The 57,671-nt window shown below is 69.3% G+C and carries 44 protein-coding genes (2 of these 44 cut by a window edge); 17 read left to right on the top strand and 27 right to left on the bottom strand.

The annotated features are described in order from the left end of the window. From secF to WG922_RS10310, 4 genes are all read right to left on the bottom strand, one after another. Positions 1-693, bottom strand: the 5' portion of a protein-coding gene (gene secF, locus WG922_RS10325; protein ID WP_340282487.1) for a protein translocase subunit SecF. 261 nt of this gene lie to the left of the window's left edge; the window shows 693 of its 954 coding nt (coding positions 1-693); the start codon lies at positions 691-693; the stop codon falls past the left edge of the window. A gap of 12 nt (positions 694-705) precedes the next feature. After that, the gene (gene secD, locus WG922_RS10320) at positions 706-2,592 is read right to left on the bottom strand and encodes a protein translocase subunit SecD (protein WP_340282486.1); all 1,887 of its coding nucleotides are present in this window, start codon (positions 2,590-2,592) and stop codon (positions 706-708) included. Between the two features lie 7 nt (positions 2,593-2,599). Then, a complete protein-coding gene (gene yajC, locus WG922_RS10315) occupies positions 2,600-2,932 on the bottom strand; it encodes a preprotein translocase subunit YajC (RefSeq protein WP_340282485.1) in 333 nt (110 codons plus the stop codon). Between the two features lie 173 nt (positions 2,933-3,105). Next, on the bottom strand, positions 3,106-6,669 hold the full coding sequence (locus WG922_RS10310; protein ID WP_340282484.1) for an indolepyruvate ferredoxin oxidoreductase family protein: 3,564 nt from the start codon (positions 6,667-6,669) through the stop codon (positions 3,106-3,108). A gap of 120 nt (positions 6,670-6,789) precedes the next feature. Between WG922_RS10310 and WG922_RS10305 the strand changes: the two genes are divergently transcribed. Then, positions 6,790-7,284, top strand: coding sequence for an Lrp/AsnC family transcriptional regulator (locus WG922_RS10305; protein WP_340282483.1), 495 nt, complete (start codon positions 6,790-6,792; stop codon positions 7,282-7,284). Positions 7,285-7,390: 106 nt separating this feature from the next. Here the strand turns inward: WG922_RS10305 and mltA are convergent, their stop codons facing one another. Beyond that, positions 7,391-8,635, bottom strand: coding sequence for a murein transglycosylase A (gene mltA / locus WG922_RS10300; protein ID WP_340282482.1), 1,245 nt, complete (start codon positions 8,633-8,635; stop codon positions 7,391-7,393). On the opposite strand from mltA, the gene WG922_RS10295 reads away from it, so the two are divergent. Then, complete coding sequence (locus WG922_RS10295; RefSeq protein ID WP_340282481.1) at positions 8,568-8,747, top strand: hypothetical protein; 180 nt, start codon at positions 8,568-8,570, stop codon at positions 8,745-8,747. The genes mltA and WG922_RS10295 overlap by 68 nt on opposite strands. 18 nt (positions 8,748-8,765) lie before the next feature. Here the strand turns inward: WG922_RS10295 and WG922_RS10290 are convergent, their stop codons facing one another. The 4 genes from WG922_RS10290 to WG922_RS10275 all read right to left on the bottom strand — a co-directional run bounded on the left by WG922_RS10290 (position 8,766) and on the right by WG922_RS10275 (position 16,445). Next, positions 8,766-9,392 carry a response regulator transcription factor gene (locus WG922_RS10290; RefSeq protein WP_340282480.1) on the bottom strand — a complete coding sequence of 209 codons (627 nt, stop codon included), beginning with the start codon at positions 9,390-9,392 and terminating at the stop codon, positions 8,766-8,768. Positions 9,393-9,397: 5 nt separating this feature from the next. Then, positions 9,398-11,467: a two-component system sensor histidine kinase NtrB gene (locus WG922_RS10285; RefSeq protein ID WP_340282479.1), complete on the bottom strand. Its 2,070-nt coding sequence runs from the start codon at positions 11,465-11,467 to the stop codon at positions 9,398-9,400. Positions 11,468-11,531: 64 nt separating this feature from the next. Continuing rightward, entirely contained in the window at positions 11,532-12,362 is an 831-nt protein-coding gene (locus WG922_RS10280) for a carbon-nitrogen hydrolase family protein (RefSeq protein WP_340282478.1), read from the bottom strand. 36 nt (positions 12,363-12,398) lie between these two features. Next, positions 12,399-16,445, bottom strand: coding sequence for a YhdP family protein (locus tag WG922_RS10275; protein WP_340282477.1), 4,047 nt, complete (start codon positions 16,443-16,445; stop codon positions 12,399-12,401). A 24-nt stretch (positions 16,446-16,469) separates the two neighbouring features. Between WG922_RS10275 and glnE the strand changes: the two genes are divergently transcribed. The 4 genes from glnE to WG922_RS10255 all read left to right on the top strand — a co-directional run bounded on the left by glnE (position 16,470) and on the right by WG922_RS10255 (position 25,163). Then, positions 16,470-19,283: a bifunctional [glutamate--ammonia ligase]-adenylyl-L-tyrosine phosphorylase/[glutamate--ammonia-ligase] adenylyltransferase gene (gene glnE / locus WG922_RS10270; protein WP_340282476.1), complete on the top strand. Its 2,814-nt coding sequence runs from the start codon at positions 16,470-16,472 to the stop codon at positions 19,281-19,283. Positions 19,284-19,385: 102 nt separating this feature from the next. After that, positions 19,386-20,798: an efflux transporter outer membrane subunit gene (locus WG922_RS10265; protein WP_340282474.1), complete on the top strand. Its 1,413-nt coding sequence runs from the start codon at positions 19,386-19,388 to the stop codon at positions 20,796-20,798. 23 nt (positions 20,799-20,821) lie between these two features. Further along, on the top strand, positions 20,822-22,063 hold the full coding sequence (locus WG922_RS10260) for an efflux RND transporter periplasmic adaptor subunit (protein ID WP_340282472.1): 1,242 nt from the start codon (positions 20,822-20,824) through the stop codon (positions 22,061-22,063). A gap of 13 nt (positions 22,064-22,076) precedes the next feature. After that, entirely contained in the window at positions 22,077-25,163 is a 3,087-nt protein-coding gene (locus tag WG922_RS10255) for an efflux RND transporter permease subunit (RefSeq protein ID WP_340282637.1), read from the top strand. Positions 25,164-25,185: 22 nt separating this feature from the next. On the opposite strand, the gene WG922_RS10250 is transcribed toward WG922_RS10255, so the two are convergent. The 3 genes from WG922_RS10250 to WG922_RS10240 form a co-directional block, all read right to left on the bottom strand. Then, positions 25,186-25,689, bottom strand: coding sequence for an adenylyltransferase/cytidyltransferase family protein (locus WG922_RS10250; protein WP_340282470.1), 504 nt, complete (start codon positions 25,687-25,689; stop codon positions 25,186-25,188). After that, complete coding sequence (locus WG922_RS10245) at positions 25,689-26,555, bottom strand: ferritin-like domain-containing protein (RefSeq protein ID WP_340282468.1); 867 nt, start codon at positions 26,553-26,555, stop codon at positions 25,689-25,691. Before WG922_RS10245 ends, WG922_RS10250 begins: the two co-directional genes overlap by 1 nt. Before the next feature lie 337 nt (positions 26,556-26,892). Beyond that, entirely contained in the window at positions 26,893-27,507 is a 615-nt protein-coding gene (locus tag WG922_RS10240; RefSeq protein ID WP_340282467.1) for a glutathione S-transferase family protein, read from the bottom strand. A 111-nt stretch (positions 27,508-27,618) separates the two neighbouring features. Between WG922_RS10240 and purB the strand changes: the two genes are divergently transcribed. Continuing rightward, positions 27,619-28,998 carry an adenylosuccinate lyase gene (gene purB / locus WG922_RS10235; protein ID WP_340282466.1) on the top strand — a complete coding sequence of 460 codons (1,380 nt, stop codon included), beginning with the start codon at positions 27,619-27,621 and terminating at the stop codon, positions 28,996-28,998. Positions 28,999-29,008: 10 nt separating this feature from the next. After that, entirely contained in the window at positions 29,009-29,569 is a 561-nt protein-coding gene (locus WG922_RS10230) for a YaeQ family protein (protein ID WP_340282465.1), read from the top strand. A 166-nt stretch (positions 29,570-29,735) separates the two neighbouring features. Here WG922_RS10230 and WG922_RS10225 read toward each other — a convergent pair whose 3' ends face one another. Further along, positions 29,736-30,245 (bottom strand): DUF3717 domain-containing protein, encoded by a 510-nt coding sequence (locus WG922_RS10225; protein WP_340282464.1) that lies wholly within the window; start codon positions 30,243-30,245, stop codon positions 29,736-29,738. 216 nt (positions 30,246-30,461) lie between these two features. On the opposite strand from WG922_RS10225, the gene WG922_RS10220 reads away from it, so the two are divergent. After that, on the top strand, positions 30,462-30,815 hold the full coding sequence (locus WG922_RS10220) for a phage holin family protein (protein ID WP_340282463.1): 354 nt from the start codon (positions 30,462-30,464) through the stop codon (positions 30,813-30,815). Here the strand turns inward: WG922_RS10220 and WG922_RS10215 are convergent. Beyond that, positions 30,783-32,312: a M48 family metalloprotease gene (locus tag WG922_RS10215; RefSeq protein ID WP_445322813.1), complete on the bottom strand. Its 1,530-nt coding sequence runs from the start codon at positions 32,310-32,312 to the stop codon at positions 30,783-30,785. The two genes, WG922_RS10220 and WG922_RS10215, sit on opposite strands and share 33 nt — an antisense overlap. Positions 32,313-32,355: 43 nt before the next feature. On the opposite strand from WG922_RS10215, the gene moaC reads away from it, so the two are divergent. Genes moaC through WG922_RS10195 form a run of 4 tightly spaced genes read left to right on the top strand, consistent with a single transcriptional unit; the run spans position 32,356 to position 37,824 of the window. Further along, positions 32,356-32,850, top strand: a complete 495-nt coding sequence (gene moaC, locus WG922_RS10210) for a cyclic pyranopterin monophosphate synthase MoaC (protein WP_340282462.1) — start codon at positions 32,356-32,358, stop codon at positions 32,848-32,850. A gap of 59 nt (positions 32,851-32,909) precedes the next feature. Next, on the top strand, positions 32,910-34,367 hold the full coding sequence (locus tag WG922_RS10205) for a sensor histidine kinase (protein WP_340282461.1): 1,458 nt from the start codon (positions 32,910-32,912) through the stop codon (positions 34,365-34,367). Between the two features lie 38 nt (positions 34,368-34,405). Beyond that, positions 34,406-35,932 carry a sensor histidine kinase gene (locus tag WG922_RS10200; RefSeq protein WP_340282460.1) on the top strand — a complete coding sequence of 509 codons (1,527 nt, stop codon included), beginning with the start codon at positions 34,406-34,408 and terminating at the stop codon, positions 35,930-35,932. After that, on the top strand, positions 35,929-37,824 hold the full coding sequence (locus tag WG922_RS10195) for a hybrid sensor histidine kinase/response regulator (protein ID WP_340282458.1): 1,896 nt from the start codon (positions 35,929-35,931) through the stop codon (positions 37,822-37,824). The genes WG922_RS10200 and WG922_RS10195 overlap by 4 nt, the downstream gene beginning before the upstream one ends. 83 nt (positions 37,825-37,907) lie before the next feature. On the opposite strand, the gene WG922_RS10190 is transcribed toward WG922_RS10195, so the two are convergent. The 11 genes from WG922_RS10190 to sucC form a co-directional block, all read right to left on the bottom strand. Then, positions 37,908-39,566, bottom strand: coding sequence for a PglL family O-oligosaccharyltransferase (locus WG922_RS10190; protein WP_340282456.1), 1,659 nt, complete (start codon positions 39,564-39,566; stop codon positions 37,908-37,910). Between the two features lie 249 nt (positions 39,567-39,815). After that, positions 39,816-40,349, bottom strand: a complete 534-nt coding sequence (locus WG922_RS10185; RefSeq protein WP_340282455.1) for a pilin — start codon at positions 40,347-40,349, stop codon at positions 39,816-39,818. Positions 40,350-40,507: 158 nt separating this feature from the next. Further along, complete coding sequence (locus WG922_RS10180; protein ID WP_340282454.1) at positions 40,508-42,856, bottom strand: GspE/PulE family protein; 2,349 nt, start codon at positions 42,854-42,856, stop codon at positions 40,508-40,510. An 80-nt stretch (positions 42,857-42,936) separates the two neighbouring features. Further along, positions 42,937-43,728 carry a 3',5'-cyclic-nucleotide phosphodiesterase gene (locus tag WG922_RS10175; RefSeq protein ID WP_340282453.1) on the bottom strand — a complete coding sequence of 264 codons (792 nt, stop codon included), beginning with the start codon at positions 43,726-43,728 and terminating at the stop codon, positions 42,937-42,939. Between the two features lie 13 nt (positions 43,729-43,741). After that, positions 43,742-46,009 carry a CHASE2 domain-containing protein gene (locus WG922_RS10170; RefSeq protein WP_340282452.1) on the bottom strand — a complete coding sequence of 756 codons (2,268 nt, stop codon included), beginning with the start codon at positions 46,007-46,009 and terminating at the stop codon, positions 43,742-43,744. A gap of 1 nt (position 46,010) precedes the next feature. Then, the gene (locus WG922_RS10165) at positions 46,011-46,829 is read right to left on the bottom strand and encodes an FHA domain-containing protein (RefSeq protein WP_340282451.1); all 819 of its coding nucleotides are present in this window, start codon (positions 46,827-46,829) and stop codon (positions 46,011-46,013) included. Positions 46,830-46,881: 52 nt separating this feature from the next. Continuing rightward, entirely contained in the window at positions 46,882-47,667 is a 786-nt protein-coding gene (locus WG922_RS10160; protein WP_340282450.1) for a Stp1/IreP family PP2C-type Ser/Thr phosphatase, read from the bottom strand. A gap of 12 nt (positions 47,668-47,679) precedes the next feature. Next, positions 47,680-50,262: a CHASE2 domain-containing serine/threonine-protein kinase gene (locus tag WG922_RS10155; RefSeq protein ID WP_340282449.1), complete on the bottom strand. Its 2,583-nt coding sequence runs from the start codon at positions 50,260-50,262 to the stop codon at positions 47,680-47,682. Between the two features lie 268 nt (positions 50,263-50,530). Further along, a complete protein-coding gene (locus tag WG922_RS10150) occupies positions 50,531-51,238 on the bottom strand; it encodes a TerC family protein (RefSeq protein ID WP_340282448.1) in 708 nt (235 codons plus the stop codon). 158 nt (positions 51,239-51,396) lie between these two features. Beyond that, entirely contained in the window at positions 51,397-52,290 is an 894-nt protein-coding gene (gene sucD, locus WG922_RS10145) for a succinate--CoA ligase subunit alpha (RefSeq protein WP_340282447.1), read from the bottom strand. Between the two features lie 10 nt (positions 52,291-52,300). Beyond that, positions 52,301-53,464: an ADP-forming succinate--CoA ligase subunit beta gene (gene sucC / locus WG922_RS10140; protein WP_340282446.1), complete on the bottom strand. Its 1,164-nt coding sequence runs from the start codon at positions 53,462-53,464 to the stop codon at positions 52,301-52,303. A gap of 153 nt (positions 53,465-53,617) precedes the next feature. On the opposite strand from sucC, the gene argC reads away from it, so the two are divergent. After that, complete coding sequence (gene argC, locus WG922_RS10135) at positions 53,618-54,547, top strand: N-acetyl-gamma-glutamyl-phosphate reductase (protein WP_340282445.1); 930 nt, start codon at positions 53,618-53,620, stop codon at positions 54,545-54,547. 149 nt (positions 54,548-54,696) lie between these two features. Here the strand turns inward: argC and recX are convergent, their stop codons facing one another. Beyond that, positions 54,697-55,179: a recombination regulator RecX gene (gene recX, locus WG922_RS10130; RefSeq protein ID WP_340282444.1), complete on the bottom strand. Its 483-nt coding sequence runs from the start codon at positions 55,177-55,179 to the stop codon at positions 54,697-54,699. 8 nt (positions 55,180-55,187) lie between these two features. Next, positions 55,188-56,276: a recombinase RecA gene (gene recA / locus WG922_RS10125; protein ID WP_340282443.1), complete on the bottom strand. Its 1,089-nt coding sequence runs from the start codon at positions 56,274-56,276 to the stop codon at positions 55,188-55,190. A 144-nt stretch (positions 56,277-56,420) separates the two neighbouring features. Here recA and WG922_RS10120 point away from each other — a divergent pair, with 144 nt between their 5' ends. The 3 genes in view from WG922_RS10120 to WG922_RS10110 are tightly spaced (at most 45 nt apart) and all read left to right on the top strand, a layout consistent with a single transcriptional unit that may run on beyond the window. Beyond that, entirely contained in the window at positions 56,421-56,900 is a 480-nt protein-coding gene (locus tag WG922_RS10120; RefSeq protein WP_340282442.1) for a MarR family winged helix-turn-helix transcriptional regulator, read from the top strand. 45 nt (positions 56,901-56,945) lie between these two features. Next, positions 56,946-57,620, top strand: coding sequence for a response regulator transcription factor (locus WG922_RS10115; RefSeq protein WP_340282441.1), 675 nt, complete (start codon positions 56,946-56,948; stop codon positions 57,618-57,620). Positions 57,621-57,631: 11 nt separating this feature from the next. After that, positions 57,632-57,671, top strand: partial view of a sensor histidine kinase gene (locus WG922_RS10110; RefSeq protein ID WP_340282634.1) — the 5' end (the start) only. 1,409 nt of this gene lie beyond the right edge of the window; only the first 40 of its 1,449 coding nucleotides appear in the window; its start codon is at positions 57,632-57,634; the stop codon falls past the right edge of the window.

Here is a 57,671-nt window from a genome sequence, read left to right as displayed (position 1 = left end):
CGCGTGGTCGATGACTTCCTCGGTGGTCATCTTGCGGTACCTGCGGAAGGCCTCGCGGATGCGATCGAAGATCACCACCGACTCGTTCACGGAGTAGCCCAGGACCGCCAGCACCGCGGCCAGCACCGCCAGCGAGAACTCCCACTGGAAGAACGCGAAGAAGCCCAGGATGATGATCACGTCGTGCAGGTTGGCCAGGATCGCGGCGACCGCGAACTTCCACTCGAAGCGGATCGCCAGGTAGATCATGATCCCGACCACGACCATGGCGAGAGCGAGCAGGCCGTCGATGGCCAGCTCCTCGCCCACCGAAGGGCCCACGAACTCGGTGCGCTGCAGCTGGACGTCCGGGTGGGTCGCGCGCAGTGCCTGCAGCACCTGCTCGCTTTGTTGCGCCGAACTCACACCCCGCTGCGCGGGCAAGCGAATCATCACGTCGCGCGCGGTGCCGAAGCTCTGGACCTGCACATCGGAAAAGCCGAGGGCGGCGACGCGCTGGCGGATCGGCTCGATCTCGGCTGCCTGGCTATAGGAGACCTGCATCACGGTGCCGCCGGTGAATTCCACCGACAGGTGCAGGCCGCGCGTGACCAGGAAGAACACCGCCGCGGCGAAGGTCAGGAACGAGATGATGTTGAAGATCAGCGCATGCCGCATGAACGGGATGTCGCGACGGATCCTGAAGAACTCCACTTGATTGCTTCCTTATCGCCCGGTCGAACGGGTTATAGCGCCGTCGGGTTCCGGACGCCAGACCGTGCCGATCGCCACGGACTTGAGTTTCTTCTTGCGGCCATACCAGAGGTTGACGAGTCCGCGCGAGAAGAACACCGCCGAGAACATCGAAGTGAGGATGCCGATGGTGTGCACCACCGCGAACCCCCGCACCGGACCGGAACCGAAGGCCAGCAAGGCGACGCCGGCGATCAGGGTCGTGACGTTGGAGTCGAGGATGGTCGCCCAGGCCCGGTCGTAGCCGGCGTTGATCGCCGCCTGCGGCGCGACGCCGTTGCGCAGCTCCTCGCGTATGCGCTCGTTGATCAGGACGTTGGAGTCGATCGCCATGCCCAGCGCCAGCGCCATGGCCGCCATGCCGGGCAGGGTGAGGGTAGCCTGCAGCATCGAGAGCACCGCCACCAGCAGCAGCACGTTGACCGCCAGCGCCAGCCCCGAAAAGAGGCCGAACAGCGCGTAGTAGGCGACCATGAAGACCACCACCGCGAGGAAGCCCCAGGCGACGCTGTTGAAACCCTTGGCGATGTTCTCGGCGCCGAGGGTCGGCCCGATGGTGAGCTCCTCGATGATCTCCATCGGCGCTGCCAGCGAACCGGCGCGCAGCAGCAGCGCGAGGTCGCTCGCCTCATCGACCGTCATGGCGCCGGAAATCTGGAACCGGTTGCCCAGCTCGCCCTGGATCACGGGCGCCGTCAGCACCTCGCCGCGCCCGCGCTCGAACAGCAGGATCGCCATGCGCCGCTTGAGGTTTTCGCGGCTCACGTCGCGCATGATCCGACCGCCCTTCGCATCGACCGTGAGATCGACCTTGGGCTGCTGCGTCTGCGAATCGAAGCCCGGCTGGGCGTCGGTGAGGCTCTCGCCGGTCAGGATCACCTGCCGCTTCACGATGACCGGCCGGCCCTCGCGGTCCAGAAAGCGCTCGGAGCCGAAGGGTACCGGCCCGCTGCCCAGTTCGGCTGCGCGGGCCTCGGCGCTTTCATCGACCAGGCGCATTTCCAGCGTGGCCGTGCGGCCCAGGATGTCCTTGGCCTTGGCAGTGTCCTGCACGCCGGGCAGTTGCACGACGATCCGGTCCAGCCCCTGCTGCTGGATCACCGGTTCGGCGACGCCGAGTTCGTTGATCCGGTTGTGCAGCGTGGTGATGTTCTGCTTGAGCGCCTGCTCCTGCACCCGGCGGGCCGCCTCCGCCGTGAGGCTGGCGACCAGCCGCGCGTCGGCGCCGTCGCCGCGCTGCACGAGCTGGAAATCGGCAAACTGGTCGGACACCAGGTTACGCACCCGCTCCGCGGCCTGCGGATCGCGCACCAGCACCTCCACGGACTGGCCTGCGCGGTTGATGCCGCCGTGCCGGATGTTGGCTTCGCGCAAGCGGCTGCGCAGGTCGCCCGCGAAGGCCTCGGCCTTCTGCGACAGCGCCGCCTGCATGTCCACCTGCAGCATGAAGTGCACGCCGCCGCGCAGGTCGAGCCCCAGGTACATGGGCCGCGCGTTGAGTGCCGTGAGCCACTGCGGCGAGGCGGAGACGAGGTTCAGGGCGACGATGTAGCCGGGGTCGGCCGGATCGGGCACCAGCGCGCGCTGGAGCAGGTCGCGCACCTTCAGCTGCTCCTCGGGCGTGGCGACCCGCACACGCAGCGAGCTGCCCTCCAGGGCAATCGATTCGGGCTCCACCTTGGCCTGCGCCAGGGCCTGCTCGACCCGCGCCAGGGTGGCGGTATCCACCCGGGTGGTGGGTTTGCCTGCCGACACCTGTACGGCGGGCGCCTCACCGAAGAAATTGGGCAACGCATAGATGATGCCCACCAGAAGCGCGACCACCAGGATCGCGTACTTCCACACCGGGTAGCGGTTCATGACTTCCTTACTTGATCGTGCCCTTCGGCAGCACCTGCACCACGGCACTGCGCTGCACCTGGATCTCGACACCATTGGCGATCTCGACGCCGATGTAGGTGTCGCCGAGGCGAGAGATGCGGCCCAGGATGCCGCCGGCGGTGGCGACCTCGTCGCCCCGGGCCAGGGCTTCGATCATGGCCTTGTGCTCCTTCTGCCGCTTCATCTGGGGACGGATCATGATGAAGTAAAGCACCACGAACATCAGGACCAGCGGCAGCATGCTCATGAGCGAGGACTGCACGTCGCCTCCGGCGGCGGCGGCCGGAGCGGTCTGGGCGATGGCGGAGGAAATGAACACGACGTAGGCTCCTGGAGAATGGTTGCGGCTCGTCTCTCGCCACCGCCCGGGCAGGCGCGCACGCACCGGGGCGGCGGCGAAAGTGGGGGATTGTATGTCCGGGCCATGACGGGCCCGACGCGGGGGGTTGGCGTGGCGGAGGCTGGGGGGCGGCGCCTTCGCCGCCCCGGCGCTCAGGCAGCCAGACGGGTGGCGTCTTCGTGCCCGCGCCACTGCGCCATCAGCGCCTGCCAGCGCGAGCGCGCCGGCGCCAGGTGGCGTTCCTTGACGTGGCCGAAGCCGCGAATCTGCTCGGGAATGCGGGCGATTTCCACGGCCAGGGCGTGGTTGCCGGCATGGAGTCCGGCCAGCACCTCCTCGATGGAGCGGCGGTATTCCTGGATCAGCGCGCGCTCGGTGCGGCGCTCCTCGGTGCGCCCGAACGGGTCGAGCGCCGTGCCGCGCAGGCGCTTCAGGCGCGCCAGCATCCGGAAGCCGAGCAGCATGGCCGGACCGTAGCGCCGCTTTTGCAGATGGCCCTTGTCGTCGCGCCGCGCGAGCAGCGGCGGGGCCAGGTGGAAGTGGACCTTGTAGTCGCCCTCGAACTGGGCCGCGATGCGTTCCTGGAAGCCGGTCTGGGTGTGCAGGCGCGCGACTTCGTACTCGTCCTTGTAGGCCATCAGCTTGAACAGGTAACGGGCGACCGCCTCGGTAAGCGCGGTCTTGCCGAGCGGCTGCTCGGCGGCGCGCACCTGCTCGACGAAGCTGCGATAGCTGCCCGCGTAGGCGGCGTCCTGGTAGGCGGTGAGGAAGTCCACCCGCCGCGCCACCATCGCCTCCAGCGACTCGGGCCGGTGCAACTGCACGACCTGCGCCGGACGCGCCAGGCGCTCCACGGCAGGCCAGTCATGCGCGGCGTGGCGGCCCCACGCGAACGCCGTCTTGTTGGCCTCGACCGCGACTCCGTTCAGCTCGATGGCGCGCATCATCGCCTCCAGCCCCACCGGAACCCAGCCGCGCTGCCAGGCGAAGCCCAGCATCATCGGATTGACGAAGATGCTGTCGCCCATGAGGCGGCTGGCGACTTCGTCGGCGTTGAAGCCGCCGAGGCGCTCGGGCCCGACCGCCCGCAGGATCTCGCTGGCGCAGGCTTCGCTCGGATTGCTCCATTCGGTGTTGCGCACGAAGGCGGCCGTCGGCGTGCTGTGGGCGTTCAGGGCCACGTGCGTGCGGCCCTCCCGCATGCGCAGCACGGTTTCCTTGCCGGCGGTGACGATGGGATCGCAGCCGATGATCAGGTCGGCGCCGGCCATGCCGACACGGGTGGTGCGGATGTCGTCCAGGCGCTGGCCGATCAGGACATGGCTCCAGGTGGCGCCGCCTTTTTGCGCCAGCCCTGCCGCGTCCTGGGTGACCACGCCCTTTCCCTCGAGATGGGCCGCCATTCCGAGCAGCTGGCCGATGGTGATCACGCCGGTGCCGCCCACGCCTGCCACTACGATGCCCCAGGGCTGGTCGAGCCGTGGCAGTTGCGGCAGCGGCAGCTCGCCCAGCGATTCGGGCGCGGGCGATTGGCTGCGCGCCTTCTTCTTCAGCTGGCCGCCTTCGACCGTGACGAAGCTCGGGCAGAAGCCCTTGAGGCAGCTGGTGTCCTTGTTGCAGGTGCTCTGGTTGATGGTGCGCTTGCGGCCGTACGGCGTCTCCAGCGGCTCCACGGAGAGGCAGTTGGACTGCACGCCGCAGTCGCCACAGCCTTCGCACACCAGGTCGTTGATGACGACGCGCACGGCCGGATCGACCATGGTGCCGCGCTTGCGGCGGCGGCGCTTTTCCGTGGCGCAGGTCTGGTCGTACACGATGGCCGTGGTGCCGCGCTGCTCGCGCATCTCGCGCTGGATGCGGTCGAGCTCGTCGCGGTGCACCACCGGCACTGCGGCGGGCAGGCTCGCCGAGCCGTATTTCTCGGGCTGGTCGGTGACGATGACCAGCTTCGCGACGCCCTCGGCCAGCAGGCTCTGCACGATCTGCAGCACCGAATGGCCCTCTGGGCGCTCGCCCACCTGCTGGCCGCCCGTCATGGCCACGGCGTCGTTGTAGAGGATCTTGTAGGTGATGTTCACGCCCGCGGCGATCGCTTGCCGGATCGCCAGCAGGCCGCTGTGGAAGTAGGTGCCGTCGCCCAGGTTGGCGAACACGTGCTTCTCGTGCGTGAACGGCTGCTGGCCCACCCAGGGCACGCCCTCGCCGCCCATCTGGCTGAAGCCGGTGGTGCTGCGGTCCATCCAGGTGGCCATGAAGTGGCAGCCGATGCCGGCCATGGCACGCGAGCCCTCGGGGACGACGGTGGAGGTGTTGTGCGGACAACCCGAGCAGAACCACGGGGCCCGGTCGGCCGTGGCGGCCAAGGTCGCCATCGAGCGCTCCTTGGCCTCCAGCACCGCGAGCTGCGCATCCAGGCGCGCCGCGGTGTCGCTGTCGATGCCGAGCCGCTTGAGCCGCCGCGCGATGGCGCGGGCGATGAGGGCCGGAGACAGGTCGGCGTTGGCGCGCAGCAGGGTACGCCCGCTCGGATTGGGCATCGACCATTCACCGCCGGAGTAGTCGCCCTCGACCTCGTCGAACTTGCCCAGGATGTGCGGGCGCACGTCGGCGCGCCAGTTGTACAGCTCCTCCTTGAGCTGGTATTCGATGACCTGCCGCTTTTCCTCCACCACCAGGATCTCGCGCAGCCCGGTGGCGAACTGGCGCGTGATCTGCGCCTCCAGGGGCCAGACCACCGCCACCTTGTGCAGCCGGATGCCGAGGCGGCGGCAGCTGGCGTCGTCCAGCCCCAGGTCGGCCAACGCCTGGCGGGTGTCGTTATAGGCCTTGCCGCTCGCGATGATGCCGAAGCGATCGTTCGGACCTTCGATAACGTTGTGGTTCAGGCGGTTCGCGCGGATATAGGCGAGTGCGGCGTACCACTTGGTGTCGAAGAGGCGCGCCTCCTGCTCGAGCGCGTGGTCGGGCCAGCGGATATGGACGCCGCCGGGCGGCATCTCGAAGTCCGTGGGCAGCTGGATCTGCACGCGGCCCGGATCGATCAGGGCCGTCGCACTGGACTCGACGATCTCCTGGATGGTCTTCATGCCGGTCCACACGCCGGCATAGCGGCTCATGGCGAAGGCGTGCAGGCCCAGGTCGAGGATCTCCTGCACGTTGGTGGGGAAGAACACCGGCAGGCCGCAGGCCTTGAAGATGTGGTCGCTCTGGTGGGCGGCGGTGGAGCTCTTGGCGACGTGGTCGTCCCCGGCCACCGCAATGACGCCGCCCCAGGGGGTGGTGCCGGCCATGTTGGCGTGCTTGAACACGTCGGCGCAGCGATCGACGCCGGGGCCTTTGCCGTACCAGATGCCGAACACGCCGTCGTAGCGGTTGGCGCCGGCGGGCGCGAACCCGAGCTGCTGGGTGCCCCAGAGTGCCGTGGCGGCGAGTTCTTCGTTGACGCCGGGCTGGAACACGACCTGGTTGGCTTCCAGGTACTTGCGCGCTTTCCACAGGGCCTGGTCGTAGCCGCCGAGGGGCGAGCCGCGGTAGCCGCTGATGAAGCCCGCGGTGTTGCGGCCTGCCAGGGCATCGCGCGCACGCTGCAGCATGGGCAGCTTGACCAGCGCCTGCACGCCGCTCATGAAGGCCTGGCCCTGTTCCAGGGCGTATTTGTCGTCCAGCGAGACCGTTTCCAGGGCCTTGCGGATGTGTTCCGGCAGCGGTGCGTTCATGCGGGGCTCGTCTCCAATGGTGGTTCCGCCGCAGTGTAGAACCGGCAACGAGATATTTCTTTGCTTTCTTTGCGTCCTACACCCTACGATACGAAAGCTTCTTGCTGAACTTCGCCAAAAATGGAAACACTCGATAAGTTCGACCTGCTCATCCTCGGTGAGCTGCAGGCCGATGGCCGCCTGAGCAACACGGAGCTGGCCCAGCGGGTGGGGCTGTCGGCGGCGCCCTGCTGGCGGCGCGTGCGCGCACTCGAGGAGGCCGGCTTCATCAAGGGCTACCACGCCGAAATCGACCGGCACAGGATCGGACTGGGCGTGCTGGCCTTCGTGCGCCTGGATGCCGAGCGCAACACGGGGGAGGGCACGCGCCGCATGGAGGACGCCATCCGCGGCATCCCCGAGATCGTCTCGTGCCACTACATCAGCGGCGCCGGAACCTTCGAGCTGCAGGTGGTCTCGCGCGACCTCGCGACCTTTTCACAGTTCGCCCGCGAGGTGCTGATCAACCTGCCCAACGTGAAAGACCTCCACACCAGCTTCTCGCTGGGTGAGGTGAAGGCCAGCAGCGCCTGGCCGCTGGGGCATCTCGGGCTGGCTGCGAAGGCTGCTCAGTAGCTGCTCGAGACTGCGTCGCGCCGTCCGCCGCGATCAGCAGGCGGGGCACACCAGCGACGCAGCAGGCGGCGACGTGGCAAGCGGGCGGCGCGGGGCAGCAGGCGGCTCAGCGCGCAGCGGCCTGCGGCAACGAGGCGCGCGGCCACAGCACCCACAGGCGCAATGGCTGCTTCAGGCGGCCGGCGAGTTCGCCGGCCTCGTCGCCCCAGCCGACGAACCAGTCGGCTCGTACGGCTCCGACGATCGCGCTGCCGGTGTCCTGCGCCAGGACGAGCCGGGCCAGCCGCGCCTGCGGGCCGGGAGTGGCCAGCCAGACCGGCGTTCCGTAGGGGATGCTCGCCTTGTCCACGGCGATCGAGCGTCCGGGCGTCAGGGGCACCCCCTGCGCGCCCCGAGGGCCGAGTGCGGCGTCGAGCGGCGCCAGCGGTTCGACCCGGAAGAACACGGTGCGCGGGTTGCTCCAGAGCATCTCCTGCACCCGCTGCGGATTGGCGCGTACCCAGGCCTTGATGCCGGGCCAGGAGGCGTCGCGCACCGCGCCCTGCTGCAGCAGCCAGCCGCCCACGCTGCGATAGGGGTGGTCGTTGGTGGCGGCATACGCCAGCCGCACCAGCGTCTGGCTGCCGTCGGGCTCCGTGATGCGGATGCGTCCGGAACCCTGGATCTGCAGCATCAGTGCATCGACCGGGTCGCTGATCCAGGCGAGCTCGCGCCCGCGAAGCTGCGCGCGGGCTTCGGGCAGGGTGTCGATCTCCTGGCGGCTGAACCACGGTTTGCGCTGGCCCAGCCCTGCCGGCACGCCGTACAGCGGCACGGCATGGGAGGCACTGGGCTGGCGCCGCCCCTCCAGCACCGGCTCGTAGTAGGCCGTGAGCAGGCCTTCGCTGGCGCCCTCGAGCGTCTCGACGCGATAGGGCTGCAGCGCCGACACCAGCCACGCGCGCTGGTCTTGGGGCGACGCGATCGACAGCTGGCGCACCTGCGGACATAGCGCAGCCAGCGGCACGGGCGGCCGCTCGCAACTCTTGAGCCAGGCGTTCCACGCCTCGTGCAGGCTGTCTTCTCCGAAGCCGGGCAGCTCCTGCCAATCCACGGGTACCCAGCGCGACTTGGCGGTGGTGAGCGCCGGCGGCAGGACGGCGTCGGGTGGCACCGGAGCCGGCGCGGCGGCCGGGGGCGGGCTCGCCGGCCCCGGTGCGCCCTCCGGCGGGAGGACCACACTGGCGCAGCCGGCGAGCAACCCTAGAATGGCCCCGGCGGCCCATTGCCCCACACGTCTTCCCATGCTCCTGTTGCTCCTCGAAGCCATGCTCGCACTCGCGGTGCTGGTGTTCATCGTCTGGTGGACCATGTTTTCGGGCCGCCCGAAGGGCGAGCTGCCGCCGCCGGCCGACCCGATAGCGCCGCCGGATCGCTCCGAGCCGCGTGAAAGGCGCGCCGACCCACCCGACCGGCGCGCGTGAGTTGCTGGGGCGCTGCGCTCAGGCATCGCGCAGCAGGTTGGCCAGTTCCACGGCGGACTTGACCTCCATCTTGTCGAACACCCGCGCCCGGTGCACTTCCACCGTGCGCACCGAGATCTCGAGCTCGTCGGCGATCAGTTTGTTCGGCAGCCCCCGCGCGACCAGCCGCATCACGTCCCGCTCGCGCTGGGTGAGCTCCTCCATGCGTTGCTGCAGCTGACGGCGCCCCGCACGCTGCGCCAGCACGGCCGCCGAGGCGGCGATGGCCTGCTCGACACGATCGACCAGCGCGTTGTCCGAGAAAGGCTTTTCGCAGAAGTCGAAGGCACCGCGCTTGACCATGCCGACGGCGGTCGGCACGTCGGCATGTCCGGTCAGGAAGATCACCGGACACACCTGCGCCAGACCGCGCTCGCACAGCAGGTCGAACAGGGCCAGCCCGCTCGTGCCCGGCATGCGCACGTCCAGCAGCAGGCAGCAGGGCTGGCGCACCTCCCAGCCGCGTTCGAGCATGGCGACGAACTGGTCGGCACTGGCAAAGCCCTCGCTGAACAGGCGGCGCGAGCGCAGCAGCCAGGCCAGCGCCTCGCGCACGCTGGCGTCGTCATCGACGATGTAGACAAGGGCATCCTGAACGGGCTGCATGGGGATCAGGCGGAAACCGGGTGCGGGGCAGCAGCGGGAGCGCCCGCGGTCTGCGCCACCGGCAGCGTGAAGCGGAAGATCGTACCCTGCGGCACGTGGGGCTCGAACACGAGCGCGCCGCCGTGCTGCTCGATGACCGTGCGGCACAGGGACAGCCCCAAGCCCATGCCTTCGGCCTTGGTCGTGAAGAAGGGCGTGAACAGCTGCTGGCGCACCTCGGGCGAGATGCCGGGGCCGACGTCGATCACCGAGAACTCGACCCAGGATTTGCCGCCGGGCTCCGCGGGCCGGACGCGCCGCGCCTGCAGCGTGAGCGAAGGCCGCTGCACATGCCCTGCGTCCATCGCCTGCATCGCGTTGCGCGCGAGATTCAGCAGCACCTGTTCGACCATGGTGCGGTCGCACTCCACCTGTCCCAGCCCCGAGGGCAGCCGCGTGACCACCGTCACCCCGAGCTTGCGCGCCTGCAGGTTCACCAGCGGCATGACGGCGTCCACCAGCGCCTGCGGCGCCACCGGTTCGCGCGCCTGCTCGCGCCGCCGCACGAAATCGTGGACGCTGCGGATCACCTTGCCGGCACGCTCGGCCTGCTGTGCGATCCGCTGCAGCGCCAGCTCGATGCCGTCTACCGCCCCGCCCTGCAGCAGGTTGAGCGACCCCGTGGCATAGCTCGCGATCGCGGCCAGCGGCTGGTTCAACTCGTGGCTCAGGAGCGAGGCCATCTCCCCCACCGTCGCCAGGCGCGCCGTGGCCTGCAGCCGCTCCTGGCTGGCGCGCGACAGCTCCTCGACGCGCCGCTGCTCGCTCACGTCCAGGAATGCGCTCATCCAGCCGGTCTGCACGCCCTGCGCATTGATCAGCGGCGCCTCGATGATCAGCACCGAGATGCGCGAGCCGTCCTTGCGCATGAAGACCGATTCGAAGCCTTCGCGCGGTGGCGCGTGCTGGCCGGCGAGGCGGATCTCCTGGCGCTTCTGGTACTCGCCGGCCAGTTCGGGCGGCCAGTAGGGCGCCGGCACGGAGCGGCCCATCAGCTCCTCGGCGCTGAACCCCACCATCTCGCAGAAGGCCGGGTTGACGTACGTGATGCGCCCCTGCAGGTCGCGCGCGCGCAAGCCGGTGACCAGCGAGTCCTCCATCGCCTTGCGGAAAGCCAGCGCCTCGGCCAGGTCCTGCTCCACCTGGACGCGGCGCCGCACGTCCTTGACCAGCAGCGACAGCACCACCACGAGGGTGATCGACATCGCCGTCACCAAGGCGGTGAGCACGTTGGGGAACAGGTCGGGCGCGACGCGCCAGCTGTCCAGGCGCAGCAGGATGGTGTTGCCGGGCAGGTCGAGCAGCTGCTGCGAGGTGAAGGTGCGGCTGCCCCGCTGGGCCAGGCCGGCGAGCGCCAGCCGGGTGCCATCGACCTCGTTGAACGAGGCCTGCTGGCTGCGCGCCAGCTGCGGGCCCACCAGCCGGGCCAGCACCTCCGACAGCGAATAGGTCGCCACTACGTAGCCGGTGATCTCGCCGCCCTGCATCTGCGGCAGGCACAGCTCCATGACCTCCAGGCCGAGGCCGTCCGTCTGCGGGACGAAGTAGCTGGTGGAATAGGCCGGCCCGCCCACCCGCCGACCGTGGGCGCAGGCCAGGAGCACGTCGGGCTGGGCCTGCGAGCGCCCGAAGCGCTCGAACAGCGGCGCGAGATAGGGCGTCTCGGCCACGGCCAGCGTGCGCAGCTGGGCGTCGCGCCACTCGATGCGCAGCCACTCGTGCTGCTCGCGCAGCAGCTGGGAGGCGCCGGCGTGCCATTCCTGCGGATCGCTGCTCGTGGCCTGCAGCGCCTGCAGGCTCTGGGCGTTGCGCGCGAGCCCCGACCGGATGTCGGCCGCGGCCGCGGCAGCGTCACGGTCGAGGTTGAACTGCACCTGCGTCGCCTCGTAGCGTCCGGCCAGCCACACGAGCGTCCCGAGCACCAGAGCCACCAATGCGACCAGCAGCGCCCACAGCGCCCAGCGCGCGCCGAGCGAGCGGCGCAGCGGCGCGCTGGAGGGCAGCACCCGCAGCAACGGCGGCGCCAGCGCGCTCACCGTGGCGGCCTCGCCGCGCGCGTGGCGACATGTCGTACCGGGTCGATGCGCCGGACCGTCGTCGTCATGTCAGCACGCGGTGTTCCAGGGCAGGCAACTGCTGGCGCAGCCGCGCCTGCCGGACCTCGTCCAGCGTGGCGAGCTGCACGCCGGCGCCAGGCGTGTCCTGGCAGGCCTGCACCCCGCCCCACGGGTCCACGATCATCGAGTGGCCCCAGGTGCGCCGGCCGTTCTCGTGCTGCCCGCCCTGGGCCGGCGCCAGCACCCACGCCAGGTTCTCGATGGCACGGGCCCGCAGCAGGACCTCCCAGTGGGCCTCGCCGGTGGTGTGGGTGAAGGCGCTCGGCACCAGCAGCACCTCGGCCCCCGCGGCCCCGAGGCGGCGGTACAACTCGGGAAAGCGCAGGTCGTAGCACACCGACAGACCGATGCGCCAGCGCCGGCCGCTGCGAGCAGCCAGCTCGAACACCACCGGCTCGGCGCCCGGCTCGATGACGCGTGACTCGTCGTACGCTTCGCCGCGCCCGCTGTCGAAGCAAAACAGGTGGATCTTGTCGTAGCGGGCCACGCACTCACCGGCTGGCGAATACACCAGGGTGCTGTTGCGCACGTGCGTCTCGCGCGCGGCGCGCAGCGGCAGCGTGCCGCCGGCCAGCCACACGCCCGCGCTGCGGGCGGTGTCGGCGAGGAAGGCCTGCACCGGCCCGTCCCCGGGCGCTTCACGCACCTGCAGCTTGTCCTCGTCGCGTCGGCCCATGAGGCAGAAGTATTCCGGCAGCACGACGAGCTCGGCGCCCTGGCGCGCGGCCTGCTCGATCAGCGCACGGGCGGTGGCGAGGTTGGCATGCAGGTCGGTGGACGACACCATCTGCACGACGGCGGCTTGGAGCGGCATGGCTGGGTTCCTCGCGTGGCGAAAGTTTCGAAGCCGTCAGTTTGCACCGTGCGCGAGGGCATCGGGGCCCGCGGCCGCGGCGCCCGACTCGGTTCGGCTGCCCTCCGGGCGGCGCGGGACGCGACTCACGCGCGGCTCGGCCCAGGTGCCGTCGATGTGCAGCTCCTGGGTCGCCGCGCGCATGAGCGGCTCGCGCAGGAACATCTGCGCGAGGAAGGTGCCCAGGCCGATGGCCGGGTGGATCACCGTGGCCACCAGCGATGCGGTGCCGGCGTTGATCTCGGGCACGACCACCACCTTGAGGTCCTGCGTCTCGCGTGCAAGGTCGGCCCGGCCCTCCATCAGCACCGCGGCGTTGAGGCCCTTCATCTGCAGGTTGTTGGTGCCGGCGACGCCCTGCTCGATATCGAGGTGGCCCCGCACGAAATCGAAGGCGAAGCCTTCGCTGAAGATGTCGCGGAAGTCCAGCGTGAGGCGCCGCGGCAGCGACTGCAGGCTCAGCACGCTCAGCAGCTTGGCCAGCCCCGGGTCGGCCTTGAGGAACTGCCCCGATTCCACGTTCACCGCGACGTTGCCGCTCATGCTCGGGTAGTCCAGCGCAAGCGGCGAGCCGAGCCACGCTACCTGGCCTTCGAGCTTGCCGCGGCCGCGCCGCACCACGCCGGGCATGCCGAGCCGCTCGAGCAGGCCACCCGAATCGGCGATCTCGAGCCGGAAATTCATCACCGTGCGCCGGCGTTCCGGCGTGCCCGGCCGCAGCGCCGGGCCTGCGCCCACGGCAGCCCAGTTGCCGCTGGCGGTGAACTGCGCCTGCGGCATCGCCAGGCTGAGCTTGTTGAGCCGCCATTCGGGCATGGCGCCGCCGCGGTTGACGGCCTCGATCTCCAGGCGGCCGAGCCGGCGTCCGCGCAGCTCGAAATCCTCCACCACCACGTCCAGTGCCGGAACGCTTGCCGGCTGCTCGTCCAGCAGCGACTCCACTTCGCCGGCGGTCGAGCCGGCCAGCGACAGCCGCGCCAGGCGTGCCACCACGCGGCCGGCCTGGCCGGGCGCAGGCTGCCGGTACTCCACGTAGCCGTTGAGCTCGTCGGCGTCCACGTTGGCGCGCCAAACGGTCGCCACGCGCGAGCCTCCCACCACCACGTTGTGCAGGGTGCGTCCTTGCGCCGTGAGCGCACGCGCGCGCACCGCCAGCGTGGTCGGCAGGTAGTCGCTGGTGGCGGCGGTCGCTGTGGCGGCGCCCGTGGCGCCGGGCGCGGTTGGCGCCACCAGGCGCTCGAAGACCTCCTGCCAGGCATCGACGCTCACGGTGCCGAGCTGGACGTTCGCCATCACGCCGCTCGGCGGCAGCGGCGCCGACTCACCTCCGGCAAGCCCGACACCGATGGCGCCGCGCACCACCCGCGGCACGGCGCGCGACACGTCCCGCACGAAGCGCGCTGCCACGGCCGTGCCGAGCTCCAGCACGAGCTGGTCGGAGGGCCGCGCGGCATCGGGGAGGGCGGCGAGTTCGAAGCGCAGCGGAAGACTCGATTCGGCCGGCTTGCCCAGCGGCTCCGGCAAGTCCAGCGCCATGCCCTGCAGCGTGCTGGTGACGGCCACGTCCACCCCCGACGCACGCAGCCCGAGGGTGGCGCTGTAGCCGGTCGCGCCGCTCGCGGCACGTGCGAGCGGCGCCAGCGCCCCCGGCTCGCTCGCCTGGCGCAGGCCCTCGGCCGTGGCCACGCCCTGGATGCGCAGCACCGTGTGCGGCTCGCTCGACGCGGGGGGTGGCTGGCGCGTTCCGCCCTCGATGCGCAAATCGCCGCCCAGGGCCTGCGCCTGCACTGCCGACAGCGTGAAGCCGCTCTCGGTAAAGGCGACGGTTCCGCGCACGCGCGAGAGCGCCGGGACATCGGGCCGCACCCGCAGCTCATTGCCCGCGAGTGCCACGCTGCCCTGCACCCGCGCCGCCGCCAGGTTGGCCAGTGGCAGCGCCAGCCGCAGGCGCAGGTCCGACGGACCACCGGCCGTCATCGTGGACAGGGGCTGCCCGAGGGCATGGGCCACCGGCAAGGCGTTGAAGACGGCCAGCGCCTCCGGCAGCGCACCGCGCACCTGCCCGTTGACGAGGACCGTCGGCGCCTCCAGGTCGGCGATGGAGGCGTCGGCCTGCACCTGCAGCGCCGTGCCGGCGAACCGCCCCTGGGCATTGCGCACCTGCATGCCCGCACCCTCGAACACCAGCTCGCCCGACAACTGCGTCAGCTGCGGCCAGGTGCCGGCGGCCGGCGCCGCCAAAGCCTTGGGTGCGAAGTCGTAGCTGGCATCGCGCACGCGTGCGGAAACGCGGAACTCGCCGCTGCGCCGGTCGGCGAACGGAAAATCGCGCAGGTCGCCGCGCACGCGGATGCGGCCCTCGCTCGCCTTGCCGGACAGCACCGACTGGCGCACGTAGTCCTGCACGTCCTGTCCCACTGCCATGGGCAGGTAGCGCCACACCCGGGTGCCCTCGGCACGCGGCAGGTTCAGGCGCAGGTCCAGCACGCCGGGGAAGCGCCCGCGCGCTCCCTCACCGGTGCGCCAGCTGGCCTGGCCCTCGGCGTGCAGGTCGGCATTGCGAAGCTCCAGGCCCCGCGCCTCGAGCATGATCCGGCCGTCCGCGTGCTGCTGCCACTGCAGATCGGCCGCGAGCCGCTCCACCGGCACCGTCGGTTGTGCGATGAGGCCCGGCAGTTCGAGCGCGCCGTTGCGCACCTGCAGCCGGGCCGTGCCGCCGTCTTCGCTCACCGCGAATTCCACGCTTGCACCGCGCACCCCCGGCAGGCCTGCGCCCGCGGCGACCCCGAGGCCGACGACCCGGCCCCGCACCTGGTAGGCGCGGGGTTGCGCCAGCGGTCCGCTCCAGCGGGCCTGCACCGCTTCGACCAGCCCGGCCGGCGCCTGCCGCAGCAGCGAGCGCAGCTGCTCGTGTTCCAGGGGCAGGTGGCCGGCGATGCGCGCCAGCGCGTCCAGGTCCAGGCGGTCGGCCTGCAGGCTGCCCCGGCCGCCCTGCGTCGGGCTCCAGGACAGGGCCACGTTGCCACCGGGCCACGGCCGGCCGTCGGCGGTCTCGAACTGCAGGCTGTGCGTTTCCAGCTCGACCCCTCCATCGGGCAGGTGCCGCCCGGTGAGGCGTCCGGAAAGGCTTTGCAGCGCCAGCGGCGCACGCGTGGCAGCGAGCTGCGCCTGCGCATCGCGCAGCGCGAGATCGGCCACGGCGCCGACGGCCCGCCCCTGCTCGACGTCGATCCAGGCCCGCAGCGCCCCGCGCCCGCCCTGCACCACCGCGCCGCCCACGCCGTAGGGGCGCAGGTGCGCCAGGTCCACCGAGGCGAACTCGGCGTGCAGCTGCCCGCTCCAGTCCTGCCAGCGTCCGGCATGTGTGGACAGCAGCGGCTGGCGGAACACGCCGCGCAAGGTGAAGCGCTCGCCCCACCCGGGCGGCGGCGTGGCGTCCAGGCGCAGCGCGTGGCGCCGCACGCTGTTGCGGCTGACGAACTGCAGGTCGGTCAGCTCCAGCGGCTGCGCGCCGGCCTGCTCGTCGATCCAGCGCAGCGTGCCGCCCCGCACCAGGACTTCCTTTTGCCGGAAGAACCAGTCGGCCGCCGAGGCGTCGTCGCCACCGGAGGAGACGTCCATCCCTGCGACAAACACCCGGCCGTCGGCCGCGCGGCGCACCTCGACCCGCGGGTTCTCGACCACCAGTTGCTCCAGGCCGAACTTCCAGAGCGAGCGCGGCGATACGGCGACCAGCACGCGCGGCAGCGTGAGCGCCGCTCGGTCCTGCGCGTCGTGCACCACCACGTCGCGCAGCTCGAAGGTGGGCACCAGCCCCTCGCTGCGCGCGGCCACCGCGCCGATGCGCACGGGAGCCCCCAGCGCCCGCGTGGCCTGCGCTTCCAGCTGCGGTCGCAGCTCGCCGACACGCGGCACAATCCAGCCATGCAGCGCGCCCCAGCCGAGCGCGAGCACCAGCCAGAAGGCCACCAGAAGCCACCACAACGCGCTGGCAACGGCAGTGAAAACGCGCAGCGCGCGCGAAGGCAGCAGCGAATCGTCCATGGAAACACGAAAGTGGCGGGAATTATGAAGGCCGGTCCCGAAGACGCCCGTGCGGGCTCGGCAGAGGGTGCCGCGGACGAGGGCCTTTGCGCCGGCGCCCGCGTGCTACACGGCCACACGGCAAGCGCGCCTGACGGAGAGGGCGAGCCGCCGCTCTCCGCGCACTCGCGATTCGTGCAGCGGCTGCGCAGGCGCTACGCGGGCGAGCTCGCGCTGCTGCCCGAAGGCATGCCCACACGGCAGGTGCTCGCCGACTGCCTGGAGCGCCTGCTCGGGCGGGGCGATCCCCTGGCGACTGCACTACGCATCCTGCGCCAGCTCACCTTGGAGCGGCTGGTGCGGCTCGACTGCGACGAGCAGGCACCGCTGCAGGACGTCACCCTGGCCATGACAGCGCTGGCCGAGCTGGCGCTGGACCGCGCCTGCACCGAGGCATTCGCGCAGCTGGACGCACAGCACGGCGCGCCGCAGACGAGCACCGGCGCGCGTGCCCGCCTGTGGGTGGTGGGCATGGGCAAGCTCGGCGCCCGAGAGCTCAACGTGTCCAGCGACATCGACCTGGTCTACGTCTACGACGAAGACGGCGAGACGGCCGGCATCGACGGGCGCGGCCGCATCTCCAACCACGAGTACTTCGCCAAGGTCGTCAAGCTCATGTATGCCCTGGTGGGCGAGCCCACCGAGCATGGCTTCGTGTTCCGCGTCGATCTGGCCTTGCGGCCGCACGGCAACTCGGGCCCGCCGGCGGTGTCGCTGGACGCGCTGGAGGAATACTTCCTGGTGCAGGGTCGCGAATGGGAGCGTTTCGCCTGGCTCAAGAGCCGGGTGGTCGCTCCGCGCGCCGCCATCGAAGACGCCAGTGCCCAGGCCCTGCGCGAGACCGTGCTGCCTTTCGTGTTTCGACGCTACCTCGACTACAACGTCTTCGAGTCCCTGCGCGACCTGCACCGGCAGATCCGCGAGCACGCCGCCCGACGCGCCGCCGGCAGGCCCGAGCGGGCCAACGACGTCAAGCTCTCGCGCGGCGGCATCCGCGAGGTCGAGTTCACCGTGCAGCTGCTGCAGGTGGTGCGCGGCGGGCAGTTCCCCGAGCTGCGCACCCGGCCGACACTCGATGCCTTGCAGCGGGTGGCGGGCGCCGGCCTCATGCCGCAGGGCACCGCTGATGCCCTGGCGCGCGCCTACGTGTTCCTGCGCCAGGTCGAGCACCGCATCCAGTACCTGGACGACCAGCAGACGCACGTGCTGCCGATGGCCTGCAGTCCGCAGGACGACGGCGACCTGCAGTGGATCGCGCGCACGCTGGGGCATCCCGACTGCTGCGCCTTCCTGCGCGAGCTCGACGCGCACCGCGAACTGGTCGCCCAGGAGTTCGACACCCTGCTGGGCGGCACCCAGGAATGCAAGGGCTGCAACGGCCGGCGCGCCCCGTCGCCCGACCTCGACACCCTGCTGCCACAGCTGCCGCCGCAGCTGCGCGAACGCCTCGCCGCCTGGCGCCAGCATCCGCGCGTGCTGGCCCTGCGCGAAGACGCGCGCCAGCGGTTGCTGCGCCTGGTCGCACGCACCGCGCAGTGGCTGCAGGAGGGCCGCGTCAGCGAAGAAGCCGCGCTGCGCATGACCGACTGGATCGAGCCGCTGCTGCGCCGCGAGAGCTACCTCGCCCTGCTGCTCGAGCGCCCAGGCGTCCACGAGCGGCTGCTGCGGCTGCTCGGCGCGGCGCGCTGGCCGGCGCGCTACCTGCTCAAGCACCCGGGCGTGATCGATGAACTGGCGGGCAACAGCTTCCTCGAGGAGCGGTTCAACGCCGCCGACTTCGAGCGCGATCTGCTGGAGCGCCAGGCGGCGCTGGCCCGCACCCGCGAAGACGACGACGAAGCCCTGCTCGACCTGCTGCGCCGCGCCCACCATGCCGAGGTCATGCGGACCCTGGCGCGCGACCTGGAGGGCCGGCTGACGGTCGAACAGGTGGCCGACGACCTGAGCGCGCTGGCCGATGCGGTGTTGCGGGTGACCGCCCGCTGGGCCTGGCAGCGCCTGAAAGGGCGCCACCGCGACGAGCCGCAGTTCGCGATCATCGGCTACGGAAAACTCGGCGGCAAAGAGCTCGGCTACGGCAGCGACCTCGACATCGTCTTCGTCTACGAGGACGAGGACGAGGCGGCCCCGGAGGCCTACACCGCCTTCGTGCGCAAGCTGATCAACTGGCTCACCACCAAGACCGGCGAAGGCGATCTGTTCGAGATCGACACGGCGCTGCGGCCCAACGGCAACTCGGGCCTGCTGATCACCACGTTCGAGGCCTACGCCAACTACCAGCAGAACCGCGGCAGCAACACCGCATGGACCTGGGAACACCAGGCCATGACGCGCGCCCGCTTCGTGCTGGGCGCCGCGGCCCTCGCGCCGCGCTTCGAGGCGGTGCGCGAGGCCGTGATCACCGCGCCGCGCGATCGCGGCGCGCTGCGCGCCGAGATCGTGGCGATGCGCGACAAGGTGCGCGCGGCCCATCCCGTGCGCGGCACCCTGTTCGACCTCAAGCACAGCCCCGGCGGCATGGTGGACGCGGAGTTCGCGGTGCAGTACCTGGTGCTGGCGCATGCGGGCGACCATCCCGAGCTGGTTCCCAACCTCGGCAACATCAGCCTGCTGCAGCGCGCGCAGGCCTGCGGACTGCTTGCCGACGGTGTCGGGCGCGCGGCGGCCGACGCCTACCGCGCGCTGCGGCGGGCCCAGCACCTGGCGCGCCTGAACGAGCAGCCGACCCAGGTCCCGGCCGATGCCCTGCGCGAGGAGCGCGAGGCGGTCACGACGCTTTGGCGCGCAGTCTTCGGCTGATCAGCCCGGCACCGGGGCGCGGCGCCGGCGTGATCCGGCGCAAGAGGAACTGCAACAAACCGATATGACAATCAGAGCTTCTCAACGAGAGGACCATCCCGGATGACGCATCTTCGGTGGGCCGCCGCACTGGCGCTGCCCCTGTGGCTCGGCGCGTGCGCCGTTGCCCGCCCCCCGACAGCGCCCAACCTGCCCGCACCGCTGCAGTGGCAGGCGCCGCTGCCGCACGGCGGGGAAATCGCTTCGCTTCGCGCCTGGTGGCGCCAGTTCAACGATCCGCTGCTTGCCGAACTGGTCGATGCCGGGCAGGAGCAGAGCCCGACCGTGGACGCCGCGCGTGCCCGCATCGCCCAGGCCGCCGCCGCGCGCGCCGCCACCGCCGCGGCGCTGCTGCCCGGCGTGGACGGCGCGGCTTCGGTCACCCGTGGCAACGCCCAGCCGCCGCTGCCGCTGGCCACGACGGCCCAGCTCAACGCGCAGGCAGCCTGGGAGATCGACCTGTTCGGCGCGCGCGCCAACGAAGTCGCGGCGGCCGAAGCGCGGCTGCGCTCGGCGCAGGCCGGCTGGCACGAAGCGCGCATCTCGATCGCGGCGGACACGGCTGCGAGCTACTTTCGCCTGCGGACCTGCCAGTGGCTGCTGGAAGTCACGGGCAACGACGTGCGTTCGCGCACCGAAACGGCCCGGCTCACGCAACTGAGCGCCGAGGCCGGCTTCACGCCCCCGGCCACCGCCGCGCTCGCGCGGGCCACGGCAGCCGAGGGCCGCGCGCGCCTGACCCAGCAGCGCGCCCAGTGCGATCAGGAGCGCAAGACGCTGGTGGCGCTCACCGGGGTGCCCGAGTCGCAGCTGCGCGAGCGGCTGGCCGGCCGCCCTGCGCCCACCCTGGCCGCGCTGTTCGCCATCGAAAGCCTGCCGGCGCAGGTGCTGGCGCAGCGCCCCGATATCTACCAGGCCGAACAGGCGGTTGCCGCCGCAAGTGCCGAGGTGGGCTCGGCACGCGCTGCGCTGTACCCGCGCCTGAGCCTGACCGGTTCGATCGCCGCGGGCGTGGTGCGCGCCTCGGGCACCACCAGCGACGCCCAGACCTGGGCCATCGGTCCACTGGCCATTTCGGTTCCGCTGTTCGATGCGGGGCGGCGCGAGGCCAACGTGCAAGGCGCCATCGGTCGCTACGACGAGGCGGCCGCCGTATATCGCGCGCGGGTGCGGCAGGCCGTGGCCGAAGTGGAGCGGGCGCTGGTCGCCCTGGACAGCGCCCGCGCGCGCGAAGACGAGGCGCGCGCCGCCGTCCAGGACTTCCGCGGCTTCTACCAGGCGACCGAAGCGCGTCAGCGCAACGGACTGGCCAGCCTGGTCGAACTCGAAGACGCCCGACGCGACCTGCTGGCCGCAGAGACCGGCCTCGTTTCCCTCTACGGCGAGCTGCAGGCTGCCTGGACCAGCCTGTACCGCGCGGCCGGCGGCGGCTGGGATCGCGGCGACAGCGCCGCCTCCCTTGCGAGCCGTCCCTGAGCCCCCATCTGGCGACACCTACGATGAAGCACGCGAACTCCCATCTCCTGCGCCTGGCCTGCTTGCTGGCGGCCGCGCTCACCCTCACGGCCTGCAACAGCGGCGCCTCCTCCGATGCTTCCGCCGATGCCGCGGCCGCAAACGGAGGCGGCGCTTCCACGTCGGGCGCGCAGCCCGCACCCAAGCCGGCCCTGACCGTGACGACCGCGTCGCCGCAGCGCAGCACCCTCACGCGCGCGCTGGCGGCCGACGGCAACATCGCCGCCTGGCAGGAGGCGAGCATCGGCGCCGAAACGGGCGGCCAGCGGCTGACCGAGGTGCTGGTCAACGTGGGCGACCGGGTCAAGCGCGGCCAGGTGCTGGCCACCTTCGCCCGCGAGACGGTGAACGCCGAGGCGGCACAGGCGCGCGCCGCACTGGCCGAGGCCGAAGCAGCCGCGGCCGAGGCGCAAGCGAACGCCGAGCGCGCCCGCAAGCTCGACGCCACAGGCGCGCTTTCGGCGTCGCAAATCAACCAGTACCTCACTGCGGCGGAGACCGCGAAGGCCCGGGTGCAGGCCGCACGCGCCGCGCTGGAGGCACGCCAGGTGCGCCAGGGCCAGGCGCAGGTGGTGGCCCCGGACGACGGCATCATCTCGGCGCGCACGGCGACCGTCGGCGCCGTGGTGGGCAGCGGCACCGAGCTGTTTCGCATCATTCGCCAGAGCCGGCTGGAGTGGCGGGCCGCCGTCACCTCCGACGAGCTCGCGCAGCTGCGCCCGGGCACCCCGGCCGAAGTGACCGCCGCCAGCGGCGCCCGGCTCGAAGGACGGGTGCGCACCATCGGCCCCACCGTCGATCCGCAGACCCGCCAGGCGCTGGTCTACGTCGATGTGAAACCGGTGGCCGGTGCCGAGCGCTACGCGCTGCCGGGCATGTTCGCGCGCGGCGAGTTCCTCCTTGGCAGCGCGCCCGCGCTCACCGTGCCCCAAGGCGCCGTGGTGGTGCGCGACGGCTTCAGCTACGTGATGCGGCTGGACGCCGACAACCGCGTCGAGCAGGTGCGCGTGCAGACCGGTCGCATGGTCGAGGACCGCGTCGAGATCCGAGAGGGGCTTGCGCCGGAGGACCGCATCGTCGCGTCCGGCGCCAGCTTCCTGAGCGACGGGGACCTGGTGCGCGTGGCCGAAGACCCGGCGGCTGCCGGCCCGGCATCCGCCGTCGCTCCGAACGGCCCGCCCGCGCGCGCCGCCGCCGCCGCCGCCGCCGCCGCCAGCGTCAAGTGAGCCGCGCAGCATGATGAACGTCTCCTCCTGGTCGATCCGCAATCCGATTGCGGCGACCATGCTGTTCGTGATGCTCACCTTCGGGGGCATGCTGTCCTTCAATGCCATGAAGGTGCAGAACTTCCCCGACATCGACCTGCCCACGGTGAGCGTCACCGCGGCCCTGCCCGGCGCGTCGCCGGCGCAGATGGAAACCGACGTCGCCCGCAAGATCGAGAACAGCCTGGCGACGGTGCAAGGACTCAAGCACATCTACACCAAGGTGCAGGACGGCGTCGCCACCGTCACGGCCGAATTCCGCCTGGAAAAGCCCACGCAGGAAGCGGTGGACGACGTGCGCTCGGCGGTGTCGGCGATCCGCGCCGACCTGCCCTCCGACCTGCGCGATCCGGTGGTCAGCAAGCTGAACCTGGCAGGCCAGCCCGTGCTTGCCTATGCCATCGCGTCCTCGCGCATGGACGCCGAGGCGCTGTCCTGGTTCGTGGACAACGACGTCGCCCGCAAGCTGCTGACCGTCAAGGGCGTCGGTGCGGTCACGCGCGTCGGCGGGGTCACGCGCGAAGTGCAGGTGGCGCTCGATCCGCAGCGCCTGCAGGCCCTGGGCGTCACGGCCGCCGACATCTCGCGCCAGCTGCGCCAGATGCAGCTTGAGGTGGCGGGCGGGCGCACCGAACTCGGCAGCGGCGAGCAGCCGGTGCGTACGCTGGCCACGGTGCGCACGGCCGAAGAGATCGCGCAGATCCAGGTGCCGCTGGCGGGCGGGCGCTCGGTGCGCATCGGCGACGTGGCGCGTGTCTCGGACACGCACGCCGAGCCGCGTTCGGCCGCCCTCCTCGACGGCAAGCCGGTGGTCGGCTTCGAGGTGGCGCGCAGCAAGGGCGAGAGCGAAGTCGAGGTTGGCGCCGGCGTGCGCCAGGCGCTCGCGGAACTCCAGGCGGCGCGCCCCGACCTCGAGCTCACGCAGGCCTTCGACTTCGTCACGCCGGTCCAGCAGGAGTACGACGCTTCGATCAAGCTGCTGTACGAAGGCGCCATCCTCGCGGTGGTGGTGGTGTGGCTGTTCCTGCGCGACTGGCGCGCCACCTTCGTGTCGGCGGTGGCGCTGCCTATGTCGGTGATCCCGGCCTTTCTGGGCATGTACCTCCTGGGCTTTTCCATCAACGTGGTGACGCTGCTCGCCCTGTCGCTGGTGGTGGGCATCCTGGTCGATGACGCGATCGTGGAGGTGGAGAACATCGTGCGGCACCTGCGCATGGGCAAGACGCCCTACCAGGCGGCCATGGAAGCGGCCGACGAGATCGGGCTGGCGGTGGTCGCCACCACCTTCACGCTGATCGCGGTGTTCCTGCCCACGGCCTTCATGAGCGGCGTCGCCGGCAAGTTCTTCAAGCAGTTCGGCTGGACCGCGTCGCTCGCGGTGTTCGCCTCGCTGGTGGTCGCGCGCGTGCTCACGCCCATGATGGCCGCCTACCTGCTCAAGCCCATCGTCGGGCAGGAGAAGGACGCGCGCTGGATGCGCGCGTACATGGTGGCGGCCAGGTGGTGCATGCGCCACCGCATCAGCACCATGGTGTTGGCCACGCTGTTCTTCTTCGGCTCGGTGGCGCTGATCCCGCTGCTGCCTACCGGCTTCATCCCGCCGGACGATAACTCGCAGACCCAGGTCTACCTCGAGCTGCCGCCGGGCTCGACGCTGGCCCGGACGCGCGACGCCGCTGAACACGCCCGGCGGCTGATCACGCAGGTGCCGCATGTGCAGACCGTCTACACCACCATCGGCGGCGGCAGCGCGGGCGGCGATCCGTTCAGTCCCACGTCGGCCGAGGTGCGCAAGGCGACGCTGACGGTGCTGCTGGCCGAGCGCAGCGAGCGCCCGCGCAAGCAGCCCATCGAAAACCAGATTCGCCGTGCGCTGGAGCCGCTGCCCGGCGTGCGCAGCAAGGTCGGCCTGGGCGGCTCGGGAGAGAAGTACGTGCTGGTGCTGACCGGCGAGGATCCGCAGGCCCTGGCCACCGCGGCGCGCGCGGTGGAGCGCGACCTGCGCACCATCCCCGGCCTGGGCAGCGTCGCCTCCACTGCCAGCCTGGTGCGCCCCGAGATCGCGGTGCGCCCGAACTTCGCGCGTGCGGCCGACCTGGGCGTCACCAGCGCCGCCATCGGCGAGACCCTGCGCATCGCCACCGTGGGCGACTACGACGCCGCACTGCCCAAGCTGAACCTGTCGCAGCGGCAGATTCCCGTGGTGGTGAAGCTGGCGGATGCGGCGCAGCAGGACCTGTCCACGCTGCAGCGGCTGCGCGTGCCGGGCGCACGCGGTCCGGTGATGCTGGGCGAAATTGCCACCATCGAGATGGCGGGTGGCCCCGCGGTGATCGACCGCTACGACCGCTCGCGCAACATCAACTTCGAGGTGGAGCTGTCCGGGCTGCCGCTTGGAGATGTCAAGACCGCGGTGGAGCGGCTGCCCTCGATCCGCAACCTTCCGGCGGGGGTGCGGGTGGTGGAGATCGGCGACGCCGAGGTGATGGGCGAGCTGTTCGCGAGCTTCGGCCTGGCCATGCTCACCGGCGTGCTGTGCATCTACATCGTGCTGGTGCTGCTGTTCAAGGACCTGCTGCACCCGGTCACCATCCTCGCGGCGCTGCCGCTGTCGCTGGGCGGCGCCTTCGTCGGGCTGCTGCTGGCGGGCTCGAGCTTCTCGATGCCGTCGCTGATCGGGTTGATCATGCTGATGGGGATCGCCACCAAGAACTCGATCCTGCTGGTGGAGTACGCCATCGTCGCGCGGCGCGATCACGGCATGAGCCGCCTCGAGGCGCTGCTCGACGCCTGCCACAAGCGGGCGCGGCCGATCATCATGACGACCATCGCGATGAGCGCGGGCATGCTGCCGATCGCGGTGGGCTGGGGTGCGGCCGACCCGAGCTTCCGCTCGCCGATGGCGATCGCGGTGATCGGGGGGCTGATGACCTCGACGGTGCTGAGCCTGCTGGTGATTCCGGTGGTGTTCACCTACGTGGACGACGTCGAGCACCTGCTGCGCCGCGGTTTCGGCTGGCTGCGCGGGCGTCGCACCGCGACATCCGACGCCCGCGCCTGAACCGGCGCGCGGTCGCCCTGCTTCAACGCGTGCGGATGCGCTGCACGAAAGAGGTGGTCGAGTACCCGTCGAGGAAGGGCAGCGCCAGAGCGCGGCCTCCCCAGCCTTCGATTGCACGCGTCTCGGCCAGGGTGCGCATGTCGTAGTCGCCGCCCTTGACATAAAGGTCCGGCCGCAACTCGCACAACAGCTGCACGGGAGTGTCCTCGTCGAACCAGGTCACGAGGTCCACCGAAGCCAGGGCCGCCACCATGATGGCGCGGTCCTCCAGTGCATTAAGCGGGCGGTCGGGGCCCTTGCCGAGGCGCCGCGCCGAGGCGTCCGTGTTGAGGGCGAGCACCAGGCTGGCGCCGAGCGCCCGCGCCTGCGCAAGGTAGGTGACATGGCCGCGGTGCAGCACGTCGAAAACCCCGTTGGTGAACACCACGGGCCGCGGCAGGCGGGACGCCGCGGCGGCAGCGTCCTCCCGCGCCACGATCTTGTCCAGGAAATCGGCGGCGGCAGATGCGCCGCCGGAACCAGCCATCACGCGAGGCCGGAGACGGCCTGCGGGGACTGCTGGGGCAAGGAGGCGATGAGCTCCTTGCGATAGCGATTGAGCTCCTGCACGCTCGTGAAGCTGCGGTCCATGAGCAGGCTCATGTTGTGCAGAATGCGCTCGACCACCTTGTTCTCCCACTGCAGGTCGAAATCGATCTGCTTGTCGAGCCAGTGTTCCAGCCACTCGGGGTTGGGCAGGCGGCTCTGGATGGTGTCGCGCGGGAACAGGTTCTTGTTGACGTGCAGGTTGGTGGGGTGCAGGGCCTGCGCGGTGCGCCGCGCGCTGGCCATCAGCACGCCGATCTTGGCGAAGGCGGCCTTGGCTTCGTCGCCGAACTTGTTGACGGCGCGGCGCATGTAGCGCAGGTAGGCGCCGCCGTGCCGCGCCTCGTCCTGGCTCAGGGTCTGGTAGATGTGCTTGATGACGGGCTCGGTGTGCCACTCGCTGGCGCGGCGATACCAGTGGTTCAGCCGGATCTCGCCGCAGAAGTGCAGCATCAGCGTCTCGAGCGCGGGGGCGGGCTCGAACTCGAAGCGGATCTCGTGCAGTTCCTCCTCGGTGGGCACCAGCTCCGGGCGGAAACGCTTGAGGTACTCCATCAGCACCAGCGAGTGCTTCTGCTCCTCGAAAAACCAGATCGACATGAACGCGGAAAAGTCGCTGTCGTCACGGTTGTCGCGAAGGAACATCTCGGTGGCCGGCAGCGCCGCCCACTCGGTGATCGCGTTCATCTTGATGGTGGTGGCCTGCTCGTCCGACAGGCGGCTCGCGTCGAAGGCATGCCAGGGAATGTCTTTGTCCATGTCCCAACGGACAGATTCGAGCTGCTTGAAGAGTTCTGGGTAGAGCATGTGGGGTTCCGAATGACTGCCCGAATTTTAAGCGTCGCCCCCGCGGCCGTGGGCTGGCAAGGACATGCGAGCCCCGGCCCACCGCGCAATCGCGCGGTCACAAAGTCTTACTGCGCGTCAGATACGCACCAGGGAACCCGCGCGCGGCGCGGGTGTCCATCGGCCTTGAGGGCAGGGACAAGAGACACCTCCAGTTCCTGCTGCGGAGCCTTCCGGGCGCGACAGCCCCGGATGCAATCCTGGGGCGACTCTTCTCCTCCTCCCTCCCTCCCTCCTTCGTTCCAGGGCGCTTCGCGGCTTTTTTATTTGTCGGTCTGCGCGTGGCCCCGGTGCCTGTTCAGTCGGGCTTGCTGTCGATGAAGCTGGGACGCTGCATCAGCTTTTCGAACAGCTTGGCGAGGTTGGGGTGCGCGCCGCGCCAGTCGATCTGCGGGAAGCGGAAGTCGAGGTAGCCGAGCGCGCAGCCCACCGCAATATCGGCGAGCGTGAGGTGAATACCGGCGCAATAGGGCTTGTCGGCCAGGCCCTGCGACATGGCACGCAGGCTGGTGTGCGTCTTGTCGATCTGGCGGTCGATCCATGCCTGGCTGCGCTCGCCCTCCTTGCGGTGGACCCAGTGGTTTTCCAGCCGCGCCAGGATGAGGGCGTCGAGCACCCCGTCGGCCAGTGCTTCCCAGGTCTTGACCTCGGCGCGCTCGCGTCCGACCACGGGGATGAGCTTGCCCACCGGCGAGAGCGTGTCCAGGTACTCCACGATCACGCGCGAGTCGAACAGCGCCTCGCCGCCCTCCATGACGAGGCACGGCACCTTGCCCAGCGGGTTGGACTGGGCGATGGTGGTGTCGGCGGCCCACACGTCTTCCAGCACCAGTTGGTAGTCCAGCTTCTTCTCGGCCATCACGATGCGCACCTTGCGCACGTAGGGGCTGGAAATGGCACCGAGCAGTTTCATGGGAGGGGACGCGTGTTGAGGGGGGAGCGGCGATTCTAGTGCCGCGCCTGCGCCGCTTCGGCCTGCCGCGCGACGCCCGGGCCGCTCGACACCCCCACCTACAATTCGCGCATGACGCTTTCCACCATCGCCGCCCTCTCGCCGCTGGATGGCCGCTACGCGGCACGCCTGGCGCCGCTGCGGCCCTTGATGAGCGAGCAGGGATACATGCACCGGAGGGTGCAGGTCGAGGTCTGCTGGCTGATCGCGCTGTCCGACGCCGGCTTCGAGGAATTCAAGCCGCTGTCGCCCGGAGCGCGCACCTACCTGCTCGGGCTCGTGAAGGGTTTTTCCGAGGCCGACGCGCTGGCGATCAAGGAGATCGAGAAGACCACCAACCACGACGTGAAGGCCGTGGAGTACTGGATCAAGTCCAAGTTCGAGGCGCGCCCCGAGCTGCGCGCCTGTGCCGAGTTCGTGCACTTCGCCTGCACCAGCGAAGACATCAACAACACCAGCCACGCGCTGCAGCTGAAGGCCGCGCGCGACCAGGTGATCCTGCCGGCGCTGGACGCACTGGTAGCGCGCCTGCGCACCATGGCGCACGCCTACGCCGACGTGCCCATGCTCAGTCGCACGCACGGCCAGACCGCCAGCCCCACGACCGTGGGCAAGGAGATCGCCAACGTGGTGGTCCGCCTGGCGCACGCGCGCGAGCGCATCGCCGAGGTGCGGCTCATGGGGAAGATGAACGGCGCCGTGGGCAACTACAACGCGCACCTTTCGGCGTGGCCCGACTTCGACTGGGAAGCGTTCAGCCGCAAGGTGGTCGAGACGCCCGAGCCGCTCGGGCTGGGCCTGACTTTCCAGCCCTACAGCATCCAGATCGAGCCGCACGACTACATGGCCGAGCTGTTCGACGCCGTGGCACGCGCCAACACCATCCTGGTGGACTGGTCGCGCGACGTATGGGGCTACATCAGCCTGGGCTATTTCAAGCAGCGGCTGCGCGAGGGCGAGATCGGCTCGTCCACCATGCCGCACAAGGTCAACCCCATCGATTTCGAGAACGCCGAAGGCAACCTCGGTCTGGCGAACGCGCTGCTGCGGCACCTGTCGGAGAAGCTGCCGGTGTCTCGCTGGCAGCGCGACCTGACCGATTCCACCGTGCTGCGCAACATGGGCGTCGCGCTCGGCTACGCGGCTCTCGCCTACCACTCACTGGGCATCGGCCTGGCAAAACTCGAGCTCAACGAGGAGGCGCTGGCGGCCGACCTGGAGCAGGCCTGGGAAGTGCTCGCCGAGCCGATCCAGACGGTGATGCGGCGCTACGGCGTCGCGGGTGCCTACGAGAAGCTCAAGGAAGTGACCCGGGGCAAGCGCGTCGAGGCGGCCGCCCTGCAGGCGCTGATCCGCTCGCTGGAGATTCCTGCGCACGAGAAGGACCGGCTGCTCGCGCTCACCCCCGCCGCCTACGTCGGCAAGGCCGCCGACCTGGCGCGCCGCGCCTGAAGCGGCTGTCGTGGCGCTCAAATCCACCATCTTCAAGGCCAGCGTGCAGCTGGCCGACATCGACCACGGCTACTACGCCGACCACGCGCTGACGCTGGCGCGCCATCCGAGCGAGACCGACGAACGCATGATGGTGCGCCTGGCGGCCCTGGCGCTCAACGCGCACGAGCTGCAGGCGAGCTGCAACGGCGACGGCCAGCTCGCCTTCGGCGCCGGGCTGTCCGACCCGGACGACCCGGACGTCTGGCTGCGCGATTTCACCGGCCGCACCCGCCTGTGGATCGAGGTCGGCCAACCCGAGGACCGGCCGATCGCCAAGGCCTGCGGCAAGGCCGACCGGGTGCGCGTCTATGTCTTCGCCCATGCGGCGCCGATCTGGTGGCGCGGCATCGAAGGCAAGCTGTCGCGGCTATCCAACCTGGAAGTGTTCTGTTTTCCGGCGGCTGCCAGCCAGCAGCTGGCGAGCCTTGCCGCGCGCTCGATGCAACTGCAGGCGACGGTGCAGGAAGGCGTGCTGAGCGTCGGCGACGGCCGCAACAGCGTCGATATCGAGCCGGTGCGCTGGAAGTGAGGTCGCGGGCAGCGCTGCCTGCTGCCTGCTGCCTGCTGCCTGCTGCCTGCTGCCTGCTGCCTGCTGCCTGCTGCCTGCTGCCTGCTGCCTGCTGCCTGCTGCCTGCTCCCTGCTCCCTGCGCCTTGCGCCTTGCGCCTTGCGCCTCAGAAAGCTACCGGGCGGTGTTCAACTTTTCGGCGAGCCTTGCGACGGTGCTTCTTTCGCGGCCGCGTCTTTCGCCGCGTCGTTTTTCACCTCATCGTCCCTCGCCGCCCCGCTCGCCGCGGCTACGTCTTCGCGCGCCCGCTCCTTGTAGCGGTTGAAGCGCCACGCGTCGCCCTGCAGCGTGATGCGCCGCCAGGTCTGGCGCTTTTCCCCCGGTGACATCTCGGGCCAGCGCTGCACCTCCTCGAAGCTGCGCCCGCAGCCCTTGCAGTCGGCGTCGCCCTGGCTGGTGGAGCAGATCGCGATGCAGGGCGTGTCGGGCGTGGTGTCGTACCACGCCTTCCAGGCGGCGTAGGCGGCGGCGGGGAAGCCCTGCTCGGCCGCTTCCTCTTCGTGGTGGAACACCATCAGCGCGTACACCTCGGCCAGCGCGCGCAACTCGGGTGCCAGGGTTACGCCGTCGGGAGAGGGCTTCTTCTCGCGCCAGTAGTTGATGGCGGCCTCGATGTCGGTGATGTGGATGGCGGCCATGGCTGCGGGGGTGGGAGGCGGATGATAGCGCCGGGGGGAAGCGGCACCGACGGCCGGAGAGACCAGCCTTCGAGCGTGCTCGGGGACGGAAGAAGGAGTGCCCGCGAGAGTCCGAGGAGCGTCGCCATCGGACCGCAGGAAACGCACGGCGTCGCGGACCGGAAGTGCACCGAAATCCGACTGGAGACCCATAGGCCCGATGCTATTCTTCCGCGCATGAAGCTCCTCGCCAAATGGCTGCTCAGTGCGATCGCGCTGTTGTTCGTCGCGAACATCTATACCGGCGTGCAGGTTCCGAACTTCACCTCCGCACTGATAGCGGCCTTCGTGATCGGGCTGCTGAACATGGTGGTGCGGCCGGTGCTGGTGGTGCTCACGCTGCCGGTCACGCTGGTCACGCTGGGGCTGTTCCTGTTCGTCATCAACGCACTCATGTTCTGGGCGGCCTCGGGCCTGCTCGACGCCTTCCAGGTGCGCGGCTTCGGCGCGGCCTTGCTCGGTTCGCTGATCTACTCGCTATTGGGCGTGGTCATCGATTCAGCGCTCGAGCGCCTGTTCGCGAAGAAGTGATTCCACCTGCCGCGTGCGGGTGTCGATGATGGACGCCTCGATGTGGTCGTGCGTCGCGCCGCCGCGGCGCGCGAGTTCCTGGGCCGCGCGCAGCCGGTCCAGCGCGGCCTGGTAATCGAGCCAGGCGACCTGCGCTTCCGCTTCGGCGCGCACCGCGCGCAGTGTCTGTCCCTGGGCCTGGCGCAGGCCGGCCAGCGCCTGCCAGGCGGCACCGTCTTCAGGGTGCTGCGTCACCCAGGTCTGCAGCGCCTGCGCCGCCTCGTCGATGCGTCCGGTGCGCAAGGCCGTCTGCGCCCCCAGCAGCAGCTCGGGTCGGTTTCCCGCGGCGCTGCCGCCGGCGCCCAGCAGGTCCGCCGCGCGCGCCGGCTGGCCAGCGAGCAAGGCGAGTTCGGCGGTAAGCAGCCGCGCCGCGCGCGCCGCCGCGGCATCGGTCTTCACGAGCGGTGCCAGGCGCTCGGCGATGGCGGTTGCCGCTGCGGCGTCGCCCAGCCTGCCGGCGGCGAGCGCGCCTGCGTAGGCCAGCGCCGCCCGGCGTTCCGGCGGGGTGCCGTCGGCGACCGCGCCGGCATCGCGCACGATCGCTGCGAGCGCATCGGCCCGCGGCGCCGACAACACCCGCGCGCGCGCGGCCATGAGCTGGTGTTCGAGATCGGGCCCGGCGCCAGCGCTGCGCCCCCCGAGCACCTGGCGCGCCTGCATCTCCGCGATGCGTTCGGTGGTGAGCGGGTGGGTGCGCAGATAGGAGGAGGCGCTGTCCTCGTTCAGGCGAGCGTTCTGCTGCAGCTTCTCGAACATGCCGACGAAACCCTGCGGCGCAAAGCCGGCCTGGGTCAGGATGCCGACGCCGACGCGGTCGGCCTCGCGCTCCATGTCGCGCGAGAAGTTCAGCTGGTTGGCGGTGGCCAGCGCCTGCCCGCCTGTGACGACGGCCTTGCTCGCCTCGGGGTTCTTGCTGGCCGCGAGAGCCCCCAGGATCATCGCGCCGATCATCCACGGCGCCTGCCGCTTTTCACGCGTCATGAGCCGCGAGATGTGGCGCTGCGTGACGTGACTGAGTTCGTGCGCCAGCACCGACGCCAGCTCGTCGCGGGTTCCGCTCGCGGCGACCAGCCCCAGGTGCAGGCCGAGCCAGCCGCCCGGCAGTGCGAAGGCGTTGATGCTGCGGTCCTTTCCGAGCAGCACGCGCCATGCGAAGCGCTCGTCGAGCTCCGCGCTCAGATCGCCCCGCTTGCGCGCCGCGGCCAGCAGCGGCTGCCAGATGCTGGCGACGTATTCGGCAAGCATCGGGTCGTCGAGGTAGTCGGGGTCGCGAAACAGCTCGCGCGCGATGCGGTCGCCGATGCGGCGCTCGGCGCCCACCGCGAGCTCGCCGGCGTCGCCCAGGCTCGGCAGTTGAGCGGCCACCGGCGCGGCCGTGAGCGGCAGGCACAGGGCCAGCGTCAAGGCGAGGGACCGGCTCCAGCCGCCTCGTATCATCGAACGATTCAATCCGGACATTCCACGCATCATCCACGCATCATCCACGCATCATCCACGCATCATGAGTGCACTGACGCATTTTGACGCCCAAGGGCAGGCCCACATGGTGGATGTATCGGCCAAGTCGCCCACGCACCGCGTCGCACGGGCACAAGGTTGTATCCGCATGCAAGCGCAGACCCTGGCGCTGGTCATCGCCGGCACCAGCAAGAAGGGAGACGTGCTCGGCGTGGCGCGCATCGCCGGCATCCAGGCCTCCAAGCGCACGAGCGAGCTGATCCCGCTGTGCCACCCGGTTCCGCTCACCCGCGTCGCCGTCGATTTCGACATCGACGAAGCGGGCAGCCAGGTGCGCTGCACCGCCACCGCCGAGACCGTGGGCGTAACCGGCGTCGAGATGGAGGCGCTGACGGCGGTGCAGGTCGCCTTGCTCACGATCTACGACATGTGCAAGGCAGTGGACCGGGGGATGACCATCGAGGGCGTGCGGCTGCTCGAGAAGCGTGGCGGCAAGAGCGGCACCTGGCACGCGGACGCGCAGACGGACGCGGGCTGAAACCTTGTCGTTGCGAGCCGCGGCCCCGCCGAGCGGGCGCTTCGGCAGAATGGCCCGCCATGAGGCCGGCGACCTTGCTCCGGGCCGCCACGGTGGCGGCGATTCTTCTGCTCGTAGCGGCGGGCGCGCTCACCGTCTCCTCGGTGCGCGCCCAGATCGCGACGGCTGGCTGGGTCGCGCACACGCACGAGGTCATCGCGCATCTCGAAGCGGTGCTGGCGAACCTCAGCGCGGCGGAAAGCGCACAGCGGGCTTACCTGCTGACCGGCGACACCACGTACCTGCCCGAGTACCGATCGGGCGAACGCCAGGCCCGCGATGAAGCGCAGCAGCTCGACGTCCTCATCGCAGACAACCCCAGCCAGCAACGGAGGCTGACGGGGCTGTTGCAGGCCCTCGACACACGCTTTGCCTCCATGGCCGAGGCGCGCGACGCTCGCGCGGACGGCGAGTTGGCGCGCGTCCAGCAAATCGTTCTGAGCCGAAGCCGCCAGGAGTTGCAGGAAGTACGGCTTCGGCTGGCCACGCTGCGCGAAGAGGAGGATCGCCTGCTCGAACGGCGGTTGGACGCTGCCGAAGGCGCCGCGGCCCGCGGCACCGCGGCGGCAGTGGGCACGACCGCATTGGCGCTGGCGCTGCTGTTCACCTTGAACTGGGGATCGGCACGCCACACGCACCGCCTGCAGCGCGAGCAGGAGGAGCTGCGCCAGTCGCGCGAGGCGCTGCGCGTGCAGGCAGACCACCTGTCACAAGCCAACGAACAGCTGCGCCAGTTCGCCGAACTGCTCGAGCAGCGGGTGAATGAGCGTACCGCCGAGCTCGCGGAGCTGAACGCGCAGTTGCAGGGTTTCGCGCATTCGGTGGCGCACGACCTGCGCGCGCCGCTGCGCAACATCCAGGCCTTCGCGCAGGCGCTGCTCGAGGACGAGTCGGGGCGCATGAGCCCGCACGGTGTGCAGTTCGCGCAGCGGCTCGCCGACAGCAGCGAGAGGCTCGACGGGCTGGTGCACGACCTGCTGGCCTACAGCCGCACGGCGCGCAGCCACCTGCACCTCCAACCCGAGCAGCCGGGGACGGTACTGCGCGCGATCCTCGACGAGATGCGTCCCGAGCTGGAGCGCACGGGAGCCAGAGTCGAGGTGCACGAACCGCTCCCGGCGGTGCTCGCCCACCGGACCACGCTGGCGCAGGTGCTGTCGAACCTGCTGTCCAACGCGCTGAAGTTCGTGCGCCCCGGCCAGGCGCCCACGGTGCGGATCGGATCCCGCGAGCACGAGGGCTGGGTCGTGCTGTGCGTGCAGGACGAGGGCATCGGCATCGATCCCGAGCAGCACGAGCGCATCTTCGCCGTGTTCGAACGGCTGCACAGCCAGGAGGAGTATCCGGGCAGCGGTATCGGTTTGGCGATCGTGCGCAAGGCCGTCGAGCGCATGGGCGGACAGGTGCGCGTGCACAGCCGACCCGGTGCGGGCAGCCGCTTCGAGGTGTGGCTGCGCCCCGCCGCGGCCGAGGCATGAGCCTCGAATCGCACGACCACCGACGACAATCGCTCCCGATGTCCACGACCTCACCGCCTCTCCCGCCGCTGCGGCTGCTCCTGCTGGACGACAACCCGGACGACCGCGTGCTGGCGCTGCGCGAGCTGCGCCGTGAGTTCGACGTGCGCGCGGTGGAAGTGGGCGACCGCGCCGGATTCGAGGCGGCCCTCGCCGAACCGGATTTCGAGTTCGTGATCACCGACTACCAGATGCGCTGGAGCACGGGCATGGAGGTGCTCCAGCGCATCAAGGCGCGCTGGCCGGCGCTGCCGGTCATCATGTTCACCGCCACCGGCACCCAGGAAATCGCCGTACAGGCGATGAAGTCGGGCCTGGACGACTACGTCGTCAAGAGCCCGCGGCACTACGTGCGCCTGTCGGTGGCCGTACGCCAGAGCCTGCATCGCAGCGAAATACGGCTGCGGGCCGTGCGCTCGGAAACGCGCCTGCACTCGCTGCTGGAGCGCATCGACATCGGCGTGTTCCGCCTGTCGGAAGAAGGCGACCTGCTCGACGCCAACCGGACGATGCGCGAGATGCTGGAGCTGGCGGACACCGCAGCCCTCGCCGACGCGCGGCATCCGCTGTTGGACACGGCCCGCGAAGCTGCACGTGCGCTGCATGCGCGCGGCGATCGCATCGAGCGCGACCTGGTGCTGGGCGAGCGCGACCAGCTGCGCTCCTGGACCTTGAAGCTGGTGCGCGTGCCCGTGAACGGCCACGACGCCATCGACGCGCTGGCCGAGGAAACGACGCGCCTGCGCCGTGCCGATGCGGCATTGCTGGCCCTGAACCGAGAGCTCGAGCAACGCGTGGCGCAGCGCACCCAGCAGCTGCAGGAGGCGAACAGCTCGCTCGAATCCTTCGCCTATTCGGTCTCGCACGACCTGCGCGAGCCGGTCCGCACGCTGCAAGGCTATGCGCGGGCCGTGCGCGAAGAGCTGGACGCCGGCCACACCGACGCCGCGAGCGGTTTCATGGGGCGCATGGAGCAGGTGGCGCAGCACGTCGATGACCTGGTCGGGGACCTGCTGGAGTACGCGACCTTGTCGCGCGCCGAGCTCACGCTGCTGCCCCTTGCAACGAGCGCTGCCCTCGACGAAGCCGTGGCCTGCCTGGCCTACGACCCGATGTTCCAGCGGGCCGCGGTGCGGCGCGAAGGCGAGCCGTGGCCGCAGGTGGTGGCCCACCATGGAACCTTCGTGCAGGTGCTGGTGAATCTGCTGTCCAACGCCTGCAAGTTCGTCGCGCCTGGCGAGGCCGCACACATCACGCTGCGTGCCGCGCGCGTGGACGGGCAGGTGCAGCTCGAAGTGTGCGACCGGGGAATCGGGGTTTCGGCAGCCGACCAGGACCGCATCTTCGACGTCTTCGAGCGGCTGCACGGACCGGAAAGCTACCCCGGCACCGGCGTCGGGCTGGCCTTGGTGCGCAAGGGCATGGAGCGCATGGGCGGCACGGTGGCGGTCCGTTCCGAAGTCGGTCGCGGAAGCTGCTTCGACCTGCGGCTGCCGGCCGCGCCGCACGAGGGGGCGACCGCATGACGGCGCATCCGCTTGCCGTGCTGCTGGTGGACGACAACCCGCACGACCGTGCACTCGTGCTGCGCGAGATGCGCAAGGTGCTGCCGCAGGTGCGCGTGGACGAGGTGGGCGGCCCGGCCGAACTCGACGCGTTGCTGCAGGCGGGTACGCCGTGGGACGCCGCCATCACCGACTACCAGCTGCGCTGGTCGACCGGCCTCGATGTGTTCCGGCGCCTGCAACGCGAGCGCCCGGGGCTGCCGGTGATGCTGTTTACCGCCAGCGGCAGCGAGGAACTGGCGGTGGCCGCCTTGCAACAGGGCGTGGACGACTACATCACCAAGACGCCGAAGCACTACGGGCGCGTGCCGTATGCGCTGCAGGCGATCGTCGAGCGCCGCAACCGCCGGATGGAGGCCGAGCGCGCGATGGCCGCCCTGCAGCGCAGCGAAGCGCTGCTGAAGCTGGCCACGCAGTCGGCGTCGATGGACGTGTGGGAGATCGACCTCGCGTCGCGGCAGCTGACCCTGCACGGGCGCGCATCCGGACTGATCCGGACCGACAGTGCCCACATGCGTTTCGACCAGCTGATCGCAGCCGTCCACCCGCAGGACCAGCCCGCCTTGCGCTCGCACCTCGCCGCAGCGGCGTCGGGCGTGGGACGCTTCGACGAGGAGTTCCGGCTGCTGCTGCAGGGACGGATCGTGTGGGTGCGTGCCGCCGGCGTGCCGGATGCCGGCGGGCGCATCGTCGGCGTGCTGGAGAACGTCACGCCGCGCAAGCTGGCGCAAGAGCAACTGCTGCTGGCCGACCGCCAGAAGGACCAGTTCATCGCCACCCTGGGCCACGAGCTGCGCAACCCGCTCGCGCCGATCCGCTATGCCACCCGGCTGCTGGACGCCAACGCGACGCCGGCGGCGCTCGCGTCGGCCCGCGCCGTGATCGAGCGGCAAGCCGACGCCATGGCCTCGCTGCTCGACCAGCTGCTGGACCTGGGGCACATCAGCACCGGGCGCATCCAGCTGCAGCAGGCGCTGCTCGACCTGCGCGAGCTGGTGCGCCACGCGGTGGACGACCTGCGGCCGCTGCTCGACGCGCGCAGGCTGTCGCTCACGCTCACGCTGGACCCGCAGCCGCAATGGGTATACGCAGACGCGCTGCGCATCAAGCAGGTGGTGGACAACCTCATGCACAACGCCATGAAGTTCACGCCGGCTGGTGGGCAGGTGCGCGTCAGCGTCACCGCGGAGCAGCACGAGGCCGTGCTGCGCGCCGAAGATACGGGCGAGGGCATTCCGGCCGACATGCTCACGCAGGTGTTCGAACCCTTCGTGCAGGTGCAGTCCGGCCCCGGGTCCGGAACGCGCGGCGGCCTGGGCATCGGCCTGGCCGTCGTGCGCCAGCTCGCAAAGCTGCACGGCGGATCGGTCAAGGCGCTCAGCCCAGGAGCGGGTCAAGGCGCCTGCTTCGAGGTGCGCCTGCCCCTGGCGCCCGCCGGACCGGACGCCGCCTCCGCGCCTGCCGTGCCAAGCGCGGACGGCGGCAGCGCTGCGCTGCGCATCCTCGTGGCGGACGACCAACCCGACGCCGCCGAAAGCCTCACCATGGTGCTGAGCCTGGATGGCCACGAGGTCCGCACGGCATTCGACGGCCTGCAAGCGCAAGCCATCGCGTCGGAATGGACGCCCGAGGTGATGGTGCTCGACATCGGCATGCCAGGGGCCACGGGAGAAGAGGTGGCGCGGTGGGCGCGCCAGCAACCGTGGGGACAGACGGTGCGGCTGGTGGCGGTGACGGGATGGGGCCGGCCGGAGGATCGGGAGCGGTTACGGGCGGCGGGGTTTGATGCGCACTTGGTGAAGCCGGTGGGGGTGGGGGAGTTGTGGCGGGAGATCACCCGGAGACGGAATTAAGCGCGCGTTAGCATTTCAATTGAGACCACCAGCGATCCGGTTCTTCCGAACGAACTCAAGGAAGAAGCAATGTCACCGAGCGGTCACTCCGCATTCAGTCGGAGCGCAGGGTATCGCGCGATTATCGACTCGTATGCACGCTCACCAAACACTGCCTTATAGCGTCGCATTGCGCCGAGCGCCTCCGCCGGCTGTGCGTTTAGCCAATAGGCAGACGCGAGGCGCAAGTGAATTGCCGAATACGCGAACCGGTCGGCCGCCATTTGTAAAACTCGAATCTCATTCTGCGACAGACCAGCCCGCACCTCCATTGTTGCAGCCTGCAGCAGCGCATCCATGTGCGTGTTCAGCGTAAAAGTTCGAGTGGGGACACGCGCACTCGCCGATGTCAATTTTGCTGCTGCAAAGCGCATCGACCTGAAGTCAGACTCGATAGCTCGATACTCAACTGCGACTCCAATTGCCAGCACCAACCAAGTGAAAAATACCAGCTTGGGCAGAGTTGATGCGGCAAGTACACGCGCGGAACGATGATTGGCCTCGATAATTCCAACTGCCACTCCCGCCGGGATCAGGAAGTAAGCATATGCGAACGGGAACTCTAGCAGTGAATGGACGGCGAATGGAATCAGGGATAAAGCGGCAAATACCGCTTCTGGCTCCTTGATACTAGAGAGTCGGGTCCACGCCCACACCGTCAGCAGGACGCACAAGAGCACGCCCAGTGGTATCCCAACCCATGCCAGCATATCCAATAAAATGTTGTGGGAATAGGTTACGGTGGAGACACCATCGCCAAGTTTGGGAACTGCACCCGCCATGTGCGCGACCGTTGTCTGATTCCAACCGTAGCCCATCAGTGGGCGCTGCAATACACCGGCGAGCACCTCATTCCAGAGCAACATGCGATGGCTGTTGTCTGCAAAGGCAATTTCCCTCCCAGCTCCCAGCATCAGCGCTTCCGCCATCAATGGGGCCAGAAACCAACACACCAAAACACAGAGCAGCCAAGCAATAATTTGCCCATGCGAGAGGCCGATGCGTACACGCTGGGCCGCGACGATCGCTGCAATCCCCATAACAACCGAACTAACTAGGCCAGTCCGGGACTGCGACATGGCCACGGCCGCCGAAAGCACCCCAACCGCAACAAGGAAAAGAGTAGAACCGACCATCCGCTCCCGATATAACCACGCGAGAGCGGCGACTCCGATTAGGGACAACGTTGCGAAATGATTGGCTTGTGCTAGATTTCCAGAAGCCCGCGTGCCAGGGCTGTCCGCGAACACGATCCAAGGCGCGGTGAGATCAGTGAGCCCGAACCACTGGACAACTCCGATTAGTGCCGAACTCGTCGCGGCGACAGCGATCAAGCCACAAGCTGACACAAGACTGCAGCGATTTACATCCCTTGCAAGCCAACTGCCAAGATGTATCGATATAGCAACCGCGGTGATATAGATCCAGGAAAGTATTGCATCACCCATGAAATGGGTGATTCCAATCAGCAACTGGACCCAAGGAACCAGCGCCACAATTCCGACCGCAACGGTGACGAGATGGATGGAAGGCTCTGGTCGATTCCGTACAGCAAGCGCCATCACGACAAGCGCAACACCGGCAAGAGCCATCGCTTCAGAATGGAAGCTAAGCCACGGCGGCGAATGGTCGGGTAATAGGTACGCGCACGTAGTGATTATGGAGCCCGCAATTAAGACAAGTTTTACGATCTGCGTTGGCACGTATCGGACCATTGGAGTGCTGCAGGCTAGTTGCGGGACATGCTTGCGAGAGCTAAAGACACAATAGACGTGTGCCTGCGACGTTGGAATCCTCTGTCTCTGAAGACTCAGGAGCGAAGAGATTGCAGGGGTTTAGATGCGAAGCGGCTCCGCGGCGCCCGCCCTAGGAACGGGCACGAGACCGCGGGGCCGCTTCTTCAGGTAAAACGGGAAAGTGACTTATCGAGCCACTTTCCCCTTGGTGCGCACTTAGAAACCTGCTGCTGCTGCGTTTGCAAATGAAGTGCTGCAAGAGCCTGGGAGCAGCTTGAGGATTGCCGGCTGAGTCGTCAGCGCACCACACCTCCACGAGGCGACCGACACACCAACATCGTTGGCAGTCATCGCCACCTGAGCACCCGAGCCATCCACTTTCATTGGCTGGAGGTAAATATGTGCGTTGGCATCAGCGATCCCACTGTCGATACCAGTGAATTGCACTCGAACCGATCCGGTGTTGCTGGTTGCGACAGAAAGAACATACTTGGTCGGCCCACTTGTGCCAGAAGTTGCGGCTTCGCAGCCCCAATTACCTGCGGTCGGCACCGTGGTTCCGGTCGTAGTTTGGAACTTCTCCGTAATAGTCGTCCGGCACGAGCTAGCTGCCAGCACCACTTCCGACATCTTCGCCTTCTTGGTGTAGTCCTGATAAGCAGGCAGAGCCACGGCGGCCAGAATGCCGATGATCGCGACCACGATCATCAGTTCGATCAGGGTGAAACCCTTTTGCAGTTGACGCTTCATAGATCCTCCAGAGGTTAAGCGTGTTGGGCACCTGGAGAACGCAATAGCTGTGCCAGCGCCAAAAACGTTAAAAAACACACGCTTACGGCTGGTTTCAAGTTTCAACCTCAACAATTGCGTCACTTGCCGTCACGTCACGCTGACACTTTTGTCAGAACTCAGCGCAGGCAGACGGCGCGGACCTGGGTGAGGTCGGTGTGGCCGCGCAGGACCTTGTCCATGCCGTCCATCTTCAGGCTGTGCATGCCGCCCTCCACGCAGGCGGCGAAGATCTGCCGCACGGGGGCGCGGGTCTGGATGAGGTGCTTGATGCCGGCATCGGCCACCAGCAGTTCGTGCAGCGCGATGCGGCCGCGGTAGCCGGTGTTACGGCACTCCGGGCAGCCGCCGGCGCGCCACAGGCGCAGGCGGCCGCGCTGGCCGTGCTCACGTACCCAGCCTTCGTAGAGCCGGCGCGCCGCGCCCGCGGGGTCTGCCTGCCAGGCGGGCGTGGCGCGCAGCTCCTCGCTGTACTCGGCGATGAAGGCGCGCAGCTCGTCGGCCTCTGGCAGGTATTCCTCCTTGCAGGCGCACAGGCGCCGCGCGAGTCGCTGCGCCAGCACGCCGAGCAGCGCGTCGGCGAAGTTGAAGGGGTCCATGCCCATGTCGAGCAGGCGCACGATCGACTCGGGCGCCGAGTTGGTGTGCAGCGTGGAGAACACGAGGTGGCCGGTGAGCGACGCCTCGACGCCCATGGCCACGGTCTCGGCGTCGCGCGATTCGCCGACCATGATGATGTCCGGGTCGGCCCGCAGGAAGGCGCGCATCAGCACGGCGAAGTCGATGCCGGCCTTGCGGTGCACCTGCACCTGGCGCAGGCCGCGCTGGGTGATCTCGACCGGGTCCTCGGCGGTCCAGATCTTGACGCCGGGCGTGTTGAGGTGGTGCAGGATGGAGTGCAGCGTGGTGGTCTTGCCCGAGCCGGTGGGGCCGCAGACGTAGAAGAGGCCGTGCGGCGCGCCTACGGTGGCCCGCAGCAGCTGCAGGTTGCGCGCGCTCAGCTCGAGTTGCTCCAGCAGCATCGGCTCGCCGGCCGAGAGCAATCGGATCACGACGTCTTCGACGCCACCGGCCGTGGGCACGGTGGCGACGCGCAGCTCGATGTCGAGCGGCCCGAAGCGGCGAAAGCAAATCTTGCCGTCCTGCGGCCTGCGCCGCTCGGAGATGTCCAGGTCGCACATGATCTTCAGGCGCGTGATCAGCGCCTGCCGAAAATGCGCCGGCACCTCGGTGTAGGGCTGCAGCACGCCGTCGATGCGAAAGCGGATGCCCGTGCGCCCCTTGCCGGGCAGCGGCTCGACGTGGATGTCGGAGGCGCGCTGCTGGTGCGCTTCGATGATCAGCTTGTTGACGAACTTCACCAGTTCGTTGTCGGCCGCCGCCGATTCGAGGAGGGACTCGTTGCCCCCCTCGTCGCCCTGCGGGCCGCCGGCTTCGGCCAGCATTTCATCGAGCGCCTCTTCGCCCGCGCCGTAGAACTGGTGCAGGGTCTTGTCGAACTCGGCGAGCGTGGTGACGCGCCAGGCCAGCCGGGCGAAGCGCGGGAACACCTGGGGCACCACGCGCGAGCTGCGCACCGCCTCCGGGTCGCGGCACATGAGGACCAGGCCGTCGGGCGAATCCTCGAGTGGTATCCAGCCGTGCTCCTCGACGAACTCGCGCCGCAGCAGCCCCTGCAACAGTCCCGAGCGGATGCGCCCGCGCTGGTAGGGCTCGTAGGGCACGCCGAAAAAGCGGGAGAGCGAAGCTCCGATCTGCGCGGCGGGAATGTCGTACTCGGACAGCAGCACGTTCTCGACGCAGTGGCCGTGGGTGCGGGCCTGCAGCAGCGCCTGCTGCAGCTCCTGCGGGCTCAATAGCCCGGCGCTGAGCAGGCCGTCGTAGCGGGTGGGCTTGCGCAGCGCCACGTCTTGCCGCAGGTGCACGCGCCGGCGAAGTGCGGTGGCGAGCGTGTGGCACAGCTGCATCGCACCCTCAAAGGCGCGCTGCGAGAACGGCCGGCCCGTGCGGTGGTTGATGATCTGCAGCACGCCCCACAGGGTGTCGCCCTCGACGATGGGCAGCGCCATCATCTCGCGGGTGCGAAAGCCGGAGGCACGATCGACGTCCGGCAGCAGGGACAGCTCGGGGTGGATACGCTGGAGTGCGGCCGTGTCGTAGGCGTCGGCGAGGTTCAGGGGTTGGCAGGTCATCGCGACGAAGCCGGCGATGCTTTGCGTGCCCACCGGCAGGCGCAGCGCCCGGCTGCCGTTCAGGCCGGTCTTGATCCGGGAGACGAGCGCGCGTCGGTCCTCGGTGACGGCGTAGAGGGTGAGGCGCACCGCCTCGAAGGCGTCGCAGATGTCGGCGCCGACATCGAGCATGAGGTGTTCGAGGTCTTCGGTGTCGTGGATGCGGGCCGTGACCTGCTGCAGCTTGCGATAGAACCGCGCTTGTGCCGCCAGCCGCTCGCCGCCAGGGGGCAGCACGGCCGCTTCATCCGATTCATCTTCTTGCGCTCTGGAGGAAGAAGACTCGACAACCTGCGCAGCGGGAGTCGAGCCGGCGCTCATATCTCGAGTTCCTGGCCGGCGCGCAGCCAGCGGATGTCGTGCGTGACGTGCAGGCCGTCGGGCGTGGTGCGGTCGAACTGCTGGATCTCGGCCATGATCAGTTCGGTTTCGGCGGGCTTGGTGTGCGTGATGTAGATGGGGAAGGACTGGCGCGTATCGATGCAGTCCAGCTCGTCGGCCAATGTCTGCGGAGAAAGGTGGCGGCTGCGCTGCGCGAGGGCCGCTTCGCGGCTGCTGAACGCCGTCTCGATGACCAGCGCCGCGACGTTGAGGGCGTTGATGCGGCGCCAGAACGCGGGGTTGCGTTCGGTGTCGCCCGAGAACACCCAGCAGCCCGTACCCGCGGTGACGGCGAAGCCGACGGCCGGCACGGTGTGTTCGGCGGGGAGGACTTCGACGTGGCGGCCGCCGATCTCGAGGATCTGCCCCCGCGCGATGGGATGGAAACTGAGGAAGGGTTGGTGCGGGCTGGGGATGCGGCTGAAGTCGGGCCAGATGACGTCGTTGAAGATGTGGGCGCGCAGGGCCCCGATGGTCTGCGGCAGGGCATGCAGCCGCACCGGACCGGCCAGGCGCGCGCCGATGGCGTCGAGCATGAGGGGCAGGGCGGCGACGTGATCGAGGTGGGAGTGCGTCAGCAGGACATCGGAGATGCCGGCCATCTCGTCGAGCGTGAGGTCGCCGACGCCGGTGCCGGCATCGACGAGCAGGTCGCCGTCGATCAGGAACGAGGTCGTGCGGCAGCCCTGGGCGATGGTTCCCGAACAGCCCAGCACGCGTACCTTCATGCAGTGCTCCTGGTCATTTGGTCTCGATGCGCGTGGCGCCGTCCCACATGGGATCGAACGCCTGCCGCCGCGCGGCTTCGACCCGCGCCGCGTACGCCTGGTACAGGGGCTTGTCGCCATGCCGCTCGCGCAGCTTGTACAGCAGCAGTTCACAAGACTCCCAGTTCTGGTTTCGCCACGCCATGAGGAACGCGAACCAGCTCTTGAGTTCCTCGGCGAGTTGTGCGTTCTCGGCGAGTGCCGTCGGCGTCAGTGGCTGGAAGATCGCCACGGCGCGCTCCTTGCCCTTGACGCGCACCCGATCGAGCTCCTGCCAGACGAAATCGGGCGCGAGGCGGCGCGTGCTCTCGCTCGCCACGATGACGACGCCATAGAGCTTGGAGAGCCCCTCGAGGCGGGCGCCCAGGTTCACCTCGTCGCCGATGACCGTGTAGGAGCGGCGGATGTCCGAGCCCATGTCGCCCACGCACATGGTCCCCGAGTTCAGGCCGATGCCGACGCCGATGGTGGGCAGCCCGCGCAGCCGGTGCTCGAGGTTGATGCGCTCGACCTCGTGGGCCATCGCCAGCGCGGTGGCCACCGCGAGGCGCGCGTGCTCCGGGGTCTCCACCGGCGCACCCCAGAAGGCCATGACGCAATCGCCCATGTACTTGTCGATGGTGCCGCGATGCGCGCGGATGATGCCGGTGAGCCGGCTGAAGAGGCCGTTGAGCAGCGCCTGCAGCGCCTTCGGTTCCATCTGCTCGGACAGGCGCGTGAAGCCGCGCATGTCGCAGAACAGTACGGTGAGTTCGCGGTTCTCGGCGGCCATGGTGTAGCTGTCCGGGTCTTTGACCATCTCGTCCACCAACTCGGGCGGGACGTAGGTGCCGAACAGCTGCGCCAGCTCGCGCTTGCTTCGGCTTTCCACGAAATAGCCGTAGCTCATGTTGAGGCCGAAGGCGGTGAGCACCATGACCAGGAAGGCCGCCAGCGGAAGCACCAGCCCGGCGCCGAGGTACAGCCAGAAATTGACGGCCACGCCCACCGCCATCACGGCGGAGCTCAGGAGCACGGCGCGCGACGCCGATAGCAGCGGCAGCGCCGACGCGAGCAGCAGCCCGGACGCGGACAGCACGAGCACGTCGTAGCCCACCGCGTAGTCGGGCCGCAGCGGCATGCGCCCGTCGAGCAGGCCGGACAGCAGGTTGGCATGGGTCTCGACGCCGGCATAGGCCTCGCCGACCGGCGTGACCCGCAGGTCCTTCAGCCCCGGGGCGGTGGTCCCGACCAGCACGACCTTGCCGCGCAGGCTGTCCGGCGCAAGCCGCTGGAAGCGCAGGTCGGACGCCGAGACATAGCGGAACGAGCCGCCATCGACACCGCCGGGGCCGCGGTACGGCACCAGCGTCGTCACCCCGTCCGCCACCGGAATGTCGATGGTGCGGCTGCCCTGGCGCAGGCGCACCGCTTCGAGCGCCTGGTAGGCGTGGCCCCGGCTGCCGACGAAGACGGGTTCCACGGCGGGCAGGCCCATGAGCATGCGAAAGACGGCCAGCGAAAGCGACTCGTAGAACTGGCCCCGGTGCTCGGCGAGCAGGGGGACCGCGCGCACCACGCCGTCGTGGTCCACCACGGGGTTGAAGAAGCCCGCCATCGGGGCGGCCGCGACCAGGCGATCGATGTTGGCGCCGTAGCCGCTCCAGCTGCTGAACCGGATGGGGCGGCCCTGCAGCGCCTCCACCGGCATCGCGGGCGGCGGCAGCGCACCGACGGCGAGTCCGTTGGAGTCGCTGGTGAAGTAGTAGCCCAGCACCGCCGGGCGCCCTTGCAGCGAGCGGGCGAACAGACCGTCGTAGTCGAGGGCGGGCGCGAGCTGCTGCACGCGCTGGCCGAAGCCGGGCTGGTCGCGCAGCTCGCCGGCCGCCAGCTCGCGCAGGCGCGGCAGCCCGGAACTGGCGTCCGGCTCGGCGAAGACGACGTCGAAGGCGACGACCGCGGCGCCCTGGCGCTCGAACAGCTCGTCGGTGATGCGGGCCAGGTGGTGGCGGCCCCAGGGCCAGTGCCCGAGTTCGGCGAGGCTCTTCTCGTCGATATCGACGATGACGATGCGCTCGTCGAGCGTGCCGGGCATGGTCGCGCGCAGCCGCGTGTCGTAGAGGATCTGGTCGAGCTGGCGCAGGAAAGGCACTTCGAAGGTGGCCGTCGCGTGCAGCAGCGCCAGGAGCAGCGGAACCAGCGTGACCACGAAACGGGGCCACTGCCGCACGAGGGCGCCCGAAGGGGGCCAGCGCCAGGGCACGTCAGGCCTGCACGAACTGCATCTGCGTGCCCGCCAGCTCGAGCAGGTCGCCGTCCTTGAGGGCAACCGGCTCGGCGCCGACCGGCGAGCCGTTGAGCGCGGGCCGGTGCTCGCCGTCCACGTGTGCAACGGTGTAGCCCTGGGCGCGCCGGGTGATCGACGCAACCGCGATCCCCGGCTTGCCGATGGTCGTGACGACCTTGTTGAGCGGCACCTCCCGACCCACCGCGGCGCCCGACAGGACCTTGATGGTGGCGACGGGCGGCGCATCCGCACCGGCACCGGCACCGGCACCGGCACCGGCTGGCAGGGAGGCCGAGGGCATGCCCTGCGCCGTAGCAGCCACGGCTGCGGCCGTCGCTGCGCTGGCGGGCTGCGCCGAGGTCGCTGGAGCGGATGCGGATGCAGGTGCCGGCGCGGCGGCCGTTGCTGCCGGCGTAGAGCGGATGGCGGCGCCTGCCGGTGCGGCCTCAGCGGCGCGCGCCGCCGGCGGCTGCACCAGCATGGTCCGATCGAAGGTGCTGTGCACCGGCTCGCCGCCCACGAACTTGATCCGGTACTTGCCGATCTCGACCGTGTCGTTGTGCTGCAGGCCCTGGCGCTTGATCGCCCGGCCGTTGACGTAGGTGCCGTTGGTGCTGTTGAGGTCTTCCAGGAACACCGTGCCGTCGGCCATCTCCAGCACCGCGTGCTCGCCGCTCACCGCGAGGTTGTCGATGACGATGTCGTTGTAGGGTCGGCGGCCCAGGGTCGTCCGGTCCTTGGTGAGCTGCACTTCCTTGATGACGACCCCGTCGATCGAGATGATCAACTTCGGCATGGTCCCGCTCCTCTTCGAATCATTCGTGATGCCGCTTTTCTGGCGCTTCCCGTCATTGTCCCAGCAGGCGCGACAGCAACCCGCGCCGGCCGCGCCCCGGGCCGGCCCGCACCAGCACGACGGACACATTGTCCCGGCCCCCGTTGGCATTCGCCGCATCGACCAGGCGATCGGCGCGGTCCTGCAAAGGCGCGTCGAGCTGGAGGATGGAGGCGATCGCCCGGTCGTCGATCATGTCGTTGAGCCCGTCTGAGCACAGGAGAAAGCAGTCACCGGGCTCGACCCGGTGCTCGTTGACGTCCAGCAGCACGGTGTCCTCGACGCCAAGGGCGCGGGTGACCAGGTTCTTCTGGTCCGAAACGGCCGCTTCTTCTTCGGTGATGAGCCCGGCTTCGAGCTGCTCCTGCAGCAGGGAATGGTCGCGCGTGACCTGCGTCAGCTGCCCGGCCCGCAGCCGGTAGCAGCGCGAGTCGCCAATGTGCCCCAGCACGAGGCGCTGCGCCTGGAACACCGCGACCACCAGCGTGGTGCCCATGCCGGCGTAGTTCGGGTTGGCATTGGCGGCATTGAAGACGGCGCGGTTGGCGTTCTCGACACAGATCTCCATGGCCCGGCGCAGCTCGCGGGCGTTGGCCTGCTCGCCCGCCTGCGTGAGCCAGCGGCCGAGCTCGGCGCGGATGAAGGCCGTGGCCATGCCGCTGGCGACCTCGCCGGCGTTGTAGCCGCCCATGCCGTCGGCCAGCAGCGCAAGCCGCGCTTCCTCATCGACGGCAACCGAATCCTCGTTGTTGGAGCGCGCGAGGCCCGGGTCGGTGCGGGAACAGAACTCGTAGTGCATAGGGCCAGCTGCTCAGGCATCCAGCCTGCGGATATCCGGCGCCGTCGCGGCGCCGGGGGACGGCGGCTCCGTGTCGCGGGTGGGGACCTGCTGCACGCGTCGCGTCGCATCATAGCCGCGAGTGGCGCCCGTGCCGACGCCCTGCGGCGCCGGCGCATGCAGGGCGGGCACGCCGCGCAGCGAAGGCTCGCAGGCGCGCAGCTCGGCGGCAAAGGCCAGACCGTCGGGCACCCGCGCGTCCGGCTCCTTGGCCAGCGCCCGCGCGATGGCTTCGGCGAGCGCCGGCGGCAGCTGCGGCGCGACGCTGCGCAGGTCGGCAGCGGGCTCGTTGGCGATCTTGAACATCATCTCGGCCAGCGAGTCGCCGCGAAACGGCAACGTGCCGGTCAGCAGCTGGAACAGCATCACCGCGAGCGAGTAGAGGTCGGTGCGACCGTCCACCCGACGACCCGCCAGCTGCTCGGGCGACATGTAGCTGGGGGTGCCGAGGATGGTGCCGGTACGGGTGCGGCTGGCGTCGGTCACGCGGGCAATGCCGAAGTCGGTGACCTTGACCAGGTCTGCGGCAGGCTCGTACATGATGTTGGCGGGTTTGATGTCCCGGTGGATCACACCCTGCTCGTGGGCATAGGCCAGCGCTTCGGCCACCCGTGCACCGATCGAGACCACGGTGGCCGGGGGCAGCAGGTGCGCCGCCTGCGCATGCTCGGACAGGTCGCGCCCGTGCAGGAACTCCATGGCGATGTAGGCGAGATCGTGCTCCTCGCCGGCATCGAAGATGGTGACGATGTTCGGGTGCGCGAGCCGCCCGGCGGTCTCCGCTTCGCGGAAGAAGCGCCGCCGCGCCTCCTCGAGGTCGTCCCCGGCGAACTCCTGGCCGAGCGCCAGCGTCTTGATGGCGACCGCGCGGCCGATGCGCGGGTCGCGCCCGAGGTAGACCACGCCCATGGCGCCCTTGCCGAGCTCCTTTTCGAGCTGGTAGCGCCCGAGCATGGGCTTTTCCACCGCACCGTCGTCCAGCACCAGCGTGCCGCCCGCCGTGCCGCTGGCGCCGCCGAGGATCACGGTCTCCGACAGGTTCCTGGCCCGACCCAGGCGGGCACGCAGGTCCTTGTAGTCGGCGTTCCAGCTGGCCATGTGGCGGTAGATCGCTTCCGCCTTATTGAACTGCCGCCGGCGCTCGAAGTCGAGTCCGAGGTTGTACAGGTTGTCCATCAAGGCGTCGCCCAGCGGAACGCGGCGGAAACGGTCGAACGCCATGTCGAGCTGGCCCTGACCCTGCAGGGCGAGGCCCATCATGCGGTTGGTCTCGGCGGACTCGTCGTCGGAGCGGCGCTTGCCGGACTCGGTCACCAGGAAGCGCCGGGTGGTCAGTGCCAGGTGCCCGGCAAGCAGCAGCGTGGCCGCAAGGATGCAGGGCACCCAGACCGAAGCGCGGGCGAGTGCGAAGAACTCGCTGCCCAGCAGCCCGGCGAACAGCACCGCGGTGACCGCTGCGCCCCAGCCCGCCGACAGCCGGGGCAGCAATGCGAGCAGATAGGCTGCCACCAGCAGCACGGCCGCCGCCGCCGCCAGGGCGGCCCAGGCTGGCTGGCCGACGGCGTGGCCGCTGAGGATGCTGGAGGTGACCTGGGCCAGCACCTCCACGGGCGCCAGCGCGGGATGGCCCGGCACGGCGAAGCTGCTGCCGACTCCGGCCGCCGTGGCGCCGATCAGCACGGTCTTGCCGCGGTAGCGCTCTGCGGGGATGGTGCCGGCCAGCACCTCGTGAAACGGATCGGAGCGACGGCCGGCGCGTTCGCCGGCAGGAAATCGCGGCAACATGCGCGACTGGGAATCGGTGGGCAGCCGCAGACGCCCCAGGCGCAACTCCTCGCCGGGTGACCACTGCAGGTCCCCGGGCTGCAGGTTCAAGTCCCGCGCAACCGCCAGCAGCGCCAGGGACGGAATGGCTTGCCCGTGCAGGTCGATGAGCAGCGGCACTTCGCGCACGGCTCCATCGACGTCCACCATCAGGTTCAGGTGTCCCACGCCGGCCGACACAGCGCCCAGGGACTCGATCGGCGCCTGCACCGCCAGAGCCTCCACGGCAAAGCCCGGTGCCGCCGCCACGGTAGTGCGCGCGAGCCAGTCTGGCAGCGCGCGCTCGGGTCGGCCCATAGGCTCCCCCAGGGTGAGCAGCGCCGGCAGGAGCACGTTGCCCGCGCTGCGCAGGCTGCGGGCCAGCTTGGCGTCGGAGTCCAGGGCCTCTTCGGCTTCGCGCACGAGCTGGGCAAGGCCGGTGTCGGCGTCGGGCGGGAGCGCGTCGCGCAAGCGGCGGATGTATTCGAGGCCGCGCTCCGTCTGCGGCTCGACGAACAGCGTGGTGTGGACGATGGTCTTGGCGCCCGCAGCTGCAAGCCGGTCGATCAGGGCAGCATGCACGTCTCGGGGCCAGGGCCAGCGGCCGATGGCCGCAATGCTGGCGTCGTCGATGGCGATGACGGCGACGCGGTCCGAAGGCTCGCGCGCGCCCTGCGTGCTGCCCCAGTCGTAGAAGCGGCGCTCGAGGGTGCCGATGATGTCCGTGGCCAGGTGAAGCGCCAGCACCGCCATGACCACGACCAGTCCGAGCAGCGCATCGGCGCGCCAGACGCTGCGGCGCTTCGGCCCGTGGGATGAAGTGCTGTGTGCTGCTGAAGAAAACCTGCCCACGTGAGTGCTACCGCCCGGTCTGGTCAATCGGTTGGGGCGGGGCTCCACGCCACGCGCCGGCCCGCGTCACCGCCGAGGCGCAAGGCTGCGGGGAAGGTAGCAGACCGTACAGGTCGTTACAAGCGCGGTCTGAAGAAACCGGCCCGCGTGTTGCGGGCCGGCACCAGCGTCAGGCCGCTGCGGAACCGCCGCCCGCCCGGCTGCGCTGGATCAGCTTGCCTACGGCCAGCACCAGCAGCGCGCCGGCCGCTGCCGCCGCGTACTCCCAGCTCTTGTCGGCCGGGAGGAAGGGCTTGACCGCGGGGTCGGTGTAGGCCATCTGGCCGGCGATCCATCCCAGGAGCATGCCGCCCAGGGTGATGATGATCGGGAAGCGATCCATCAGTTTGAGCACGATCTGGCTGCCCGCCACGATGATGGGAATGCTCACGAGCAGGCCGAAGATCACCAGGCCCAGCTGGTGATCGCCGGCGCTCTCGGCGGCGCCGGCGATGGCCAGCACGTTGTCCACGCTCATTACCAGGTCGGCCACGATCACGGTCTTGACAGCGCCCCAGAGCTTGTCGCTCGGGCTGATGTTGGCGTGCTCGTCCTCGTCTTGCGGCACCAGCAGCTTCACCCCGATCCACAGCAGCAGCACCGCCCCTACCAGCTTCAGGTACGGAACCGCCAGCAGCGCCAGCGCGAAGGCGATCAGCACGACCCGCAGAACGATGGCGCCGGCCGTGCCGTAGATGATGCCCATCCTGCGCTGCGCAGGCGGCAGGCCGCGGCAGGCCAGCGCGATGACCACCGCGTTGTCGCCGCCGAGCAGGATGTCGATGAGGATGATCTGGCCGACGGCGATCCAGAAGGTGGGGGAGGCGAATGCTTCCATGCTAGTTGTGTGCCGCCGGTGGCCCGGCGAGTTGATCTGGCGTTAAGGGCGGACGTGAAGGACGGTCACCGTGCATGGCCGCTGGCCGCGCGAACGGCCAGTGGGCGCCGGCTGGCAAGGAGCGCCAGCCGAGGAGACATTCCCGAGCTTACAGCAGCTTACAGCAGCGCTTTCAACAGCTTGGCCATCTCGGAGGGGTTGCGGGTGACCTTGAAGCCGCACTCCTCCATCACCGCAAGCTTGGCGTCGGCCGTATCGGCACCGCCGGAGATCAGCGCACCGGCGTGTCCCATGCGCTTTCCGGGCGGTGCGGTCACGCCGGCGATGAAGCCGACGATGGGCTTTTTCATGTGGTCCTTGCACCAGCGGGCGGCCTCCGCCTCGTCGGGTCCGCCGATCTCGCCGATCATGATGACGGCGTCGGTGTCGGGATCGTCGTTGAAGGCCTGCATCACATCGATGTGCTTGAGGCCGTTGATCGGGTCGCCGCCGATGCCCACGGCGCTGGACTGACCCAGGCCGATCTCGGTGAGTTGGGCGACGGCCTCATAGGTCAGGGTGCCCGAGCGCGAGACCACGCCGATGCGGCCCTTGCGATGGATGTGGCCCGGCATGATGCCGATCTTGATTTCGTCGGGCGTGATGAGGCCGGGGCAGTTCGGCCCCAGCAACAGCGTCTTCTTGCCGCCCGCGGCTTCCTTGGCCTTCATGCGGTTGCGCACTTCGAGCATGTCGCGCACCGGGATGCCTTCGGTGATGCAGATCGCCAGGTCGAGGTCGGCTTCCACGGCTTCCCAGATCGCGGCGGCGGCGCCCGCCGGCGGCACGTAGATCACCGACACCGTAGCGCCGGTTTGTGCGGCGGCTTCCTTGACCGAGCCGAAGATCGGGATGTCGAAGATCTTCTCGCCGGCCTTCTTGGGGTTCACGCCGGCGACGAAGCAGTTCTTGCCATTGGCGTATTCCTGGCACTTCTCGGTGTGGAACTGGCCGGTCTTGCCCGTGATGCCCTGGGTGATGACCTTGGTGTCTTTGTTGATGTAGATCGACATGGGAATTCCTTCAAGCCTTGACGGCGGCCACGACCTTCTGGGCCGCTTCGGCCATGGTGTCCGCGCTGATGATGGGCAGGCCCGATTCGGCCAGCATCTTCTTGCCGAGCTCCTCGTTGGTGCCCTTCATCCGCACCACCAGCGGCACGTTCAGGTTGACGGCCTTGCAGGCGGTGATGACGCCCGTGGCGATGGTGTCGCAGCGCATGATGCCGCCGAAGATGTTGACCAGGATGGCCTTGACCTTCGGGTTCTTCAGCATGATCTTGAAGGCTTCCGTCACCTTTTCGGGCGTGGCGCCGCCGCCGACGTCGAGGAAGTTCGCGGGCTCGGCGCCGAACAGCTTGATGGTGTCCATGGTGGCCATCGCAAGGCCCGCGCCGTTCACGAGACAGCCGATGTTGCCGTCCAGGCTGATGTAGGCGAGGTCGAACTTGCTGGCCTCGATCTCGGCGGCGTCTTCTTCGTCGAGATCGCGCAGGGCCACGATGTCGGGGTGGCGGAACAGCGCGTTGGAATCGAAGTTGAACTTGGCGTCGAGCGCGATGATGTTGCCCTTGCCGTCGCGGTTCAGGGGGTTGATCTCCACCAGCGAGGCGTCGGTCTCCATGTAGCAGCGATACAGCTTCTTGAAGACATCGACGGCCTGCGCGGTGGAATCGGCCGGCATGCCGATGCCGCTGGCGATCTCGCGGGCCTGCTCGTCGGTGAGGCCCTTCAGCGGATCGGCGAAGACCGTGATGATCTTCTCGGGCGTGGCATGCGCCACTTCCTCGATGTCCATGCCGCCTTCGCTGGAGGCGATGAAGGCGATCTTCTGCGTGGCCCGGTCGGTGACCACCGAGACGTAGTATTCCTGCTGGATGTCGGCGCCGTCCTCGATGTAGAGCCTGCGCACCTTCTGGCCCTCGGGGCCGGTCTGGTGGGTCTTGAGCTGCATGCCCAGGATTTCGCCGGCCAGCCGCTTCACGTCGTCGATGGACTTGGCCACCTTCACGCCACCGCCCTTGCCACGCCCGCCGGCATGGATCTGCGCCTTGACGACCCACACCGGACCGCCGAGTTTCTGCGCGGCCTCTACCGCTTCCTGCACCGTGAACGCCGGGATGCCGCGCGGCACGGGCACGCCGAAGCTGCGCAAGATCTCCTTGCCTTGGTACTCGTGAATCTTCATGAGGAACTCTCTCGGGAAACTTGGGGAGTGCCCGGCGCATGAGGCAGGCCGGGATGCGGGTGCCGAAGCAGCAGCCGCCGACTGTATCATGGTGCGATGCGACAAATGCCCGCTGCCGAGGGCCTCGGCCGGGCTCTCACGCCAGGATGCAGCATGCCCAAAGCGCACAAGGTTTTCATTGACGGCGAGGCCGGCACCACCGGTCTGCAGATCCGCGAGCGGCTCGAGCAGATGCCCGCCGTGGAGCTGGTAAGCATCGCCCCCGCGCTGCGCAAGGACCTGTCGGCCAAGCGCGATCTCATGGCCGCAGTGGACCTGGTGATCCTGTGCCTGCACGACGACGCAGCGCGCGAATCGGCCGCCATGGTCGATGCGATCGAGCGGGCCCGGGGCACCGGTCCCCGGATCATCGACGCATCGACCGCGCACCGCACGGCAGAGGGCTGGGTGTACGGATTTCCCGAGCTCGCGCCCGGCCAGCGCGATGCAGTGGCGGCGGCCCGGCGCGTGAGCAATCCGGGCTGCTACGCCACCGGTGCCATTGCCCTGGTGCGACCGCTGATCGATGCCGGCTTGATCCCCCCCGACTGGCCGCTGCACCTGCCCTCGGTCAGCGGTTATTCCGGCGGCGGGCGCTCCATGATCGAGGACTACGAAGCCGGCCGGGCGCCTGCTTTTGAGCTCTACGCCCTTGGACTGAAGCACAAGCACCTGCCGGAAATCATGCGCTACACCGGCCTTACCCGCCGGCCGATCTTCATTCCTTCGGTGGGCAATTTCCGCCAGGGCATGCTGGTGCAGTTGCCCCTGCACCTGGACCTGCTGCCCGGCAAGCCGTCGGCCCAGGACCTGCACGAGGCGCTGGCACGCCACTATGCAGGCAGCGAGTGGGTGTCGGTCCAGGCTGCCACCGAGTCGGGCAAGCTTGATCCGATGGCACTGAACGACAGCAACCGCATGGTCCTGCGCGTGTTCCACAACATGGATCACCAGCACGCGGTGCTAGTAGCGCAGCTGGACAACCTGGGCAAGGGCGCCAGCGGCGCGGCCGTGCAGAACCTGAAGCTGATGCTGGGTCTCTGAGAACGGGCGGGGGTTCGAAGCAAGCTGCGTAGCGCAGCATCGCGCGAGTTGGGTGGCTTCGTGGCTTCGTGGCTTCGTGGCTTCGTGCGGCGCGCGCTTCGAGGCTTCGTGGGGTTCGCACCCGGTCACGTTCCGTGGGCCTGCGCCCCCTACGCCAGCCCCTCCTCGCCCTCATCGAAGTCGTCCTCCGAAGCGCCGCCGGCCAGCACCTGCCTTATCACCTCGCCCGCGAAGCCGCGCGCAGCCAGAAAGCGCGCATGGCGGGCGCGCTGCGCCGCGTCCTGCGGCGGTGCACCGAACCTGCGCTGCCACACGGCACGTGCACGCGCGAGCTCGGTCGCGCGCAGCTGATGCACCGCATGCGCCACCAGCTCGCTGTCCAGGCCCTTGGCCTGCAGCTCCTGCCGGATCCGTGCCGCGCCCAGCCGGCCCGCCCGTCGGTGCACCACCGATTCGGCGACCCGCGTCTCGTTGATGAAACCCTTCGCCTGCAAATCGTCCAGCACCTCGCGCAGCTCGCCGGGTTCGGTTTCGCGCGCGGCCAGCTTGCGTTCGAGTTCGAGGCGGGAATGCTCGCGCATCGAGAGCAGGCGCAGGGCCCGCCCTTTCAGCGACAGCGGCGCCTGCACCATGGCACCTCTCAGTCGGCGCTGCCTGCACCCTCGGCAGGCGGCAGCAGCGGGATGCCCAGGGATTCGCGAACCTTGTTCTCGATTTCGTAGGCGAGCTCGGGGTTCTCGCGCAGGAACTCGCGCGCGTTGTCCCTGCCCTGGCCGATCTTCTCGCCCTGGTACGCATACCAGGCGCCCGACTTCTCGAGGATGCGGGCGGTCACGCCCATGTCGATGATTTCGCCCTCGCGGCTGATGCCTTCGCCGAACAGGATGTCAAACTCGGCCGTCTTGAACGGGGGAGACACCTTGTTCTTGACCACCTTGACCTTGGTTTCGTTGCCGATGGCCTCTTCGCCCTTCTTGATGGTGCCGGTGCGACGGATGTCCAGGCGCACGGAGGCGTAGAACTTCAGCGCGTTGCCGCCGGTGGTGGTCTCGGGGCTGCCGAACATCACGCCGATCTTCATGCGGATCTGGTTGATGAAGATGACCATGCAGTTGGTCTTCTTGATGGTGGCGGTGAGCTTGCGCAGTGCCTGGCTCATCAGCCGGGCCTGCAGGCCGGGCAGCGAGTCGCCCATCTCGCCTTCGATCTCGGCCTTGGGCACCAGGGCGGCCACGGAGTCGATCACGATCAGGTCCACGGCACCCGAGCGCACCAGGCTATCGACGATTTCAAGCGCCTGCTCGCCGGTGTCGGGCTGGCTGATCAGCAGGCTGGGCAGGTTCACCCCGAGCTTGTTGGCGTACTGCACGTCCAGCGCGTGCTCGGCGTCCACGAAGGCGCAGGTGCCGCCCTGGCGCTGCATCTCGGCGATGACCTGCAGGGTCAGCGTGGTCTTGCCGGACGATTCGGGCCCGTAGATCTCGACCACGCGTCCGCGCGGCAGGCCCCCGACGCCCAGCGCGATGTCCAGACCGAGCGATCCGGTGGAGACGACCTGGATGTCCTCGATCTTCTCGCCTTCGCCGAGCCGCATGATGGTGCCCTTGCCGAACTGCTTCTCGATCTGGGCCAGCGCAGCTTGCAGAGCCTTGGACTTCTCGGTGTCTGCGGGATTGGCGGCGTTGGCGTTGGCCGGCGCGATCTTGCTGCCCTTGACTTGTGCATCCATGGGGAAATTCTCCTTGTGAATCAAATGCTTGCGGTGGCGGCATCCGATGCCCGCCGGATGCGCGCTGGATGCTTGACCAGTACTGTAAAGGCCTGTGAAAGCAGAACTTCCAGTTTTTTGGTCAGTTTGCCTTACGATTTGGAGATGCACGACACCCCCGACGACGGCTGGCGCCGGTCCCATCTCGGACGGCTCCTGGGGCATGCCAGCCGGCGCTTCGACGACCGGGTGCTGCACCTGATGGCGCATGACGCCGACGCGCCGCTTGCGCTCTCACGGCTGGCGGCCCGTGGACAGATCGGCGCAGCCCACATCCACATCACGCGGCACCTGGCGCTGCAGGGTTCCCGCCTCACCGAACTCGCCGCGGTGGCCGGCATGACCAAGCAGGCCATGGGCGATCTCGTCACCCAGTGCGAAGCCTGGGGGCTGGTGCTGCGCGAGCCCGACCCGGCCGATGCGCGGGCGCGCCTGGTGCGTTTCACCCCCGATGGTCTCGCCTGGCTGCAGGCTTTCCGCGCCGCGGTCGATCAGGCCGAAGCCGAGTTCCGCGCCGAGGTCGGCGAAGCGGTGGCGACGGTGGTCACCATGGGCCTGGAGGCCTGGGCTGGCCCGGCCGCCTAGAATTTCCCTGCAGCCACGCGCCAGACGCGGCTCTTGGAGACAAGCATGCGCATTCTCATCGCGGAAGACGACCAGGTGCTCGCCGATGCCCTGCTGCGCAGCCTGCGGGCCGCGGGAGCGGCTGCAGACCAGATCTCCAGCGGCAGCGAAGCCGACGCGGCGCTCCTGACCAACAACGAGTTCGATCTCCTGATCCTCGACCTCGACTTGCCGCGGCTGCATGGCCTGGAAGTGCTGCGGCGCCTGCGGGCGCGTGGCTCGACGATCCCGGTCCTGATCCTCACCGCGGCCGACAGCGTCGAAGAGCGCGTGAAGGGGCTGGACCTCGGCGCCGACGACTACATGGCCAAGCCCTTTTCGCTTCAGGAGCTCGAAGCGCGCGTGCGCGCCCTCACGCGGCGCGGCATGGGCGGCACCAGCAGCACCATCCGCCACGGGCCGCTGGTGTACGACCAGACCGGCCGGGTGGCCACCATCGAAGGCCGCACGCTCGAGCTGTCGGCGCGCGAGCTGGGGCTGCTCGAAGTGCTGCTGCAGCGCGCCGGCCGCCTGGTCAGCAAGGACCAACTGGTCGAGCGGCTGTGCGAATGGGGCGAGGAGGTGAGCAACAACGCCATCGAGGTGTATATCCACCGCCTGCGCAAGAAGATCGAGAAGGGTCCGATCCGCATCGCCACGGTGCGCGGCCTCGGCTACTGCCTCGAAAAGATCCCCGGCTGAACGCCATGGCGGTGCGCCTCTTCCAGCGCGAGCAGCGGTCGCTGTTCGGCG

This window comes from Ramlibacter sp. AN1015 (genome assembly GCF_037726105.1).
Classification (GTDB): Bacteria; Pseudomonadota; Gammaproteobacteria; order Burkholderiales; family Burkholderiaceae_C; genus Ramlibacter.
The sequence above is the reverse complement of the archived record's forward strand: the minus strand, read 5'-3'. Positions and strand labels throughout refer to the sequence as shown.

Bases quoted from the DNA above. Each gene is read 5' to 3' on its own strand.
- secD (WP_340282486.1), bottom strand. From the start codon at position 2,592: ATGAACCGCTACCCGGTGTGGAAGTACGCGATCCTGGTGGTCGCGCTT.
- WG922_RS10310 (WP_340282484.1), bottom strand. From the start codon at position 6,669: ATGAACGCACCGCTGCCGGAACACATCCGCAAGGCCCTGGAAACGGTC.
- WG922_RS10305 (WP_340282483.1), top strand. From the start codon at position 6,790: ATGGAAACACTCGATAAGTTCGACCTGCTCATCCTCGGTGAGCTGCAG.
- WG922_RS10295 (WP_340282481.1), top strand. From the start codon at position 8,568: ATGCTCCTGTTGCTCCTCGAAGCCATGCTCGCACTCGCGGTGCTGGTG.
- mltA (WP_340282482.1), bottom strand. From the start codon at position 8,635: ATGGTCCACCAGACGATGAACACCAGCACCGCGAGTGCGAGCATGGCT.
- WG922_RS10290 (WP_340282480.1), bottom strand. From the start codon at position 9,392: ATGCAGCCCGTTCAGGATGCCCTTGTCTACATCGTCGATGACGACGCC.
- WG922_RS10280 (WP_340282478.1), bottom strand. From the start codon at position 12,362: ATGCCGCTCCAAGCCGCCGTCGTGCAGATGGTGTCGTCCACCGACCTG.
- WG922_RS10275 (WP_340282477.1), bottom strand. From the start codon at position 16,445: ATGGACGATTCGCTGCTGCCTTCGCGCGCGCTGCGCGTTTTCACTGCC.
- glnE (WP_340282476.1), top strand. From the start codon at position 16,470: ATGAAGGCCGGTCCCGAAGACGCCCGTGCGGGCTCGGCAGAGGGTGCC.
- WG922_RS10265 (WP_340282474.1), top strand. From the start codon at position 19,386: ATGACGCATCTTCGGTGGGCCGCCGCACTGGCGCTGCCCCTGTGGCTC.
- WG922_RS10260 (WP_340282472.1), top strand. From the start codon at position 20,822: ATGAAGCACGCGAACTCCCATCTCCTGCGCCTGGCCTGCTTGCTGGCG.
- WG922_RS10255 (WP_340282637.1), top strand. From the start codon at position 22,077: ATGAACGTCTCCTCCTGGTCGATCCGCAATCCGATTGCGGCGACCATG.
- WG922_RS10250 (WP_340282470.1), bottom strand. From the start codon at position 25,689: ATGGCTGGTTCCGGCGGCGCATCTGCCGCCGCCGATTTCCTGGACAAG.
- WG922_RS10245 (WP_340282468.1), bottom strand. From the start codon at position 26,555: ATGCTCTACCCAGAACTCTTCAAGCAGCTCGAATCTGTCCGTTGGGAC.
- WG922_RS10240 (WP_340282467.1), bottom strand. From the start codon at position 27,507: ATGAAACTGCTCGGTGCCATTTCCAGCCCCTACGTGCGCAAGGTGCGC.
- purB (WP_340282466.1), top strand. From the start codon at position 27,619: ATGACGCTTTCCACCATCGCCGCCCTCTCGCCGCTGGATGGCCGCTAC.
- WG922_RS10225 (WP_340282464.1), bottom strand. From the start codon at position 30,245: ATGGCCGCCATCCACATCACCGACATCGAGGCCGCCATCAACTACTGG.
- WG922_RS10220 (WP_340282463.1), top strand. From the start codon at position 30,462: ATGAAGCTCCTCGCCAAATGGCTGCTCAGTGCGATCGCGCTGTTGTTC.
- WG922_RS10215 (WP_445322813.1), bottom strand. From the start codon at position 32,312: ATGTCCGGATTGAATCGTTCGATGATACGAGGCGGCTGGAGCCGGTCC.
- moaC (WP_340282462.1), top strand. From the start codon at position 32,356: ATGAGTGCACTGACGCATTTTGACGCCCAAGGGCAGGCCCACATGGTG.
- WG922_RS10205 (WP_340282461.1), top strand. From the start codon at position 32,910: ATGAGGCCGGCGACCTTGCTCCGGGCCGCCACGGTGGCGGCGATTCTT.
- WG922_RS10200 (WP_340282460.1), top strand. From the start codon at position 34,406: ATGTCCACGACCTCACCGCCTCTCCCGCCGCTGCGGCTGCTCCTGCTG.
- WG922_RS10195 (WP_340282458.1), top strand. From the start codon at position 35,929: ATGACGGCGCATCCGCTTGCCGTGCTGCTGGTGGACGACAACCCGCAC.
- WG922_RS10185 (WP_340282455.1), bottom strand. From the start codon at position 40,349: ATGAAGCGTCAACTGCAAAAGGGTTTCACCCTGATCGAACTGATGATC.
- WG922_RS10175 (WP_340282453.1), bottom strand. From the start codon at position 43,728: ATGAAGGTACGCGTGCTGGGCTGTTCGGGAACCATCGCCCAGGGCTGC.
- WG922_RS10165 (WP_340282451.1), bottom strand. From the start codon at position 46,829: ATGCCGAAGTTGATCATCTCGATCGACGGGGTCGTCATCAAGGAAGTG.
- WG922_RS10160 (WP_340282450.1), bottom strand. From the start codon at position 47,667: ATGCACTACGAGTTCTGTTCCCGCACCGACCCGGGCCTCGCGCGCTCC.
- WG922_RS10155 (WP_340282449.1), bottom strand. From the start codon at position 50,262: ATGGCGGTGCTGGCGCTTCACCTGGCCACGGACATCATCGGCACCCTC.
- WG922_RS10150 (WP_340282448.1), bottom strand. From the start codon at position 51,238: ATGGAAGCATTCGCCTCCCCCACCTTCTGGATCGCCGTCGGCCAGATC.
- sucD (WP_340282447.1), bottom strand. From the start codon at position 52,290: ATGTCGATCTACATCAACAAAGACACCAAGGTCATCACCCAGGGCATC.
- sucC (WP_340282446.1), bottom strand. From the start codon at position 53,464: ATGAAGATTCACGAGTACCAAGGCAAGGAGATCTTGCGCAGCTTCGGC.
- argC (WP_340282445.1), top strand. From the start codon at position 53,618: ATGCCCAAAGCGCACAAGGTTTTCATTGACGGCGAGGCCGGCACCACC.
- recX (WP_340282444.1), bottom strand. From the start codon at position 55,179: ATGGTGCAGGCGCCGCTGTCGCTGAAAGGGCGGGCCCTGCGCCTGCTC.
- recA (WP_340282443.1), bottom strand. From the start codon at position 56,276: ATGGATGCACAAGTCAAGGGCAGCAAGATCGCGCCGGCCAACGCCAAC.
- WG922_RS10120 (WP_340282442.1), top strand. From the start codon at position 56,421: ATGCACGACACCCCCGACGACGGCTGGCGCCGGTCCCATCTCGGACGG.
- WG922_RS10115 (WP_340282441.1), top strand. From the start codon at position 56,946: ATGCGCATTCTCATCGCGGAAGACGACCAGGTGCTCGCCGATGCCCTG.